This is a genomic window from Mobiluncus porci (genome assembly GCF_009695935.1).
GTDB classification, from domain to species: Bacteria; Actinomycetota; Actinomycetes; order Actinomycetales; family Actinomycetaceae; genus Mobiluncus; species Mobiluncus porci.
Map to the genome: position 1 here is coordinate 1 of NZ_VUMY01000019.1, position 52,495 is coordinate 52,495.

At 56.9% G+C, this 52,495-nt stretch carries 42 protein-coding genes, 1 pseudogene and 1 riboswitch; of the genes and pseudogenes, 36 read left to right on the plus strand and 7 right to left on the minus strand.

The features are described from left to right. Positions 1 to 540: 540 nt before the first annotated feature. Both FYJ63_RS09375 and putP read right to left on the minus strand, forming a co-directional pair. Entirely contained in the window at positions 541 to 4,050 is a 3,510-nt protein-coding gene (locus tag FYJ63_RS09375) for a bifunctional proline dehydrogenase/L-glutamate gamma-semialdehyde dehydrogenase (RefSeq protein WP_154546061.1), read from the minus strand. Positions 4,051 to 4,066: 16 nt separating this feature from the next. Then, positions 4,067 to 5,722, minus strand: coding sequence for a sodium/proline symporter PutP (gene putP, locus FYJ63_RS09380; RefSeq protein ID WP_154546063.1), 1,656 nt, complete (start codon positions 5,720 to 5,722; stop codon positions 4,067 to 4,069). 126 nt (positions 5,723 to 5,848) lie between these two features. On the opposite strand from putP, the gene FYJ63_RS09385 reads away from it, so the two are divergent. Further along, on the plus strand, positions 5,849 to 6,904 hold the full coding sequence (locus FYJ63_RS09385; RefSeq protein ID WP_154546073.1) for a TerC/Alx family metal homeostasis membrane protein: 1,056 nt from the start codon (positions 5,849 to 5,851) through the stop codon (positions 6,902 to 6,904). Between the two features lie 30 nt (positions 6,905 to 6,934). Further along, the gene (locus FYJ63_RS09390) at positions 6,935 to 8,596 is read left to right on the plus strand and encodes a cell wall-binding repeat-containing protein (protein ID WP_338106901.1); all 1,662 of its coding nucleotides are present in this window, start codon (positions 6,935 to 6,937) and stop codon (positions 8,594 to 8,596) included. A 13-nt stretch (positions 8,597 to 8,609) separates the two neighbouring features. On the opposite strand, the gene FYJ63_RS09395 is transcribed toward FYJ63_RS09390, so the two are convergent. Then, positions 8,610 to 9,575 carry a bile acid:sodium symporter family protein gene (locus tag FYJ63_RS09395; RefSeq protein WP_154546075.1) on the minus strand — a complete coding sequence of 322 codons (966 nt, stop codon included), beginning with the start codon at positions 9,573 to 9,575 and terminating at the stop codon, positions 8,610 to 8,612. 118 nt (positions 9,576 to 9,693) lie between these two features. Further along, positions 9,694 to 9,981 carry a YciI family protein gene (locus tag FYJ63_RS09400; protein ID WP_154546077.1) on the minus strand — a complete coding sequence of 96 codons (288 nt, stop codon included), beginning with the start codon at positions 9,979 to 9,981 and terminating at the stop codon, positions 9,694 to 9,696. A 108-nt stretch (positions 9,982 to 10,089) separates the two neighbouring features. On the opposite strand from FYJ63_RS09400, the gene uvrA reads away from it, so the two are divergent. The 11 genes from uvrA (at position 10,090) to FYJ63_RS09455 (ending at position 25,132) form a co-directional block, all read left to right on the plus strand. Continuing rightward, a complete protein-coding gene (gene uvrA / locus FYJ63_RS09405) occupies positions 10,090 to 12,924 on the plus strand; it encodes an excinuclease ABC subunit UvrA (RefSeq protein ID WP_338106902.1) in 2,835 nt (944 codons plus the stop codon). Positions 12,925 to 12,954: 30 nt separating this feature from the next. After that, positions 12,955 to 13,079: riboswitch (FMN riboswitch) on the plus strand. An 83-nt stretch (positions 13,080 to 13,162) separates the two neighbouring features. Then, positions 13,163 to 13,966, plus strand: coding sequence for an ABC transporter permease (locus FYJ63_RS09410; protein ID WP_154546079.1), 804 nt, complete (start codon positions 13,163 to 13,165; stop codon positions 13,964 to 13,966). Positions 13,967 to 13,984: 18 nt separating this feature from the next. After that, complete coding sequence (locus FYJ63_RS09415; RefSeq protein ID WP_154546081.1) at positions 13,985 to 15,073, plus strand: ABC transporter substrate-binding protein; 1,089 nt, start codon at positions 13,985 to 13,987, stop codon at positions 15,071 to 15,073. A 109-nt stretch (positions 15,074 to 15,182) separates the two neighbouring features. Further along, the gene (locus FYJ63_RS09420) at positions 15,183 to 16,478 is read left to right on the plus strand and encodes a methyl-accepting chemotaxis protein (RefSeq protein ID WP_154546083.1); all 1,296 of its coding nucleotides are present in this window, start codon (positions 15,183 to 15,185) and stop codon (positions 16,476 to 16,478) included. Between the two features lie 211 nt (positions 16,479 to 16,689). Then, positions 16,690 to 17,274, plus strand: a complete 585-nt coding sequence (ruvA, locus tag FYJ63_RS09425; protein ID WP_277027968.1) for a Holliday junction branch migration protein RuvA — start codon at positions 16,690 to 16,692, stop codon at positions 17,272 to 17,274. Continuing rightward, on the plus strand, positions 17,274 to 18,320 hold the full coding sequence (gene ruvB, locus FYJ63_RS09430) for a Holliday junction branch migration DNA helicase RuvB (RefSeq protein ID WP_407717231.1): 1,047 nt from the start codon (positions 17,274 to 17,276) through the stop codon (positions 18,318 to 18,320). Before ruvA ends, ruvB begins: the two co-directional genes overlap by 1 nt. Before the next feature lie 65 nt (positions 18,321 to 18,385). Beyond that, positions 18,386 to 18,877 carry a preprotein translocase subunit YajC gene (locus tag FYJ63_RS09435; RefSeq protein ID WP_277027971.1) on the plus strand — a complete coding sequence of 164 codons (492 nt, stop codon included), beginning with the start codon at positions 18,386 to 18,388 and terminating at the stop codon, positions 18,875 to 18,877. Between the two features lie 44 nt (positions 18,878 to 18,921). Next, positions 18,922 to 21,081 (plus strand): protein translocase subunit SecD, encoded by a 2,160-nt coding sequence (gene secD, locus FYJ63_RS09440; RefSeq protein WP_277027973.1) that lies wholly within the window; start codon positions 18,922 to 18,924, stop codon positions 21,079 to 21,081. Beyond that, positions 21,078 to 22,193, plus strand: coding sequence for a protein translocase subunit SecF (gene secF, locus FYJ63_RS09445; RefSeq protein ID WP_154546087.1), 1,116 nt, complete (start codon positions 21,078 to 21,080; stop codon positions 22,191 to 22,193). The genes secD and secF overlap by 4 nt, the downstream gene beginning before the upstream one ends. After that, the gene (locus tag FYJ63_RS09450; RefSeq protein WP_154546089.1) at positions 22,190 to 22,729 is read left to right on the plus strand and encodes an adenine phosphoribosyltransferase; all 540 of its coding nucleotides are present in this window, start codon (positions 22,190 to 22,192) and stop codon (positions 22,727 to 22,729) included. The genes secF and FYJ63_RS09450 overlap by 4 nt, the downstream gene beginning before the upstream one ends. A gap of 99 nt (positions 22,730 to 22,828) precedes the next feature. Next, positions 22,829 to 25,132: a RelA/SpoT family protein gene (locus FYJ63_RS09455; protein WP_154546091.1), complete on the plus strand. Its 2,304-nt coding sequence runs from the start codon at positions 22,829 to 22,831 to the stop codon at positions 25,130 to 25,132. A 75-nt stretch (positions 25,133 to 25,207) separates the two neighbouring features. Here FYJ63_RS09455 and FYJ63_RS09460 read toward each other — a convergent pair whose 3' ends face one another. Continuing rightward, positions 25,208 to 26,782, minus strand: a complete 1,575-nt coding sequence (locus FYJ63_RS09460) for a DUF349 domain-containing protein (protein ID WP_154546093.1) — start codon at positions 26,780 to 26,782, stop codon at positions 25,208 to 25,210. A gap of 166 nt (positions 26,783 to 26,948) precedes the next feature. Here FYJ63_RS09460 and FYJ63_RS09465 point away from each other — a divergent pair, with 166 nt between their 5' ends. From FYJ63_RS09465 to FYJ63_RS09490, 6 genes are all read left to right on the plus strand, one after another. Then, positions 26,949 to 27,683 (plus strand): MBL fold metallo-hydrolase, encoded by a 735-nt coding sequence (locus FYJ63_RS09465; RefSeq protein ID WP_154546095.1) that lies wholly within the window; start codon positions 26,949 to 26,951, stop codon positions 27,681 to 27,683. Positions 27,684 to 27,687: 4 nt separating this feature from the next. Then, positions 27,688 to 29,001, plus strand: a complete 1,314-nt coding sequence (hisS, locus tag FYJ63_RS09470; RefSeq protein ID WP_154546098.1) for a histidine--tRNA ligase — start codon at positions 27,688 to 27,690, stop codon at positions 28,999 to 29,001. Then, on the plus strand, positions 28,994 to 30,625 hold the full coding sequence (locus tag FYJ63_RS09475; protein ID WP_154546100.1) for a dynamin family protein: 1,632 nt from the start codon (positions 28,994 to 28,996) through the stop codon (positions 30,623 to 30,625). The genes hisS and FYJ63_RS09475 overlap by 8 nt, the downstream gene beginning before the upstream one ends. Beyond that, positions 30,613 to 32,193, plus strand: coding sequence for a P-loop NTPase family protein (locus tag FYJ63_RS09480; protein WP_338106903.1), 1,581 nt, complete (start codon positions 30,613 to 30,615; stop codon positions 32,191 to 32,193). Before FYJ63_RS09475 ends, FYJ63_RS09480 begins: the two co-directional genes overlap by 13 nt. Positions 32,194 to 32,278: 85 nt before the next feature. After that, the gene (aspS, locus tag FYJ63_RS09485; RefSeq protein ID WP_154546104.1) at positions 32,279 to 34,066 is read left to right on the plus strand and encodes an aspartate--tRNA ligase; all 1,788 of its coding nucleotides are present in this window, start codon (positions 32,279 to 32,281) and stop codon (positions 34,064 to 34,066) included. A 91-nt stretch (positions 34,067 to 34,157) separates the two neighbouring features. Then, positions 34,158 to 34,781 (plus strand): L-threonylcarbamoyladenylate synthase, encoded by a 624-nt coding sequence (locus tag FYJ63_RS09490; protein WP_154546106.1) that lies wholly within the window; start codon positions 34,158 to 34,160, stop codon positions 34,779 to 34,781. Between the two features lie 3 nt (positions 34,782 to 34,784). Here FYJ63_RS09490 and FYJ63_RS09495 read toward each other — a convergent pair whose 3' ends face one another. Further along, complete coding sequence (locus FYJ63_RS09495; protein WP_229770105.1) at positions 34,785 to 37,007, minus strand: MMPL family transporter; 2,223 nt, start codon at positions 37,005 to 37,007, stop codon at positions 34,785 to 34,787. A 75-nt stretch (positions 37,008 to 37,082) separates the two neighbouring features. Here FYJ63_RS09495 and FYJ63_RS09500 point away from each other — a divergent pair, with 75 nt between their 5' ends. From FYJ63_RS09500 to FYJ63_RS09575, 16 genes are all read left to right on the plus strand, one after another. Beyond that, positions 37,083 to 38,420, plus strand: a complete 1,338-nt coding sequence (locus FYJ63_RS09500) for a replication-associated recombination protein A (RefSeq protein WP_154546108.1) — start codon at positions 37,083 to 37,085, stop codon at positions 38,418 to 38,420. Between the two features lie 161 nt (positions 38,421 to 38,581). After that, a complete protein-coding gene (gene rpsD, locus FYJ63_RS09505; protein ID WP_154546110.1) occupies positions 38,582 to 39,202 on the plus strand; it encodes a 30S ribosomal protein S4 in 621 nt (206 codons plus the stop codon). A gap of 127 nt (positions 39,203 to 39,329) precedes the next feature. Beyond that, on the plus strand, positions 39,330 to 39,686 hold the full coding sequence (locus FYJ63_RS09510) for a DUF948 domain-containing protein (protein ID WP_154546112.1): 357 nt from the start codon (positions 39,330 to 39,332) through the stop codon (positions 39,684 to 39,686). 3 nt (positions 39,687 to 39,689) lie between these two features. Then, positions 39,690 to 39,971: a hypothetical protein gene (locus tag FYJ63_RS09515; RefSeq protein WP_154546114.1), complete on the plus strand. Its 282-nt coding sequence runs from the start codon at positions 39,690 to 39,692 to the stop codon at positions 39,969 to 39,971. A gap of 23 nt (positions 39,972 to 39,994) precedes the next feature. Then, complete coding sequence (alaS, locus tag FYJ63_RS09520; RefSeq protein WP_154546116.1) at positions 39,995 to 42,679, plus strand: alanine--tRNA ligase; 2,685 nt, start codon at positions 39,995 to 39,997, stop codon at positions 42,677 to 42,679. 10 nt (positions 42,680 to 42,689) lie between these two features. After that, positions 42,690 to 43,151 (plus strand): Holliday junction resolvase RuvX, encoded by a 462-nt coding sequence (ruvX, locus tag FYJ63_RS09525; RefSeq protein WP_154546118.1) that lies wholly within the window; start codon positions 42,690 to 42,692, stop codon positions 43,149 to 43,151. A gap of 24 nt (positions 43,152 to 43,175) precedes the next feature. After that, positions 43,176 to 44,555: an endolytic transglycosylase MltG gene (gene mltG, locus FYJ63_RS09530; RefSeq protein WP_229770106.1), complete on the plus strand. Its 1,380-nt coding sequence runs from the start codon at positions 43,176 to 43,178 to the stop codon at positions 44,553 to 44,555. Then, the gene (locus tag FYJ63_RS09535; protein ID WP_154546120.1) at positions 44,539 to 45,474 is read left to right on the plus strand and encodes a shikimate dehydrogenase; all 936 of its coding nucleotides are present in this window, start codon (positions 44,539 to 44,541) and stop codon (positions 45,472 to 45,474) included. Before mltG ends, FYJ63_RS09535 begins: the two co-directional genes overlap by 17 nt. 72 nt (positions 45,475 to 45,546) lie before the next feature. After that, a complete protein-coding gene (locus FYJ63_RS09540) occupies positions 45,547 to 46,224 on the plus strand; it encodes a prepilin peptidase (protein WP_338106904.1) in 678 nt (225 codons plus the stop codon). 94 nt (positions 46,225 to 46,318) lie between these two features. Beyond that, positions 46,319 to 47,596: a chorismate synthase gene (gene aroC / locus FYJ63_RS09545; protein ID WP_154546124.1), complete on the plus strand. Its 1,278-nt coding sequence runs from the start codon at positions 46,319 to 46,321 to the stop codon at positions 47,594 to 47,596. After that, positions 47,593 to 49,203, plus strand: coding sequence for a 3-dehydroquinate synthase (aroB, locus tag FYJ63_RS09550; protein WP_338106905.1), 1,611 nt, complete (start codon positions 47,593 to 47,595; stop codon positions 49,201 to 49,203). The genes aroC and aroB overlap by 4 nt, the downstream gene beginning before the upstream one ends. Further along, a complete protein-coding gene (locus tag FYJ63_RS09555) occupies positions 49,200 to 49,682 on the plus strand; it encodes a nucleoside/nucleotide kinase family protein (RefSeq protein ID WP_154546126.1) in 483 nt (160 codons plus the stop codon). Before aroB ends, FYJ63_RS09555 begins: the two co-directional genes overlap by 4 nt. 47 nt (positions 49,683 to 49,729) lie before the next feature. Beyond that, the gene (gene efp / locus FYJ63_RS09560; RefSeq protein ID WP_277028000.1) at positions 49,730 to 50,293 is read left to right on the plus strand and encodes an elongation factor P; all 564 of its coding nucleotides are present in this window, start codon (positions 49,730 to 49,732) and stop codon (positions 50,291 to 50,293) included. A gap of 61 nt (positions 50,294 to 50,354) precedes the next feature. Then, complete coding sequence (gene nusB, locus FYJ63_RS09565) at positions 50,355 to 50,981, plus strand: transcription antitermination factor NusB (protein ID WP_287847695.1); 627 nt, start codon at positions 50,355 to 50,357, stop codon at positions 50,979 to 50,981. Between the two features lie 115 nt (positions 50,982 to 51,096). After that, positions 51,097 to 51,327, plus strand: a complete 231-nt coding sequence (locus FYJ63_RS09570) for a FitA-like ribbon-helix-helix domain-containing protein (protein WP_154546128.1) — start codon at positions 51,097 to 51,099, stop codon at positions 51,325 to 51,327. Next, positions 51,324 to 51,707 carry a type II toxin-antitoxin system VapC family toxin gene (locus FYJ63_RS09575; RefSeq protein ID WP_154546130.1) on the plus strand — a complete coding sequence of 128 codons (384 nt, stop codon included), beginning with the start codon at positions 51,324 to 51,326 and terminating at the stop codon, positions 51,705 to 51,707. Before FYJ63_RS09570 ends, FYJ63_RS09575 begins: the two co-directional genes overlap by 4 nt. On the opposite strand, the gene FYJ63_RS09580 is transcribed toward FYJ63_RS09575, so the two are convergent. After that, entirely contained in the window at positions 51,704 to 51,907 is a 204-nt protein-coding gene (locus FYJ63_RS09580; protein ID WP_154546132.1) for a hypothetical protein, read from the minus strand. The genes FYJ63_RS09575 and FYJ63_RS09580 overlap by 4 nt on opposite strands. A gap of 365 nt (positions 51,908 to 52,272) precedes the next feature. Here FYJ63_RS09580 and FYJ63_RS09585 point away from each other — a divergent pair. Then, a pseudogene (locus FYJ63_RS09585) lies at positions 52,273 to 52,495 on the plus strand (ornithine carbamoyltransferase); the annotation flags it as partial.

Consider the following 52,495-nt stretch of genomic DNA (forward strand, 5'->3'; position numbering starts at 1 on the left):
TTCGCAGTCCACCCAAGCTCTAACAACTCCAACGCATACTCACGCACAGCCGAACCAGACCACCTACCACCCAAGAGCGCAACTCCCTTCCAAAAAAACGTTGCACTCATCATCTGACACCGCAATAGTGGCAGTGCGGGCGAAATTCTCCTGGGTTTGGACCGGTGAAACGCGAACATGGGAGGGTTATAAAGGGTTGGGATGTTTTTTCCGGCTACGCCTGGGGCAGAAACGGCTTCGTCAGCTGCGTAGACACCGGGTCGGACCTCTCAGCTTGCAACTTTGCTTTGCAAAGTTGCGCGCCGCTTACTTGGCCTCGGCAATGCTCGAGCGACCTCGGCATTGCGCTCGACCTTCGTCGCGGTGGCGTAACGAAGTGTAGTCAGAAGGGTCTGACCCATTGTGGCGGAGTGAAATTGCTTAAAAACAGATTCGCCGGCTGGTCAGACCCTTTGGCTTCGTTCGCGTTGCTCACTTCGCCAAGAGGTCTGACCCGCCGGCTGCACTTGGTCCGACCCGCCGGCTTCGCCAGGCTAGGTATTAGTAGTCGACGACGCGGTCTTCCAAGATGCCTTCGGTGATTGGCGTGGGATCGCCGAAGCGGTGGTTCGTCAAAGCCACGGCCTGCTCGTGGAAGAAGGGAATCATCTCGACGTTGCCGGCATAGGTCACCGGATGATCCCAGATCGCCACGTCCACATTGCCTTCGATGGCCGCCGCTACCTTCTCCTTGGTTTCACCGATGATCCGGATGCGCCCGTCATAGCCGGCTTCTCCCTTGGCCCAGAGTTTCGCCCAATCGAGCCAAGCGGTCTCGTCTTGTTCCATGACGCTAACGCCATGTTTGGCCGCGAAACTCGCCAAGCCCGAGGGCAGAGCCGTCGCGCAAGACAACATGATCTGGGAGCCAACCAGGAGACCGGCGTGAAGCACGCGCGCCACTTCCCAGGGCTGCGCCTCCGGTCCCACGCGCAAGACCACCGGAACGGGGAGGCAGCGGAAGATGTTGCGCTCCACACCAACTTGGGAAGGATCGCGCAGCGTGTTGATCTCGTTGTTGTAAACGAACTCGTCGCTCGCCAAGGACTTGGCCAGCTTCTCATCCGCGCCAAGTTCCTCGCCGAGATCGAGGATTTCGCGAGCCAAAGACCCGCTAGCCGACCCCGAAATCTTTGATAAACCTGCATCGTCGGGCGACCATTCGCCGAGCGCGTAGAGGTAGTTCGGGCCGCCGGCCTTGGAACCGGCCCCAACCACGGAACGCTTCCAGCCGCCGAAAGGTTGACGGCGGACAATCGCGCCGGTGATTCCGCGGTTGATGTAGGCGTTGCCGACTTCAACGTGGTCGAGCCAGTACTGAATCTCACGCGGATTCAAGGAATGGATTCCGCCGGTGAGACCGTATTCCACCTGGTTTTGGATTTCGACGGCTTCCTCCAAAGTGTCACAGCGCATGACTCCCAAAATCGGGCCGAAGTATTCCACCAGGTGGTATTCGCTGCCGGGTTCCACGCCGGCACGCACCCCGGGGCTCCACAACCGCCCGGAATCGTCCAACTTGCGGGGCTTAATCGCCCAGGTCTGATCCGGCTCAAGCTGGGTCAAACCGCGTAGGAGCTTCTCCCCGGGTTGTTCCACCACGGGACCCATCTGGATTCCGAGATCCCAGGGGTAGCCGACGTGGAGAGACTTCACGGCATCAATGAGCTGGTGGTGGAAACGTTTAGACACACCGACAGTCCCGACGAGAATCACCAAAGACGCCGCCGAACACTTCTGGCCGGCATGGCCGAAAGCGGAACTCACCACGTCTTTCACCGCCAAGTCGAGGTCAGCAGAAGGCGTGACAATAATCGCGTTCTTTCCGGAGGTCTCTGCCAAGAGACCGAGGTCGGGACGCCACGAGCGGAACATCTGGGCGGTCTCAATCGAACCGGTCAAAATCACCCGCTCAACTCGCGGATCGGTCATCAAGGTCTTACCCAAATCGTGATTCGCCAAGGTCACGAGCTGTAAAACCTCCCGAGGAACCCCCGCCTCCCAGAGACACTCGGCCAAAAGCGCGCCACAGCGACGCGCCGGCGTTGCCGGCTTCAAGATAACCGGAGACCCCGCCGCCAAACCGGCAATCGTGGAACCTCCGGGAATCGCCACGGGGAAGTTCCACGGGGGAGTGACGACCGTGATCTGGGCGGGAGTGAATTTGGCTCCCGCGACCTTTTCCATGGTTTTCGCGGATTCGGCATAGTAATGCGCGTAATCCACTGCTTCGGAAACTTCGACATCGCCCTGGTCAAGAGCCTTACCAGCCTCGGAGCCCATGACCTCGATGAGATCGGCGCGACGCTGACTCATGATGACGCCGGCGTGGTGCAGAATCTCGCCGCGTTCCGTGGCACCGAGAGCCGCCCACTTCTTGCCACCCTCCTCGGCGCGAGCGAGAACCTCCTGGAGTTCTGCTTCGGAAGACACCTTCGAAGCGTTGACGGTTTCCACCCCGAGCTTCGAGTCTTTCATCTTTGCCGCAATCTCCTCGGCCCACTTCACGTTGGCGGGCAGCGAAGAATCCGAGTCTGGAACGTTCTTGAACTCCCATTCACCAGCAGCGTTCTTCTGCTGTGACTCGATTTCCTCGGCGGTTTCCTGAGCGCGGTCTTGGTGACGCCTCGGGCCAAACTCGATGTCGTTGGCGATATCGATGGCGTCTTGGAAGCGGTTCAACTCCCGATTCAACATCTCCTCGGAAGTCGTCAAATCGAAGGCGGCACTCATGAAGTTTTCGGGAGCCGCAATCTCCTCCAGGCGACGCACCAGGTAGGAGATGGCCACGTCGAATTCCTCGGGGTGAACCACCGGCACGTAGTAAAGTAGCGGACCGGTGTCCTCAGCGACGGCCCGCGCCATCGAGGAGTTCATGCCGGTGAGCATCTCGAACTCGCAGCCTTTCGTCTCGAAGACCCCGCGCTTGTTGGCGAGTTCATAGGCGAAACCGGCGGTAAAGACGTTCATGCCCGCCACGCCGATACGAATATTCTTGGCGTGTTCAGCGGTCAAGGCGTAGTTCAAAATCCGGATATAGTTCGCGTCCGTGTGGGCCTTGTCCGGCTGGGTGGTCATCGGCCAGCCGTGCATCTGGGCATCCACATGCTCCATCGAGAGGTTGGCGCCTTTCACGACACGCACTTTGATGGGCGCCCCACCCTTCTCGACGCGCTTCGCGGCCCACTCTTGGAGGTCAACCATGGCATCCAAAGAATCCGGCAGGTACGCCTGCAACACGATACCGGCTTCTAGCCCCTGCAAATCCTCGTGTTCCAGCAAGCGCTTGAACACGTCGATCGTCATGTGGAGGTCGTGGTATTCCTCCATATCCAAGTTGATGAACTTCTTCGGGGAGAACCGATTTGCTTCGCGGTATAGCGGCAGGAGATTCTCCACCGCCAGTTCCACCATGTTCTTGTAATCCCAGGGAATATGCGGGCCGGTTACGGCCGAGACCTTGATGGACACATAGTCCACGTCATCTCGCTGTAACAGGTCAACCACGTCGTTCAAGCGTCGTTTCGCTTCCTTTTGACCCAAGACGGCCTCACCGAGGAGGTTCATGTTCAACCGAGACCCGTCGGCGCGAAGTTTCCCGATGGCGGTCCCGAGGGACTTATCGGTTACGTCGATAGCGAGGTCACCAACCAGCTCGCGGAAAACCCGACGCGCGGCCGGAACCGCCACCTCCGGAAGTCCGGCCCCCATGGCGCCACCGTAGATGGCGGGGAGTTTCAGGTAGGTGGGGAGGAATTTCGGGGGGATAGATTTCACCAAAGCGGCAAGGTTTTTACCGGCAATCTTCTTGTCTTCCGGACGGACCACCTCGTCAACAAAGGCGACCGTGAAATCCAGGCCCTTCGGATCTTTCAAGGTCTTCGAAAGGAGCTTGGAGGCATAGTCAATCGGGTATTTCTTAGATTCTTCGACCCATTTCTTGGCGCGTTCAATCGCCAATTCTCCAACTTCCCGCAGTTCGGCAAGCTCTTGTTCATTGAGAGTGTTCAACTTTTCTCCTTTAATCCTAGTTGTGATTTTCTTGAGTGAAGGGGACGTATTCCTTGGCCTTCGCCATCTCTATCGCCTTGTCGAATTCGGCGTCGATCTCCGGATTCGGCTGGTAGGTGAGTATCGAAACAACATACGCGACCAGCCAGCAGAGCACAAAGCCCGGGAGGATTTCATAAATCTTGGTGTCAACGATGGTAGAGAACTTCCCATTGTTGAGCAGGTAGTGCCAGAGGACTACCACGACCGCTCCGGTAATCATGCCCCACAGGGCTCCCTGCGCGGTGAGTTTACGCCACCACAGCGACAGGATGATGATCGGACCGAAGGCTGCCCCGAAACCGGCCCAGGCGAAGGACACGATGGCGAGAATCGAGGAAGAAATGAAGCTGGTGGATTCTTTCGCGTTCCAGGCCAAAACCACGGCGATTACGGTAACGATGAGAACCACCACGCGACCCATCGTGACCCCGAGGTTCGATTCGCGAACCGTCTTGTCACCGATGGTGATTCCGAGGTTGACTTCTTTCACGTTGTGCTTGGAGAAGGAGTTGTAGATGTCTTCCACCACGGCCGAAGACGTCACCAAGAGCTGGGAGGAAACCGTGGACATGATGGCGGCGAGGATGGCAGCCAACATGAAGCCGGCAATGAGCGAGGGGAAGAGGGTCTGTCCAGTCACCAAGAAGATGGTCTCATCGTCAGCGCCATCCATATTGATAATGCCTTGAGCGGCCAAAGAGATACCGACCATGGCCGTACCAATCGCCCCAAACAGCGACAGTGCCATCCAGATAGCCCAAATTCGGCGCGCCTGTGTGGTTTGCTGGGGGGTCTTCAAAGCCATGAAGCGGACAATAATGTGGGGCATCCCGAAGTAGCCCAAGCCCCAAGCCAGGCCGGTGATAATGTCGCGCGGGTCAACGTTGAAGACCAGGGAAAGCATTTCCTGGTCGGTGGCCGCTCCCTTGGCGGCAACATCAAGGGCCACTTGTTCAAAGCCGCCGGCCATAATCAGGCCCACAATCGGAACCGTGACCAGGGCGATAACCATCATCAAGCCCTGCACCATGTCGGTCCAGGACACCGCGAGGAACCCGCCGACCAAGGTGTAGAGCACCACGATGGAAGCCACAATAATCATGCCGGTTTCGTAGGGGATTCCGAAAGACGAGTCGAAGAATTTGCCGCCGGAAACCAGGCCAGAGGCCACGTAGAGCGTGAAGAAAATAAAGAAAATGATGCCGGCGGTCACCCGAAGTGCGTTGGATCTGTCGCGCAGACGGTTGGAGAGGAAAGACGGCACGGTAATCGAGTTTTGAGAAACTTCCGTGTAGGTTCTAAGCCGAGGAGCCACAATCCACCAGTTGATGTAGGCCCCCACGGTCAGTCCGATTGCAATCCAGGACTGGACTAGGCCCGCTGCGTAGAGGGCGCCGGGAAGACCCATCAACAGCCATCCCGACATGTCGGCGGCGCCGGCGGAAAGCGCGGCCACCAGAGGATTGAGCTCACGACCCCCGAGCATGTAGTCATCCATGGTGGAGGTGCGGGTGTAAGCCCAAATCCCGATGATGATCATAGCCGTGAAATACACAATCATGGCGATGGCCACACCCTGGGTGCCGCTGAGGACCTCGGCGGTGGTGGGAACAATGGTAAATAGGTTCATATTTTCATACCTTTCTAGAACGGGTCGGGGAAGCGACAGCGCATCCGCGGACGAGTCGTTGCTTTAGTATACCGTGAAGCTTCCATGACGCGAATATTACCCATGATCTGCTAGACTTAAGTCGCTATGCATGTACCATTAATTGCCTGGATTATCCTCACTGTCGTCATTATCGGCATCTTGACTTTTGACTTCTTCGGCCACGTCCGGAAAGACCATTTTCCTTCGATGAAAGAGTCCGCGATTTGGACCTGTATCTATATCGGGATTGCTTTGAGCGCCGGTGTCGTTATTGGGCTGACCCTGGGTTGGGATTTGGGTGCCCAATATTTTGCCGGCTGGGTGACGGAATGGTCGCTGTCTCTCGACAACCTTTTCGTATTCGTTATCATCATCGCCGGTTTCAGCGTACCGCGGGAAATTCAACAAAAGGTCATTGCGGTTGGGATCACTTTGGCCTTGATTTTCCGACTGGTCTTCATTCTCTTGGGCTCGGCGCTAATCGAAAACTTTTCCTGGATTTTCTATATTTTCGGGGCGTTTCTCCTTTTCACCGCCTACAAGCAGGTCCGCGAAGGCGTCGGGGCGGATGAGGACGAGGCCGAGGATTCGGAGGAATACGAGGACAATGGTTTCGTGAAACTCGTGCGCCGGATGCTGCCGGTGACCCCTAATTTTGTGGGCCACAAGTATTTGCATCGCCATGAGGGCAAACTCCACATCACTCCGCTTTTGCTGGTGGTGATTGCGGTGGGTTCCGCAGATGTCATGTTCGCAGTGGATTCCATCCCCGCTATTTTCGGTCTCACCAACGAGGCTTTCATCGTTTTCGCCGCGAACGCTTTCGCACTGATGGGACTGCGTCAGCTCTACTTCCTCATTGAAGGGTTGATGGAGCGTCTGGTGTTCCTCCACTTCGGGCTGGCCGTCATCCTCGGATTTATCGGCGTGAAACTCCTGATTCACGCGCTGGCTACCAATGAACTGTGGTTCATCAACTCCGGTCTTCCTTTCGAGAATCTTCCCGAGCCGACCATCCCGTTCTCCCTCGGTTTCATCGTGGTGACCTTGGCTCTTACCGCGGTAACCTCGCTGATAGCAACGCGTCACAAGGCGAAAAAAGCCCAAAAAGCGCAGCAGGCTGCTGGTGAGACTTCCGAAGTTGAAGCCGCAGAGGCTTAATAGTTCAACGTTTTGGCCGATGGGTGGATAGTGAAGAAACTACTGTTTGCGGTCTTGGCGGGCTTGGGAATACTGTCCCTGGCGGTGCCGGCGGGGGCCGTCACCCCGCCGAACCATCCCGACGGCTCCACCACCCCTTGGGCGGTGCAGCTAGCGATTATGGATACCCAAGACCAAGGCTTTGTCCACTGCAGCGGTTCGATAGTTTCCTCCCTTTGGGTTCTCACCGCGCGCCACTGCGTAGAAAATCCGGTGATGAGCGAGGCCTACGCTGACGTGGGGGCGGGGCCTTCCTATGAATTTCCCTACCGCCTCACCGAAATCGTGAAGCATCCGTCCTACGATGTCGCCTTGGTGAAACTTGACCATTCTCCGCAAAGGCCATCCCTAGCGCTGGTTGACGCTCCAGTTGCCCCCGGAAGTAACGCCACATTCTACGGTTTCGGAGGTTCGGATGTTCTCACGGAAGCCTTGGTACAGGTAGTCGGGACGAGCTGGGACGGTCACCTGTTCGCACGTTCTCCCTCCGGGGTGAAGACCGTCGTCGGGGACTCCGGCGGGCCACTGGTCAGTAATGGCAAGATCGCCGGCGTGCTGTCGGCAGCAGTCACCTACCCCTATGAGTCATTTATTCCCGAAGACTATAAGTTTGTGCCGAGTTCCGTGTTTCGGGATTGGTTTTTACAAACGCTCGGTTTAGCGCCCTCGCCGCAGAATCCGGCTCCTGCGGGACCCGCCAACCCTGCGGCGAACCCGACTTCCGTCCCCGTGCCTACCGTGCCGGTGGCCCCGAACCGTATCGCCGGATCTAACCGTGTCCAGACCTCCCTAGCGGTGTGGCAACAGGGCGGATTTATCAGCAATGCGGTCGTTATCGCTACCGGACGAAACGCTGCTGACGCGCTCGCGGCCGGACCGCTGGCAGCCTCGATGAATGCGCCCCTGCTCCTATCTACCGCCGCGACCATTGAACCCACCACGGTTGCGGAGATTCTGAATCGGGGGATTCGCGAAGTTTATCTTGTGGGGGGTGGATTACAATTCGACCCGAATTCTGTGGCGGCTCTCGGGGGGCGGGGGATACAGGTGCATAGCCTGGCGGGAGCCGACAGGTTCGAGACTGCTGTTTTGGTGGCGCGAACTGCCATTGAGAAGTGGAACCTCCAAGGTCGTCTTATTAACCCGATTTTCTTAGCCGATGGAATCAATTTTCCCGATGCTTTGAGCGCGGGGGCCGCCGGAGCAAACCTTTACGGCGTCGTTTTACTGACCAATAGTCATTCGATGCCTCCAGCGACGGCTGCCTTCCTCGGTTCCCGCGCCGCCAGTTCCCCTAGGCTTTATGCCGTAGGCGGGCCGGCCTACCAGGCCTGGAACTCCAGCCAGCCCGGGGGAATACCGGCGGTGGGACTCGTGGGGGCGAATCGCTACCACACCGCTGCCCTGCTGGCCGCGAATCTCACCCCCTACACTACGAGCGCCCTAGTCGTCTCGGGAGTGAATTTCCCCGATGGCTTGTCAGCAGCGCCTTTGGCGGCGCGCCGAAACGCGAGGCTCTTGTTGACGAGCCCCTCGCAACTCCCGCCCGAATCCGGCACCAGCCTCGCGACCCTCACGCAGCGCCAGTCCTCCCTCGTCGTGGGAGGGGCGGGTGCCGTCTCGGATGCGGTGGCCTGGGCGGTGCTCGGCTAGTAGCTGTGTTCGGCTAGGGGCGGCGCGAAAGTTTGGTGGCGAGAAGCGAACACATCAGTAACTGCAACAAATGCAGGAGCATTATCGGCACCATGATGTGGCCCACCTGGTTGGCGGGAAAAATGATGAGAGCCATCGGGAGACCGGTGGCGAGAGATTTTTTGGAGCCGCACATCAACAGGGCAATCCGATCTGCCCGCGGCATTTTGAAAAGACTGCCGAAAACAAACCAGGTGAAAATGAGCATAATCCCGACGATGACCACGGCATCTAAACCGATGACGAGGAAGTCTCGCGGGGAGACAGTGTCCCACAGACCCTGGAGCTTGGCCGAAGACACTGCGGAGATAACGACCAGGTAAATCGTCCCCTTATCGACGATTTTCGTCACAATCGGGTGGGTGCGCAACCAGCTTCTCGTCCAGCGTCCCGAGAGTTGTCCGAGTACGAAAGGCAGGAGAATCAGCAAGGCGATATCGCGCAAAGTGGTGAGTGAAATCGTGGTGCCCTTTTGGAGAAACAACATCACCAGCAGCGGGGTGAGGAAAGTGCCGAGGAGATTGGAAACCGTTGCGGCGGTGACGGCTCCGGGAACGTTGCCACGGGCAATAGAGGTGAAGCCGATGGAGGACTGGACTGTGGAGGGAAGGAGTGTCGTATAGAACATTCCGAGGGCGAAGCCGGCTCCCAAGAGGCGCCCGATGAGGGCGTGGTTCAACAGCCCTAGGAGCGGATAGATGACAAAGGTGGACAGGAGAATCGCCACCTGGAGACGGAGATTCTTTAGTCCCCCGATGACTTCTTCCGAGTTCAACTTTGCCCCGTAGACAAAGAACAACACCACAATGGCCCAGTGGCTCACTGTGGCGAAAAAATCGACTGCGGGAGAAGGGAGGGGAACGAAAATCCCCAAAATCATAATCGCGAGTAGCGTCAGGACGAACCAGTCGAGACGGTTCAGGGCTGGGAGAAATTTCATATTTGTTTTCAATGGCTAGTTTGGGATGTGGTGAACTCCGCAATCGCGGGGACGGTTCCACTTTGCTTCATTCGCCTTCGCGCATTGCGCAGAGCCGAAACCGTCCCCGATTGCTCCGCTACGCTACTTCCCCGACGGTAGGATTCCATTTGTGGGTCGCGATGTTTTGGACAATACCTGCAAGCTGGTTAGGGTCTTGCTGGAGCCACTCGCGAGCCTCCTCGGGGTTTTCCGTGTTCAGAAGCAGGAGCGCCCCGGGAGTTTCCGGTTCCTCGACCCAGGCGCCGGCAAAAGTCAGCTTGCCTTCGTCCTGGAGTTGGCTCATATAGGCCAAGTGTTTGGGGCGCAACGCGGCGCGGTCAGCTTCGCGGGCGGGATCATAGGTGTAAATCACGACGGTTTTCATGGTTTGATTCTAAACCTCGACGAGGAAGGGTGGGGACACCTGCCATATGACTCACGCGGGGAGAGTCCCCGAATCGCGGGTTTTTCCGCGGTGGCTTAAACTGTACGGGTGAAAGATAAGATTTTGGTTCACGGGGCTCGCGAACATAACTTGAAGAGCGTAGATGTGGAGTTGCCCCGAGATTCGTTGATTGTTTTTACCGGTTTATCGGGTTCGGGCAAATCATCCTTGGCCTTCGACACGATTTTCGCCGAAGGGCAGCGCCGCTACGTGGAGTCGCTGTCTTCCTATGCGCGCCAGTTTTTGGGACGGATGGATAAGCCGGTGGTGGATTTTATTGAGGGGCTGTCTCCGGCGGTTTCTATTGATCAAAAATCCACCTCCCACAATCCGCGTTCCACGGTCGGAACCATTACGGAAATCTATGACTATCTGCGGCTGCTGTTTGCCCGCGCCGGAGTCCAGTACTGTCCCGTTTGTGGAGAAAAAATCCAGGCCCAAACCGCCGAACAAATCACTAACTGGCTGATGGATTTGGAGGAAGGCACCCGCCTCGAGGTGCTGGCTCCGGTGATTCGCGGGAGAAAAGGGGAGTACGCCGAGCTTTTTGCTGACCTCGCCTCTCAAGGTTATTCCCGCATCCGCGTGGACGGGGAAACCCACCGGCTCGAGAACCCGCCGACCTTAGAGAAGCAGCTCAAACACGACATTTCGGTGTCGATTGACCGCGTAGTGATCCGTGACGGATCCCGCTCGCGGGTGGCTGACTCCGTAGAAAACGCCTTGAAACTTGCCGACGGTCTTGTCGTGCTGGATTTTGTGGACCGAGCCGAGGACGACATGGAGCGGACTCGGCGTTTTTCCGAGAAACGGGCGTGCCCGAATAACCACCCGCTCAGTTTGGAAGAAATCGAGCCGCGAACGTTTTCTTTCAATGCGCCTTACGGGGCTTGTCCGGATTGTTCCGGTATTGGCTCTCGTCTCGTGATTGACCCCGAACTGATTGTGCCCGACACGGATTTGACGCTGCGGGAAGGGGCGGTGAGCCCTTGGTCAAAGTCTAAAGACACGATGCAACGCATCTTGAAGGCGCTGGGAGATGAGGAGGGCTTTGACCTCGACACCCCGTGGAAAGACCTTCCACCGGAGGTTCAGGAGCATCTCTTGTGGGGCAAAAACTATCGCATCAAGGTGAAATACCGCAACCGGTGGGGTCGCGAACGCGTGTATGCCACCGGTTTCGAGGGAGCCGCCCAATATATTCAACGCAAATTCGACGAGACCGATTCGGATCTCGCGAAAGCCAAATATGAAGGCTATATGCGCGACGTGCCCTGTCCTACTTGTGAGGGGCGCCGACTAAAGCCAGAAGTGTTGGCGGTGCGAGTCGGGGAGTTGAATATCTCCGAACTGTGTGATTTATCTATCGACCGGGCGCGGCAGTATCTGCTTGACGTGAAACTCGAAGGTATGGTGAAAACCATTGCCGAACCGATTCTCCAAGAGGTAGATGCCCGACTGGCGTTTTTGCTCGATGTGGGTCTGAACTACTTGACGCTCTCGCGCGCCGCAGGGACGCTTTCCGGAGGGGAAGCCCAGCGGATTCGCCTCGCGACCCAGATTGGTTCGGGTCTCGTCGGGGTGCTCTATGTTTTAGATGAGCCGTCAATTGGCTTGCATCAACGCGATAACCAGCGGCTCATCGACACTTTGAAGGGCTTGCGCGATCTCGGCAACACCTTGATTGTGGTGGAACACGATGAGGACACTATCCGCGCGGCAGACTGGATTGTGGATATTGGGCCGGGAGCCGGCGAAGCCGGAGGTCATATTGTCCACTCGGGAACCGTCGGGGAGTTACTAAAATGCAAAGGTTCTATTACCGCGGATTATCTCTCGGGACGCCGCCAAATCGAAACCCCCAAAAAGCGACGCAAACCCGATAAGAAACGTCAACTCACGGTTGTGGGGGCGCGGGAGAACAATCTCCAGGATCTCACGGTTTCCTTCCCGCTCGGCTTGTTGACGGCCGTAACCGGCGTGTCCGGGTCGGGAAAATCTACCCTCGTGAACTCTGTTCTCTACCAGGCACTGGCTCGGGATTTGAATCACGCCCGGACGGTGCCGGGGCGACACAAGCATATTGAGGGGCTTGAACACCTGGACAAGGTGATTCACGTGGATCAATCCCCGATTGGGCGCACTCCGCGCTCCAATCCGGCGACCTATACCGGCGTGTGGGATCAGATTCGTAAGCTCTTTGCCGATACTCCCGAAGCGAAAGTCCGCGGCTACGGTCCGGGACGATTTTCCTTCAATGTCAAGGGAGGGCGCTGTGAATCCTGTCGCGGAGACGGCACCTTGAAGATCGAGATGAACTTCTTGCCCGATGTCTATGTGCCTTGCGAGGTGTGTGGGGGAGCGCGCTACAACCGCGAAACCCTAGAAGTTCACTACAACGGGAAGAATGTGCGTGACGTTCTCGATATGCCTATCAGTGAGGCCGCCGAGTTTTTCTCCGCTTTGCCGGGGGTTTCGCGATATTTGAATACTTTGACTTCGGTCGGCTTGGGGTATGTGAAACTCGGGCAGTCCGCGACGACGCTTTCCGGCGGGGAAGCCCAGCGGGTGAAGCTTGCCTCTGAACTCCATAAACGCACCAACGGGCGGGCGATCTATGTTTTGGATGAGCCCACGACGGGACTTCATCTCGAAGACATCCGAAAACTCATGGCGGTTTTGCAAGGGCTCGTCGAAAAGGGCAACACCGTCATCGTGATTGAGCACAATCTCGATGTCATCAAATGTGCCGACTGGGTGATAGACCTAGGTCCAGAAGGCGGAGCCGGAGGTGGGACGGTTGTGGCGCAAGGAACGCCGGAGGCTGTGGCGAAAGTGAAGGCGTCCTACACCGGGCAATACCTTGCGAAAATCTTGAAGTAAAGTTCGGACTACGTCCCAGGTGTTATACTGATTTTGCTCTGGGGGCTGTGTAAGTCAGCACCGGCGGTAAAGTCCGCGACCTCCCACCAGATGTGGGAGCTGAGCTGGTGAGATTCCAGCACCGACGGTTAAAGTCCGGATGGGAAGAGCCTTTTGACCGCGTCCGCGGAGGATTTCTGCGTGGCGGGTTATCGTTCTTACCCCAGGTAGCCTAGCGGCTGGAGCCGAAAGGGTAAGGATGTCCTTCTCGAGTGCTAATGCGAAGACGGTAGTCTCTCGCCGTGACACGCTCGGGATTTTCGATATCTTCGCCCCCATTGTTTTCGGTCTCGTCCTGCTGGGTGCCTGGATTGCAGTGACCACGCTCGGGAAGATTCCGGCGTTCATTTTGCCAACCCCGCAGGCGGTGGTTCGCGCCGCTATGGAATTGTTCGCGTCTGCCACATTTTGGCCATATCTGGGGAACACGCTGGCAGAAGCGATCGCCGGAACCGTTCTCGGCCTCGTTGTGAGCCTGCCTTTGGCCTTCACGATTCATCACCTCCCCTGGCTCAATGCCGCGGTGCAACCGTTCTTGGGAGCCTCCCAAGCGGTTCCGGCTGTGGCTTTGGCGCCACTGTTGCTGATTTGGCTACCGGCATCTTTCCTTGCGATTGTCGTGCTTTGCGCCATCATGGTGTTCTTCCCGATTCTGGTTTCCACCACGGTCGGGTTGCGTCACCTGGAGGGGCACATCCTCGAAGCCGCGATGCTTGATGGAGCCGACACCTGGCAGTTGTTGAAATACATGGAACTGCCGCTGGTGTTGCCGGGCCTGATGGGTGGAATCCGCAACGGGATTACGCTGTCCATCACCGGTGCGGTGGTCGGGGAAATGGTTATCGGAGGCCACGGCATGGGCACTCTCATCACTTTACAGTCGCACAATGTTGACACGTCGGGCATGTTCGTGAGCCTGTTCACAATCTGCACGCTCGCTGCCGGCATCTATCTTGCGGTCTATCGCCTGGAGCGTCATTCCAAAACCGTGAACGCGGTTTGATAAGTGAGAGGTAAAGATATGTTCAAGAAATTCTCTGGATTGCTGGCAGCTCTGGCAGTGTCTGCTTTAGCCTTGAGCGGTTGCACTAGCGGGGCAAGCCCAACCAACTCTACTGACTCGAGTTCTCCCACCATCACCGGTGGACCTTTAACTCCGGATGTTGCTGTCACTATTGGCCTGACCTATATTCCAAACATTCAGTTCGCGCCGTTCTATGTCGCGAAAGAGAAAAAACTCTTTGATTTGGCTGGATCGAAAGCACCGGTTAACCTGCGCCACCACGGAGCCGACGAGGGACTGTTCAACGCGCTACTAAGCGGGAAAGAAAACTTTGTCGTGGCCTTTGGCGACGAAGCGGTACAAGCGGCTTCGCAAGGCATGGAACTCACCACCGTCGGGATTCTCTATCAACGCTATCCGGTAGTGGTGATAGCCAAAGCAGATTCCGGCATCAAGACGTGGCAGGATTTGAAAGGGAAAACTGTCGGTTTGCCGGGGAGATACGGTTCAAACTGGTTCGGGTTCCAAGCCGGTCTCAATGCCGCGGGGTTGACCCTTGATGACGTGAAAGTTTCCGAAATCGGCTACACCCAACAGACCCAGCTCACCACCGGAAAGGTCGATGCGGTGGTGGGATTTTCCAATAACGATCTCGTGCGTTTCAACTTGGCCGGAGTGAAGGTGACGACCCTGGCGCTTCCCGAAAATACCCCGCTTGTGGGAGCCGCGATTGTTACCACCGAGGATTACGCGAAATCTAATCAGGAGATTTGCCAGGGAGTGGTTGACGGAATGGCTGAGGCAGTCAACCTGATTAATGAAAATCCCGAGTTGGCGCTTACCGAGACGCGAAAATATGACGAGACCTTGACCAACGAGGCTTCACTCGAAGCCGCAAAGCAGGTTCTCGCAGCCACTAATGAGCTCACGAAAATCCCGAACTATGATCCGGAAAACCCCGGCAAGGCATCGCTTCCGAACCCCAAACAGTTCCGGGACATGATTGCGCTACTCGATAAAATCGGCGCCCTGTCAGACCAGGTTGACCTCACGAAACTCGACGATGCGGGTCTGGCCAAAATCGTGTGGAGCGGGTCAAAGCGCTAATTTTTCTAAGCATTTTGGCGAAAACTGCCTTATGTTATAGCGAGAGTTCAATTCGGATACTAAAGTTAACCTAAGTGTTATATCCGAATTGAGTGGAGGGCTGAGGCTGATGAGTGATACCAACACGTCTAAGACGCGGTTGGACAGCGGGGAAAAAGAATTTCGCGCAGGTTGGACGCTGACGAAAAAACTCCTTATGAACGGGGTCATCACGATTTTTTCGGCCTGCATGGTGGCCGGATCCACCACTGTTTTCCTCGTGCTCATCTCCCTGGCCCTCCAAAAAGCTCGCGGGACCGCGAGCGCTAAAGAGACCTTGACGTCCCTTGATGAAGCCCAAAATTTGCTTTCTATGGGAATCATCGTCGTGATTGTGACAGTCATTTTGGCTTGTATTTTCGTTATGGGACCGATTGCCATCGTCATTTTGCAGGTCACTAAACAGATTCGCTCCTTGGACGCCTCGGTCGAGGCCCTCTCGAAAAGCAACTTCACCGTGCTTCCCCAGGTTCTCGGCAAGGACGATTTGGCTGGAATGGCGTGGAAATTGCGTCAAACCATTAGGATTCTCTCCGATACGATGGCGACGGTGCAAAGCGCCGCCGAGCGGGTGGATAGCGCGGCTAGCGAGCTGGGTGCGTCTTCAACCAGCTCCGACAAGGCCGCGCAAGCCACCTCTACTACTCTCGGCAATGCCTTGGAGAAAACCGAGAGAAGCCGCGCGGTCACAAATGACGCGGACGAAGCCCGTACGGAGCTCCAGGAACAGATGGTCGTGATGAGCGGAGCTTCAACTAAAGCGGGGGAGTTATCCGAGCGCGCGGTAGCGGCGGTGCAAACTGCCAGTGACTCGGTGTCGGCTTTAACATCAGCGGCCGACCAGATTTCAACAGTGGTAAATACGATTGCGGATATTGCCGAACAGACCAACCTGTTGGCTCTGAACGCCACCATTGAAGCGGCTCGCGCCGGAGAGGCCGGCAAGGGCTTTGCCGTGGTTGCTGACCAGGTCAAGTCGCTTTCTACCGAAACCGCAGGCGCGACTGCGGATGTCTCCACCAAAGTCCAGTCCATCCAGGACTCCACCGCTTCGGCCGTCGCTGAGATTGAATCCATCTCCCAGGTGGTAGAGGAGATGGCGGCGGTTCAAAATGAGATTGCTAGTGCCCTTATTGCTCAGGATGCTTCTGCAAGGCGCTTGATGGATTCTCTCGGGCAGATGGACACGTGTGTCGGGAACATGACCGGACTCATGAATGAGGCCGTGGAGTTGTCGGGGGAGAACACCAAGGCCGCCAGCGATGTTTCCCAGACGGCGGCTTCCCTCTCGCGGCAAGCCGAGAAACTCCATATCCTCGTCAGCAGGTTCACCTTCGAAGGACACGAAGCCACATTTAAATGCTAAGTTCGGCTACACCGGGGGTCAGACCCTTTGGCTACATTCACTTCGTTCATTACGCCAAGAGGTCTGACCCGGCGGCTTCGCCTCTGCGGGGGAGGTCTGACCCGGCGGCTTCGCCTGACCTGGCGGCTTCGCCTCCGTGTGTCGCTGAGCTTAGCGCCACCCGCCTGCGATAGAGTACATATGTTCGAATTAATTATTGAGGGGTGAAACCGTGATTGCACTGGTGCAAGGTGAGGTCGTGTCCAAGGGGATAGACCGCGCGGTAGTGCTGGCTGGGGGGATTGGCCTGGAGTTTTTTGCGGCTCCCGCGACGCTTGGCAGTTTAGTGGTCGGTCAAACCGCAAGAATCCACACTTATCTCGTGGTGCGCGAAGACGCGCTGACCCTCTACGGGTTTTCTCAAACCCAGGAACGCGAGACCTTTGCCACCTTGATGGGAGTCAAAGGTATCGGCCCTAAACTCGGGCTGGCGACCCTCTCGGTGTTGTCCCCAGCTGAGCTGGCGACAGCCGTGGCGAACCGTGACATTGTTACTCTGCAAAAGATTCCCGGGGTGGGAAAGAAATCCGCCGAGAGAATGGCCATCGAAATCGGTGACAAGCTCGGTATCGTCCCCGCCACCGGCGCGACCGCCGTCAAGGCAACGAGCGGATTTAACGCGGAGACGGTGGTTGAGGCGCTGACGAATCTCGGTTGGAACCAGGCCCAAGCCACCGAGGCTGTGAACTCGATCGAAGCTACGGATGCCGCAAGCGCGTTGCGGGAGGCATTGAAATATTTGGGGAGTAAGAAGTGATTGACGAAGAAGATAACTTTTCTTATGAACAGCGGCTGGTGGACCAGGGGTCAACCGACCAGGAGCGCGCCGCCGAGGCGGCGTTGCGCCCGAAGACCCTCGCGGATTTCATTGGTCAAGACACCGTGAAAACCCAGCTCAAACTGGTTTTGACCGCTGCGAAAGAACGCGGAGACGCCGCCGACCATGTTCTCCTCGCGGGACCTCCCGGCCTCGGGAAAACCACGCTCGCGATGATTATTGCCGGAGAAATGAACACCTCCTTACGGCTCACCTCCGGTCCAGCCATTTCTCATGCGGGAGATTTAGCCGCAATTCTTTCCTCCCTACAGGAAGGTGACGTCCTCTTTATTGACGAGATCCACCGGCTCGCTCGTCCCGCCGAAGAGATGCTTTACCTCGCGATGGAGGATTTTCGCGTGGATGTAGTGGTCGGTAAGGGTCCGGGAGCCACCTCGATTCCCCTGACTCTGCCTCCTTTCACCCTGGTCGGGGCCACAACTCGCGCGGGACTCTTGCCCGCTCCCTTGCGGGACCGCTTCGGTTTTACCGCCCACATGGAGCCCTACCAGCCTGAAGACCTCGCGCTGATTGTGAAACGTTCCGCGACGCTCCTGGGGGCGAAGATCACCGAAGAGGCGGCGGGTGAAATCGCTCGGCGGTCTCGCGGTACTCCTCGCGTTGCCAACCGTCTCCTGCGTCGTGTCATTGATTTCGCCTTGGTCAATGGGCATGACACTTGTGACCTGGAAGCCGCCCAAGCCACTCTGGAACTGTTTGAAGTTGATGAGATGGGATTGGACCGGCTCGACCGCGCCGTTCTCCACGCCATTGTGGAACGATTCCGCGGGGGACCGGTCGGGGCCGGAACCTTGGCGGTTTCGGTGGGTGAAGAACGCGAAACCATTGAAGAAGTCGTAGAACCGTTCTTGGTGAGGGCGGGACTCTTGGCGAGAACCCAGCGGGGACGAGTCATCACTCCGAAAGGATACGACCACTTGGGGCTAGCGGCGCCCCAGGATAATGCCCTTTTTCCCCTGTCTTAGTTTTCGTTTTTCGTCTCTAAGCCTTAGACTTTGTTAGTTGCAATTTTCAAGTGAAAGGTTGATTTGTGCTTCTGACGCTAAACACAGGCACTACCGGACAGAGCCCGATTATGACCTGGGTGGTCATGATTCTCCTCTTCCTGGGCATGATTATCGTGATGCGACGTTTCGGCAATAAGCGGGTCGCTCAGATGGAAGAGCAACGCGAACAAATGAAATCCGAGATGGTACCCGGAACCTGGGTTCGCACTACCTCCGGCTTTTTCGGAAAGATTGTCGAAATCTCGGGCGAAGTTGTGACGCTAGAGAACATTACCGGAGATGAAACCCTGTGGGATGTGCGGGCCATTGCTGAAGTCAAGGAACCGAATTTTGGTAACGCTTTTGAAACTTCCTCCGAAGAAACCCAGTCCTCCCCAGAGAAAACGGGTCAGACCTTCAGTGAAAACGCGGTAGCGAGCGATGAGACTTCCATAAACGGCAAAGTTTCGGAAGAAACCTACGGCTCTAATCTCGATGAACCGGAAGACAAAAATCCCGAGGAAACTAAGCTCTAAATCAGGCTTTTATCATACGCAAACACGAAAGTAAGGATCAGTAAGTGGCTGGGACAAAACCGAAGAACAAGGCCTTGCGCACGTTAATATTATTCATCGTTATCCTGTTGGGTTTGGGGGGAACGTTCGTTGGGTCGAATTTTTTTTCCGACGCGACGTGGACGCCTAAGTTGGCTATCGACTTGGAGGGCGGCACCCAGCTCATCTTGACCCCGAAGAAAACGGAAGACAAGGGCGGAGCGATTTCGGCTGAGGACATCAACCAGGCTATCGAGGTTATTCGTCAGCGCGTGGACGCCTCCGGTGTGGCCGAGGCAGAAATCGTCCGTAACGGTAACGAAAATATTGCGGTAGGTCTTCCCGGCACTCCTTCGGAAGAAACCTTGAACTTGGTGCGTTCCTCGGCAGTGATGCGTTTTAGGACGGTGCTGTTGTCAACCGTGGGCAACATGACCATCAACGATGACCCCGCGGCCACTTTGGCGCAAGTCACCGGCTCCGCTGCTCCGGCTGGCGCTCCGGCAGCGCCGCAACAGGTTCAGGTGGGTGAAGGCAACAATACCGTGACCGTCTCACCGACGCCGGTTCCCTCTGAAACTGGCACCACCCAGGCGCTACAGACCCAGACCGATCCGAATGCTACTCCGGCTCCCGTGACTCCCGAGGTGACACCCCAGCCGGCCGTGACGCCGACCGGTTCCGCGACTCCGGATTTGGCACCGGCTCCGACCGCTCCGGCTGCCCAGCCATCAGCCGCCATCCCCTTTGATGAACTCATGAAAGAGGCCGAAAAGTATCCCGATACTCCGGCGGGAGCCTCTACGGTTGTCAACGACCCGAAACAGATTACCGTTCGAGATATGTTCATTTTCAACCACCTCGACTGCACCGACCCGGCTTCACTAAAGGGCGGCTCTAATGATGACCCGAAGAAGAATCTCGTCACCTGCGATAAGAATGGTCAAGAGAAATATATTCTCGGCCCCGAGGTCTTGTCCGGAACGAATGTGACCTCCGCGTCTTCCGCAATGGGGCGTAACCAGCAGGGTAACGCCACCGGTCAGTGGGAAGTTGATTTGAAGCTTGATTCTGAGGGTGCCAAGAAGTTCGACGAGGTAGCTAAGGTTCTCCACCAGTCAAAGAGCGCTTCGCCAACCGGCGGGAATCCTGACAGTAACCGATTCGCGATTGTCCTCGATACTTTGGTTGTAAGTGCCCCCGGTGTAAACGAGCCCGTTTTCAACGGTTCGGCTTCGATTTCAGGTTCCCTCACGCGGGAAACCGCCGCGACCCTCGCCAACCAACTTCAGTTCGGCTCGCTGCCTCTGAACTTTGAAGTCCAGTCCGAGCAGCGCATTTCCGCTACCCTCGGCGGGGAACACTTGAAGGTCGGTTTCTACGCCGCCATCATCGGTTTGCTTCTCGTCTGCCTGTACCTGTTGTGGCAGTACCATGCCCTAGCCGGTCTCGCTACCGCCTCCTTGATTCTGGCCGGTGTCATCACCTACCTCGTGGTGTCGATTCTGTCCTGGGCCATGGGCTACCGCCTCTCCTTGGCCGGCGTGGTCGGTTTGATTGTGGCGGTCGGTGTCACCATGGACTCCTTCATTATCTACTTCGAACGTATCCGTGACGAGGTTCGTGACGGCAAACCGCTCGCCATCGCGGTGGAAACCGGCTGGAAGCGCGCCAAGCGCACCATCGTGGTTTCCGATATTGTGAACTTGGTTGCTGCAATCGTGCTCTATGTTTTGGCCGTGGGTGGGGTGCAGGGCTTCGCCTTCACTTTGGGTCTAACCACCATGGTTGACCTCGGCATTATCTTCCTGTTTACCCACCCGATGATGAGCCTCTTGGTGAAGACCCGCTACTTCGGGGAGGGCCGGAAGTTCTCCGGTCTTGACCCCGTCCACTTGGGTGCCTCCAGTAACCGTATCTACCTGCGTTCTTCTGGAACTACAGTCAACTCCAAAGCCAAGAAGAAGGTGGTCGCCTCCGTCGCGGCTCCGACCGTGTCCCTGGCTCGCCAAAAGGCAGGTCTTCCCCAGGAAGATGAAGAGGTTGCGACTGAGGAAAAAGAGGAGACAGTTTCGGAAGAGACCGTGGAAGAGACCCCAACAGAAGTCACCGCTTCGGAGACTGTGGAACCGGAGGACACGACCGAAAAAGCAGCATCCCCCGCGGGAGAGGAGGCCACCAAATGATGAGCTACGCCCAATGGGGTAACGCCCTCTATTCCGGCAAGAAGTCTTACCAGATCATCAAGAATCGCCGGATTTTCATCGGAATCGGGTTGACGTTTATCGCCATCTCCCTGATTGGTTTGGCCATTTTTGGAATCAACCCGTCTATTGACTTCAAAGGCGGCACCGACTTCACGGTGACAAACACGGCCACCAACCCGCCCCAGCAGCCCGCCTACGATGCCTTGAAAGCCGCGGGAGTGACGGAAAACCCGAAGGTGTTCCAGATGGGCACCAACGGTTTGCGGGTGCAGACCAGCCAGCTCCCGATTGAAACGGAAACGATAATCCAAGGCGAACTGGCTAAAGCCTATAAGGTCGATGTCAAAAACGTTTCTAAGGGCTCTATCGGGCCGTCCTGGGGCGCTTCCGTGTCCCGTCAGGCCGCGATTGGTCTCGCCGTCTTTATGGGGCTGATTGCGCTCTTGTTGATGTCCTATTTCCGGACCTGGACGATGGCCGCCGCCGCCCTGATCGCTTTGATGCACGACTTGCTCATTACTGTCGGGGTGTTTGCTTTCACCCAGGTGGAAGTGACACCGGCTACGATTATCGGCTTGTTGACCATCTTGGGTTATTCGCTCTACGACACGGTGGTCGTGTTCGACAAGATTCGTGAAAACACGAAGGACATGTTGAACCAGTCGCGGTCGAAATATGATGAACTCGCGAACCTTTCGATCAACCAGACGATGGTGCGTTCCATCAACACCTCCATTACCGCGATTTTGCCGGTGAGCGCGATTCTGTTCCTCGGTTCGCTTCTCTTGGGCGCTTCGACTTTGCGCGATATTTCCATGCCGTTGTTTATCGGCATGATTGTCGGGACGTTCTCCTCGATCTTCATCGCCACCCCCTTGCTGACCATTATTCGCGACCACTCGAAGGTCATTCAAGACCACAACAAGAAGGTAGACACGGCTCGCGCCAAGGCACTGGAGGACGGCACAGCGAAACTCAACGAAGACGGAACCGTGGCACTCCCGACCGCGGCCAGCGTGGCGGCGCCCATCGTTCCGGGACACCACCTGGGGCAAACGGCGCAGCCGAAACGAAAGAAGAACAAGAAATGACCCCTGAATTGAATCCCGAACTGGGCGACATCATCAAGTCGCATCTGAAGTCCTACGCGGATTTCCCGCATTCGGGGATTCTGTTTCGGGATTTTTCGCCCTTGCTGGCTTCCGGGGAGCCTTTTGCGAAACTCATCGCGGGACTCGCCGACCACTATCGGGGCGAGATTAATGCGGTTGCCGGACTGGAATCGCGCGGGTTTATTCTCTCGGCCCCCCTCGCGGTGGCTCTCGAAATTCCGATGATTATGGTTCGGAAAGCCGGCAAACTTCCCGGAGACATCCTTCGCGAATCCTACGATTTGGAATACGGCAGCGCCTCCATCGAAGTCCAACCCGACACGGTGGCCGGTCTGGACAAAATCCTGGTGATTGATGACCTGTTGGCTACCGGTGGCACCGCGGAAGCTTCCGTGAAACTGCTTGAAAAAGCCGGCGGGAAAGTGGTGGAGATTCTGGTTTTGATGGAACTTCAGGCGCTGCACGGCAAGGATGTTTTGGGAGATATTCCCTACCACGCTTTGCTGGAGCTGTAGGGTCAGCAAAGAGAACAGCCTCCCCTGACGGTTTCTCAAGCTGGCTACTTGCACGGTCAAGGATACCCGTTTGACCTCGAAAACTATTAGAATCAGTCTATGACTGACCAAGCCGTGCCTGAGGTTGACCGCGGGGCAGCGATTGCTATTTCCCCGCTGGCCTGGCTGACGCGCGGTCCCAAGAGCGTCCACCGCGAACTCGAGCCGGTGATTCGCGCCGTGAAAGAGGCTCATCCCAAGGCCAATTTTGCGCTGATTGAACGCGCCTATGCCACGGCCGAACACTACCATCGCGGCCAGTTCCGGAAATCCGGCGAGCCCTATATCACCCATCCGGTTGCAGTGGCGACGATTCTTGCTGAACTGGGGTTGAGCGAAACCACGGTAGCGGCCGGACTGCTACACGACACGGTGGAGGACACGGATTATTCTCTCGACGAATGTCGCAAGGACTTCGGGGAGGACATCGCGAATCTCGTTGACGGGGTCACCAAACTCGACAAGGTGAAATACGGAGATTCGGCGCCTGCGGAAACCATTAGGAAAATGATTGTGGCCATGGCGAAAGATATTCGCGTGCTGCTCATCAAACTCTCCGACCGCCTCCATAATGCCCGTACTTGGCGGTATGTCTCTAAAGAGAGCGCGGCGAGAAAAGCCAAAGAGACCCTGGAGATTTATGCGCCTCTGGCTCATCGGATGGGTCTGAATGCGATTAAATGGGAGCTGGAAGACTTGTCTTTCAAGACGCTCTACCCCCAGATTTATGACGAAATCGACCGGCTGATTGCTGAAACTGCCCCGAGCCGTGACGAACAGTTGCAGGAAATTATTTCCACTATTGAAAAAGATCTTCGCGACGCGCGCATCAAGGGAGTTGTGACGGGGCGGCCGAAACACAACTATTCGATTTATCAAAAGATGATTGTGCGTGGGCGAGATTTCAACGATATCTATGACCTCGTCGCGGTGCGTGTTTTGGTGGACACGGTGCGGGACTGCTATGCCGTTTTGGGGCTGATGCACTCTAGGTGGTCTCCGATGCTCGGGCGGTTTAAAGACTATATTGCGATGCCGAAATATAATCTCTACCAGTCGCTACACACGACCGTTATCGGCCCGAAGGGTAAACCGGTAGAGATTCAGATTCGGACCTATGAGATGCACCGGCGTGCCGAGTTTGGGATTGCGGCCCACTGGAAATATAAGGAGAATCCCAACGCGAAATCCCTCAAGAAGAACGCGGGTTCCAATGTTCTCGATTTGGAAAACGAGATGGGGTGGCTGCGTCAGTTGGTGGATTGGCAAAAGGAGACCCAAGACCCCGGGGAATTCCTGGATTCCTTGCGCTATGAAATCAACTCCGCCCAAGTTTATGTTTTCACCCCGAAAGGCCAGGTACAGGTGTTGGCGGCGGGAGCCACTCCGGTAGATTTTGCCTATTCCGTCCACACCGAAATCGGGGACCACACGGTGGGAGCGAAAGTCAATGGGCGGCTGGTGCCCCTCGATTCGAAACTCGAAAACGGGGATACGGTCGAAATCTTTACGTCGAAGTCTCCCGAGTCAGGGCCGAGCCGCGACTGGTTGTCTTTCGTAGTCACCCCGCGAGCGAAGTCGAAGATCAAGGCGTGGTTCTCTAAAGAGCGTCGTGAAGAATCCATTGAGAAAGGCCGTGACGCGATTGCCCGCCAGCTTCGCAAACAGAGCCTCCCGATTCATAAACTTGCCACTCACGACTCGCTAGACCTTCTCGCCAAGGATCAGGGCTTACAGAATGTTGATGGGCTCTATGCGATGGTGGGAGATGGGCATATCAGTCCCCAAAGTGTTGTGGAACACTTGGTGAGCTTCGCCGGGGGAGTGGAGCCGGAGGACAATGAGCTAGAGGAAGTCACCCAGGAAGCCACCACACACCGACGCAAGAGTGGCTCGTCATCGTCCGGAATCCTGGTAGATGGGTCTGATGCAGATGATATGTGGGTGAAACTCGCCAAGTGCTGCACTCCTGTTCCCGGGGATGACATCATGGGGTTCGTCACCCGCGGACACGGGGTTTCGGTTCACCGGGTGGACTGCACGAACGCTAAGCGGCTGTCGAAGGATCATCAAGAGCGAATTGTGAAGGTTGAGTGGGCTGAACACCCCAAGAATGCCTTTATGGTGCAAGTCCAGATTGAGGCGCTAGACCGTGAGGGGCTGTTATCCGATGTGACGCGGGTATTGTCGGAAAACCACGTCAGTATTATTTCCGGCAATATTTCCACCACCCACGACCGCGTGGCTTATTCGCGGTGGACTTTCGAGTTGGCTGAGCCCAGCCATCTCCAGCATATCCTCAATGATCTCACCGACATTTCCGGCGTTTACTCCGCCCAGCGCGTCACCCCCGGAACAAAGTGACAAGGGGACAGTTTCACCTCAAGTAGAATCGTCCCTGTTGGCTTCGGCGCGTCACCACGTCCCCATCGGGTGTCGTTATTCCGCGGCGGTTTTGCGAGCCTGATCGAGCCAGGACTTGCGGGCGGCGAGATCCTCTTCGAGGTTCTTGGTGTCCTGCTTGGCCGCCTTGGCTTCAGAAATTTCCTTCTCGATTTCGGCAATCTTTTCTTCCAACTGACCCACGAGTCCCTCGGCCCGCGCCTTGGTCTCCGGATTGGTCTTATTCCACAAGTCCTTTTCGGCCTTAGAAATGGCTTCTTCCACGGAACGCAACCCGTTCTCCAGGCGCTGCATATCTCCGCGGGGAACCCGACCGGCCTCATCCCACTTGTCGAGGAGATTCCTAAATGCCGCTTTGGCGGAATCCAAATCCTTGATTGGCAACAAAGCCTTCGCTTGTTCAAGCAGCTTTTCTTTCACCGCCAGGTTTTCGTGTTCCTCGGAGTCGGTCTTGGCGTTAGCCTCGCCGCGGGCATCGAAGAACCCCTGCTGGGCGGCACGGAAACGCTCCCACAAGGCGTCGTCTTCCTTTCGAGACGCGCGACCCGCAGCCTTCCATTCACTCATCAAATCGCGGTAGGCCTGGGAAGTCTTGGACCAATCGGTCGAACCGGAAAGCTCTTCGGCGCGCTTAATCAAAGCCTCTTTCTTCGTCTTCACTTCGGCGCGCTTGGCGTCGAGCTGGGAGAAGAAAGCCTTGCGGTGGCGGTCGAAGGAGGTCCTGGCTGCCGAGAAACGCTTCCACAAAGCGTCTTCGGTGGCGCGATCCAAATGCGGGCCCTTCCGCTGCGCCTCTTTCCAGGAATCCAACAAGCCACGCAGACGCTCCCCGGACTGTTTCCACTGGGTGCGAGCCGGATCCTGAGCCGCGATTTTCTCGGCAGTCTCCACAATCTTTGTGCGAGCCTCCAGAGCCTTAGCTTTCGCAACTTCCCGCTCTTTCGCGAGAGCCTCCTTGCGAGCCTTGCCCTGTTCATGCAGCTTGGCGACCCGAGAGCGCAAACCGGCCAAATCACCAACGGCCATGGGGGACTCCAGAGCCGTATCCAAAGACTTCAAGGTGGCGTCAATATCGCCGGCCTTCAGAGAAGGCATCCGCGCTCCGGCCAAATCTACCTGTGCTTGGAGATCGAGGAACCGGCGCACATAGAGGGCGAAAGGATTCTCCGGCACACCTTCCGGATATTGACCGACTTCCCGTTCTTCCTCCCCGTCCTTCACGAAAACTCGTCCCTCTTCGTCAATCCGCCCGAACTTGGAAGCTTCTTCCATGGCGAGCTTCTCGGTGGGAGCAATAGGGGCTTGGGCGGCTTGGGCGTCTTCCAGATTCACGGGACTGAACCGTGCGGAGGGCTCGGTTTCCTTAGCAGCTTCTTGGGTGGCGGCTTCGGTTTCGCGCTGTGGCGTCTCTTGGACCGGTTCTTCAGGTTTCTCTTCCGGCTTTTCTAGAGGCTTGTCCTCCGCAGAGGCCTTCTCTGTCCCCGGTGCTTCGCCACTTACTGCGGGGGCCACCTCAAAACTGGCAGCTTCGACAGGTTCTGGAGCGGTGCTGGTAGCGGGTTTTTCAACCTCAGATGTAGCAGCTTTGGTTTCCTCTTCCGCAGTGGTCATGTAGTTATATCCTCCTGTGACGGGGTAAGCGATTGGCGTTTCCGTTCTCATTGGCGTTTATCTGATTGAAATTTACCAGATACTGCTAACTTTACTGGAATTTGAGGGTTTAAGAAAAAATCCCCGACTTTGCTAAATACGGTCGAAAATCCGTTAACCTTGAGTTATGGATTTTTTGCGGATTGTTTCCCCCATATATGGGGAGAACTGTTACGTCTTGGTGACGGCTTCGAAAGCGGCTCTGGTGGTGGATCCCGGAGCAAAAACCGCCTCGCGAGTCAGCCAAGTGCTCAGTGAACTTGGAGCGAAACTTGAAGCGATTGTCTTGACTCACGGCCATGCTGACCACTTGTGGAACACGGCCAAAGTCGCCGCCTTAAATCCGCAGGCTCCCATTTACCTGGCGACCCCCGACCACTTCTGGGTCGAGGCACCCGGACCTGCCACCCAGCTCGGGGTGAATAGCGACTTCGAATCCGTGGATGGCGTTTGGGAACCCATCAAAGTGGTAGCTCCTCGTGCGGAACTGTTTGGTGAAGGCGGGGCGGAAATCATCAAGGGTCTCACCTTGCGGGCGCTGCCAGCCCCCGGTCATTCCCCTGGTTGTACCATGTTTTTCGGGCTGGCGAATCAGCCCGATGACCACGGCCAAGGGCTGGGATTCGACGGGAGAGAAAACCAGGCTTTTTGTTTTTCCGGAGACGTGATTTTTCAAGGCTCCATTGGGCGCACGGATCTTCCACATTCGGATCCGGAAGTTATGCAAGAAACCTTGCGTACTTTGCGTTTGAGTGTCAATCCCGACACTTTGCTGCTTACCGGACACGGCCCTTCGACCACTTGGAAACATGAACTGGAAACGAATCCGTTTCTTCCCCGAACCCGGAAAGTGACAGAATAACATTATGATGACTTCGTTATCGGGCTTTCCAGAATATACTCCCGAGGAAAAAATTTTAGAAGACGCGCTTCTCGAAAAACTCACGCGGGTTTTTGAATTGCACGGCTTTTCGCACTTGGAAACTCGGGCCGTGGAGCCACTTTCTGTTTTGGAGAAAAAAGGCGAGACCTCCAAAGAGGTTTACACCTTGACGCGCTTGCAGGATAAAGATTCCGGCTCTAAAGCGAAAAACGGGCTGCACTTTGATTTGACGGTTCCGCTGGCTCGCTATGTTCTCGAAAATGCCCACCTGTTGCATTTCCCGTTTTTGCGTTACCAGATTCAAAAAGTTTGGCGGGGGGAGCGTCCCCAGGAAGGCCGGTTTCGCGAATTTGTGCAAGCCGACATCGACATGATTGGCCAAGACACTTTGCCCGACCACTTCGAGATTGAGGCTCCGCTCATCATGGCCGAGGCCTTGGAGACGCTACCGATTCCCCGTCCGGTGGTTCACGTGAATTCGCGCAAGGTTCTGGAAGGGGCCTGCACCGCCTTGGGGATTACGGAAGTGGATGCCGTGCTCCAGGTGATTGATAAACACGACAAGGTCACTCCGGAGGTTTTCTCCGAGATGCTCTCCGAGTTGGGGCTGAGCGCCGAACAGGTCGGCAAGATTTGGGATCTGTCGGGGATTTCGGGGACAGACCCGTCGGTGGTTGATGAAGTTCGCGCTTTACAACTCGACAATCCCTTGCTGGAGGAAGGGCTCGAAGATGTGGCCCGGATGCTGCGCGCTGCCGCCTTGCGGGGCAGAGACAATGTGATGGCTGATTTCAAGATTGCCCGCGGGCTCGACTACTACACCGGCATGGTTTACGAGACTTTCATCACTGGCGCGGAATCATATGGTTCGATTTGTTCCGGAGGACGCTACGACAACCTGGTGTCCCAAGGCAAGCGAACTTTCCCTGGAGTGGGCATGTCGATTGGGCTGACCCGCCTGATTTCTATAATTCTTGCGAATAACTGGGCCACAGCTTCTCGCAGTGTTCCCACGACCGTTTTGGTTCTAGTGGATTCCGAAGAGACCAGGCCCGCAGCCGATGCGGTGGCACAAACCTTGCGAGCTCGCGGGATTAACACCGAAGTCAGTCCCACTGCCTCCAAATATGGCAAGCAGATCAAATACGCCTCCACCCGCGGGATTCCCTATGTGTGGTTCGTGGAACAGGGGGAAGTGAAAAATCTCCTCACCGGTGACCAGGTTCCCGCCGATCCCGCCGTTTTCGAATTTGCTCCGGAGCTACTGAAACCACAGGTGGAATCCCAAGATGGCTAAGTCCTTGCACGAGTCCTTGCGGGAGCTGGCCCGCCTGTTGGGGGAGCTGAATTTTCAGTTTCCTCGCGAAGGCGTTGCGGCTGGCACTTTGCGAGATCGTACCGTCCGCCGGTTGACCGACCACCTGGCGGCACGCGGGCGTGACCTCGATGCCCCCTTGGTGGCCGTGTTGGTGGGTTCCACCGGTGTGGGGAAAACCACCATCTTGAATTCTCTGGTGGGTGAGATAGGCCCCACCTCAGTCCAGCGCCCCACCACCCTTACTCCGGTTTTGGTGCATCATCCGGATGATGAACTGTGGCTGGCCGCGGATCGAATCTTGGGAGGGTTCGACAAAATTCGTTTGGATGCCGATGAGGCGTCCGCGGAGGGAAGCCACTCGGAGAGGCCAGTCTTGCAGGTAAAAACTTCCGAAAAGCTCCGGCCCGGCATTTTCCTGATTGATACTCCCGATGTGGATTCCTATGTGGAGACAAATCGTCACCTGGCCCTGCAGCTACTGGATGCGGCGGATCTATGGATTTTCGTCACCACCGCCCAGCGATACGCCGAACCTCAGGGGATCGACTTGCTCAAGGCTGCCGCGAGAAGAAAAGTTGCGGTCGGGGTGGTCTTGAATCGGGTTGGTCACGGGAGTCTATTGGATTCCAAGACGGGTTTTTCTGAAAAAATTCAACAAGCGGGATTGGGCGACACCCCGATTTTTGCTATCACCGAAGGCCAGCTTCAAGGCGGGATGCTTCCCGATGCCGATGTGGAGACGCTGAAAAAATGGTTGGACGGCCTTGCTGGGGATGCCCTGTTGCGGACCGCCACCGCTCGACAGGCCCTTTTCGGGTCACTGGCGGAAGTGCTGGAAACCTCACGGAAACTGGCCTCGATTTTTGCGGCGGAAGAAGAACAATCCCAGCGGGCCCAAACAGCGTTAGCGGAGCTGGCTGCGTCCCAAAAATCGGCGGGAGAACATTGTTGGCTCGAGACCCCGATTCTGGAAGGCGAACCGGTCTCTCGGTTCAACCACTATGCCCAAGCGATCTTTGAAGAAGATTCCGCCGAGGATTCGTGGATCCGGAAACGCTTGAACTGGCGGCGGAGCCTGTATGGAGAAAAACTTAGTTTGCGGCCCGGTGTGGAGGCTGCCAAGCGCGCCTTGGACGCGGCCCAAGAGAGCTTCATGGCGTCGATTCCTCGCACGATTCACCCACGTTTGGAGGACCTCGACCTTGAGCCGAGCCAGGGGGAAGGCCTAGGTGAGGATTGGAAAACCGTGTCGCTTTACAGTCAATGGCACCGCGCGCTTTCCGGCGCTATTAGCGCTAAACAAACCGCGGACCGCCCTTGGAGAGAGGAAACCCCGGAGGCTATTTTCTTGGCTCTACTGATGGAACTCTATGTGGCGGAAGAACAAACTCCCGTCACTTTCCTAGAGCATTATCTAACTTCTGCTGACCACGAGGAACTCAAGACGAAGCTTCGGGAAACCGTGGCTGGGAGCGTGGAGACGTGGGCAGAGGAGGTTCACGAGGCCATGGAAAAACTCGTACCCGCAACCGAAGACAATCCGGCACAGGCCAAGGAAATCTTGAAACTCATCACCGAATTGCAGGAGCAGTGGTCACAGTGAGAAACACCCCGGAAACGCGTTTTGCGCGGGTCAACCAAGCAGGCGAAGACCTCCAGGCGCTGCTGGCCCCACCCGAGTTGGGCGAGAGTTTCCCCGACTTGGCTCGCTGGCACGAAGAGCTAGCGGCCCTGCAAAAAAGTCTTTCTACTCAGCAGTCTCATTCGGATTTTGCCCTGGTGGTTTTCGCCGGCTCCAGTGGCGGAGGGAAATCCACCCTGTTGAATGCGCTTGCGCGGTCGAACCTCGTGGAGACGGGAACTGCCCGCCCCACAACGAAAGAGATTCGAGCCTTCACTCACCCCGAAGCCGATATTTCAACCAGGCGCGAATACACGGGGCTCGCGGATTTACGCGCGGTAGATAGCGAAGATGCCGGGGCCTTTCCCGAGTGGCTGGTGGCGGTAGAGGTTCCGGATCGGAGACTTTTCCAAGAGGAAAACCCGAGGTTCGCAGCAAAAATCGAGGAGATTCTCGACCTCGCCGACGTAACCGTGTGGGTGACCGACCCCCAAAAATATGCCGATGCCGATTTCTTGGCGGATCTTCGCCGGTGGGGCAATCCCCAAGGCTCAGTGGTGGTCTTGACCCACACCGAGGCATTGGCCGCTGATTCTCTCGACGCGGTGATGAAAGATTTACAAACTGCTCTCGAAAAATCGGGGATTGGGCTTCCGGTTATGAACGCCACCGTTTTTGACGAATCCACTGTGGCGGCGTTTCGGGAGAAAATTCTCGAGATGGCTACGTTGCCCGAGTCTCGTTTCCGCGCCATGAATTTCCGTCTCCAAAAAGTGGCCCAAACCATTGCCCGCGAAGCCGCAGTGAGTCCGGAGGTCGAGGTCGAAACTCAGGGCGCCGAAGAGAAGTTCTGTGGGCAAGTGGCTCAGGCTTGCGCCGTGGAAGAAACCGAGGAACAGCTACAGAAATCCTATTTGCGAGCCTCAAGGCCCTTCATGATGCCCCCGCCCCTGACCTGGCTGGCAGGAGCCCAGCCCCTGACCGAATCTCCCCAGTTCCTCCCTCCGAAGACGAACACCGCGGAAGTGAACCTCGCGGCGAGACACTTCGTAGATGCAGTAGGGGAGAAATACCCCCAAAACTGGAACAGTTTTTTCCACCGTCGGGCCGCTCACCACGCAGCGTCACTCATCTCTGCGCTGGACTTGGCGATGGCCTCCTGGGAGGGACCGCGTTTGGAAAACAAATTGTGGTGGCGATTGTGGCGAGCCTGGCAGTGGATCATCCTGTTTGCCCTGGTAGCGACCTCGATCTGGGCTTTGATTTGGTTGGTTAGCTTCCTGGGAGGTGCCCCGATTCCAGGGTTGCTCGGGCCAGTTCCGCTCCCGCCGCTGAGCTTCGGGTTGGCTCTCGTAGTGGTCGTGGTCTCGATGCTTCTCGGGCTTAAAATCTCCGGTTCTAGAGCCAAGAAATTTGGTGAAACCGGAGCCCAAAAATTCCGCCAGCTCCTTGATGAAGTCTCCCGTAAGGCTTTCCTTGCCCCACTCCATCAAGAGATGACCCTCTACCCGCAGGTCTCAGAGCTGACGGCGCAAATGGGTGGGATATAATCTTTTACCTGGAACTGAAAAGGACCTCGGTAGAACCTCCGAAACGTAATAATCGCATCAAATGGCACTTGAAAGAAGGAACACGATGCTTCGAACACACAAATGTGGAGAGTTAACTCTCCAAAACGACCAGGAGACAGTCACCCTGACTGGCTGGGTAGATCGCCGCCGCGACCACGGCGGGGTAGCCTTCATGGATTTGCGTGATGCTTCAGGCATTGTGCAACTCGTGGTCGGGGAAGAAGTCGTTCACGAAGTTCGCAACGAGTATGTCCTCAAAGTGACCGGTAAGGTGCGTAAACGCCCCGATGGGAATGACAATCCGGACATTCCCACCGGCGAAATCGAAGTCGTCGCGGAAGACGTCGAGATTCTGAACACCTGCGCGACCCTGCCGTTCCAGGTCTCTGAACATGCCGAAGAATCCGGCAACGTGGGCGAGGACGTGCGTTTGCGTTACCGTTTCGTGGATTTGCGTCGCCGCCAGTTGCACGACAACTTGGTTTTGCGCGCGAAGATTTCTTCTATTGCGCGCCGCGTCATGGAAAAACATGAGTTCCTGGAGATTGAAACCCCGACCTTGACCCGTTCGACCCCGGAGGGCGCGCGCGACTTTGTGGTTCCCGCCCGCATTAAGCCCGGGTCTTGGTATGCGCTGCCACAATCGCCCCAATTGTTCAAACAGCTTTTGATGGTCGGCGGGATGGAGCGCTATTACCAACTCGCGCGCTGCTACCGCGACGAAGACTCCCGTGCGGACCGTCAACCGGAGTTCACCCAGCTCGACCTCGAGATGAGCTTCGTGGATCAGGATGATGTGATTGCCGTCACTGAGGACTTGTTGAAAGAAGTTTGGTCGGTCATTGGCTACGACTTGAAGACTCCGATTCGGCGGATGCCTTTCCAGGAAGCCATGGATAAATACGGCTCCGATAAACCCGATCTCCGTTTCGGCTATGAGCTCGTGGATTTGACGGAATATTTCGCCGACACGCCCTTCAAGATTTTCCAAGCCCCCTATGTGGGTGCGGTTGTCATGCCCGGTGGTGGCTCGCAACCGCGGCGCACTTTCGACAAGTGGCAAGAATGGGCTAAGGCTCGTGGAGCCAAAGGCTTGGCCTACGTGACTATTGACGAAAACGGTGAAACCGGAGGGCCGGTCGCGAAAAATATTTCCGACACGGAGCGAGACGGCCTAGCCAAAGCCACTGGCGCGAAACCAGGGGACTGCATCTTCTTTGCCGCGGGGGAGAAAACCGCCTCCCAAGAACTTTTGGGTGCGGCTCGTCTCGAGATTGGCAAGCGCTGTAACTTGATTGACCCGAAAGCGTGGGAGTTCACCTGGGTAGTGGACGCGCCCTTGTTCAAGCCCTCCGGTCAGGCCGTGGCGGAAGGCGACGTGGCTCTCGGTCACTCGGCTTGGACCGCGGTTCACCACGCTTTCACTTCCCCGAAACCCGAATGCATGGATACTTTCGACACCGATCCGGGCTCGGCCTTGGCGTATGCCTACGACATTGTCTGTAACGGCGTCGAGCTCGGCGGCGGTTCCATCCGTGTGCATCGCCGCGATGTGCAAGAGCGCATCTTCAAGGTGATGGGGTTCTCGGAAGAAGAAGCTCAGGCTCGGTTCGGGTTCCTCCTGGATGCCTTCAAGTACGGCGCCCCGCCGCACGGTGGTTTGGCTCTGGGATGGGATCGTATCGCCGGCATGTTGACGGCTTCGCCCTCGATTCGCGACGTGATTGCCTTCCCGAAGGCTGGCGACGGTTTTGACCCGATGACTGGTGCTCCCGCTCCGATTACGGACGAGCAGCGCAAGGAGACCGGTGTCGACTGGAAACCGGCTGACGACGTCGACGAAGGCGAGTGAGTCGTCAGTCAAACGGTGTTTGCGATTAAGCGAAGGCAAAGATTTGCCTTCGCCGCAAACACTCCTTTAGAACGATTAAGTACGAGGAATAATGAACGCGAAGGTTTTTGAACTGCATCCGGAAAATCCCCAGGCTCGCGCCTTGAACCAAATCAAGGAGATTATCGACGGGGGAGGGATTATGGCCTACCCCACAGATTCCGGCTATGCGCTCGGTTGTGCCTTGGCTAATGGGGAGGGGCTGGAGCGGATTCGGAAAATCCGCCAACTAGATGAGAAACACCATTTCACGCTGGTGTGTCACGATTTTTCCCAACTCGGGCAACTGGTTTTAGTTTCCAATTCTCAGTATCGGCTCATTAAATCTCTTACTCCGGGTCCCTACACGTTCATTTTGAAAGGTACCAAGGAAGTCCCGCGCGCGACGCTCAACAAGAAGAAGCACTCGGTGGGGGTGCGGATTCCCGACCACAAGGTGGCGCTTTCGCTCGTGGAGGCGCTAGGCGAGGCGATTTTGTCTTGCACACTGATCCTTCCGGGAGAAGACGAACCGTTGAGCGATCCGGTGGATGTGATTGCGAAACTCGGCCATCTTCTCGATGTGATTGTGGACGCTCCGATTGGAAACCCACAAGCCACCACGGTTATCAACATGGAAGATAATGAACCTGTCGTGACCCGCCACGGCGCCGGTCCTGTTGATTTCCTCGAGTGAAAATCACTCTTTCCAGATGAGGCCGGGGTCGTCGGGGAGCTGGTCGGGGTAGGGCTCCAGGAAGGGTGCGAGGAGGAATTTGCTCACCACCGAGTTCAACAGCACAGCGACGGCGAGCGCGAAAGCCGGTTGCTTCACTGCCTGGGCAGTCACCGGTAAGAAAGCCAAGAAAATCGCGAGGTTTGCCAAGGATTTGGTCCACAAGGCTCCGCGGGTTTGGGTCAGTTCTTTCAACAAATTGTTGGCTTCCAGATTCTCGAGCCCAGGAACCTGGCGGGATTTACTCACCGCATAGAGCTGGTAGTCCAGGGCGAGAGCGAAACCGAAACCAGCCAACAAGACCGCCACGCTCGGTTCAATCCCGCCAGACTTGGAGAGGAACGGGAGGAAAGCCCCCCAACCGTCTTGGAAAATTACCGCCGTCACCCCCAGCGAGGCCAGTAAAACCACGAGGTTCAACAAAGTCGCCCAGAAAGCCACCTGGGGTCGGCGGGTCGCGCGAGCCAGAACCAGGAAAGTCGCGAACATCATCACTGCTCCCAAGGGAGGCACAAACCGCAGCAGTTGGTCGGAAAAATCAATCTCGTTGGCGGTTTGTCCCGTCACCAACTTGGTGAAATCTGAGTCCAGGGAGCGGATTTTCTTCACCGCCGTTCCCGCTTCACGCGTGGAGAGGTTGTCCTTGAAGGTCACATTCAAAACCGCGTAGTCTCCAGAGTTTTCCGGATTCACAATTGCATGGGAAATCCCGGGGATTTTGGTGACTTGACCGGCCCAGGTGGCGAGATTCGCGGAAGTAGTTTTCCCGAGAACCTGGACGTCGGGATTCGCTCCGGTCACTCCATATTGTGCCTGCCGCAGGTGTTGGAAAGCTCCCGTGGCGGAAGTCGCAGGAAGCGCGTCTTCACCCGCAGTTTTCCAGGTCACGCCGAAAGCGGGAAGAGCCAAGACCAGCAGCACCACCAGGCCAACGCCCACCCCAATCAGGCGCGAAGAAAGTAACTTGGCGGGAAGCAGGTCTCTAACTCGCCCTCCCACTGCGCCAAAGAATCCGGAGACGGCGTGGAAGAAGTTTTCATGCCAACGCGGGCGGGGGAGTTCGAGCCAAGACTGAGCCAGATAGAGCATAGCGGGAACGAGCGAGAACCCGATAGCGAAACAGCCCCAGATGCTCAAGATAGAAACCACCGCTACCCAGCGAAGATTCGTGGCGGGGAACACCGCTACCGCGAGTAGCCCCAAGGTCATTAATCCGGTAGAAATCAGCAAGAGGCGCACCGAATGACTAAACACCTCATCCAGAGGCGAGCCCGTCGAGGCACGTCTGCTGCGGCGCTTTTGGACTCGAGAGGCGCTGACTTGCGGCAGTTCCGCGGTATATTTCACGACCGCGAGATGGGAACGGGCTCGACTCAACAAGACCAAAGCGAAACCGGTGACAACCCCAAGAGAAAAAAGCATCACCAAGGCGGGGTCTTCGGGACTGGGCGCCACGAAAAGGGAAGCCAGATTGGTGAAGGCTTGAGACAGCGCCCACCCGCTGAAGCTAGACAGAATCACCAATAACGTCAAACGCAGGGAACCCACCGCGATAAACAGCACCAGGGCCAAAAGTCCGAAGGCAATCAGTGTGGCAAGATGAGTGTCGGTCTTCGCGGTGGCACCAACAGCAGCATTGTTGAGATCTTGGTCACTAACGAGCCCGCGGGCTTTCGGAGCAAATGACCGCATATCCTTGGCTACCTGCATCATTTCGGTTTCCGTCATCTGTCGAATCTCATCTGCTTTTTCAGGAAATTGCGTCAGATCCAGCAAGGTCACCATGAGAAAACCCTGCTGGTTCTTGGCGGTGAACTGCTTCATGAGTTCCGCGGCTTGGGGGTTTGAGGCTTGGTCTCCGGCCGCGAAAGGATGGACGACACCGGCGGGAAGCACCCCGGGAATCTCTTGGAGATTCTTGGTGGCGGAGTTCAAAACATTCAACACTTCACTGTGCTGTTTTTGCATATCTACGCCGTCAACCAGGAGATAGACCTGGTAGCTTGCGGACTCGTTGGCCGTAAGAATCTCGGCGGCGCGATATGACTCCGTGTGGGGAATCGAAACCAGCCGATTTTCGGTACGATTCCAGACACTGCCGAGCCCGAAACCGGTCAGGGCGAAAGTCGTAAACACCACAATCAGCAGCGTCCACGCCAGCACTATCGGCAGGGGGCTGCGGCTCAAACTACGGTAAAGTTTTAAGAACACGTTTAGCATTGTCTCATAACCTGATTGCTGCTTTTCCACTAGGGTGGGTTTATGGACTTATTCGATTCTCTCAATTCGGGGGTTGGCGGAATCCCTGAGTTTCGTTCCTCGGCGCCACTGGCAGTGCGGATGCGCCCCACCAGCGTGGAGGAACTGGTCGGACAAGAACACTTACTGGCACCCAATGCGCCGCTGACTCGCCTGTTGCGTGGGGAGACGGAAATGGCTTCTTCGGTAATCCTCTACGGTCCGCCCGGAACCGGAAAAACCACCCTTGCCTTTCTCGTGGCGCAAGCGGGGGGGCGTGAATATGTGCAACTGTCCGCGATTAGCGCGGGAGTGAAAGAGGTGCGGGAAGTCATTGAATCCGCTAAACGTCGTCTGTCTTTACAGGGTCAGGAAACGATTCTGTTTCTCGACGAGGTGCATCGTTTCTCTAAATCCCAGCAGGATTCGTTGCTTCCGGCAGTGGAGAATCGGTGGATTATTCTGATTGCCGCCACGACGGAGAACCCCGCGTTTTCGGTGATTTCGCCCCTGCTGTCCCGCTCGCTCTTGTTGACTTTGCAACCCCTGGAAGACTCGGCGATAGAGACCATTCTTGGCCGTGCCTTGGAAGATGAACGCGGCTTTGGGGGCAAATTTACGTTGCGCGACACTGCTCGAGACACGATTGTGCGACTCGCCGCCAGCGATGGGCGCAAGGCGCTCACGTTGTTGGAGGCGGCTGCCGGCAGCGCCGAGGCTCGTCAACAAAAGGAGATTACGGAAGAAGATGTTGCCGCGGCGGCCGATACCGCCATTGTGCGATACAGCATCGACGAACACTATGACGTGGCCTCGGCGTTTATTAAATCCATGCGGGGTAGTGACCCCGACGCGGCCCTGCACTACCTCGCGCGGATGATTCGCGGGGGAGAGGACCCGCGTTTTATCGCGCGCCGCGTGGTGATTGCGGCGGCGGAGGACGTGGGTTTAGCCGACCCGAGTGTCCTTCCCCTTGCGGTGGCAGCCGCCCAAGCCGTGCAACTTTTGGGAATGCCCGAGGGGCGGATTCCGCTGGCGGAAGCGGTTCTCGCCGTCGCAACCGCCCCGAAGTCGAATCGGGCCTATTTGGGGATCAATGCGGCCCTCTCCGACGTCGACAAGGGCGATATCGGGACGGTACCCACGCCGCTTCGAGACCAACACTATCCGGGTTCGAAACAGGACCGAAAAACTTTGGGAGCCTACAAATACCCTCACGATGATCCCCGCGGAGTTTTAGCCCAACAGTATCTGCCGGACCCCTTGAAAGACCGAATCTACTACGAGCCGTCCTCCCACGGTCGTGAAGCCGCCATCGGCGAGCAACTCCAGAAGTTACGCCAAATCCAGAAAATGGGGTAAACTAGGCGGGTTGCCTGAAAACGGCCTCTTGCGAATCTCAAGAAAACCGCGGCAACAAGCCGAGAGATAGTCTCGGCTCCTGGGGTCTTAGCCCGCGTGGTTGACCCCGCCGTTTCGGGAAGGTCCCGAGGCGGTGACTTTTGAAACAAGTGAGGATATAAATGGCTAATCGTTCACGTAAAATGGTGCGTCTTTCCCGCGCTTTGGGAATGCCGCTCACCCCGAAGGCCAAGCGCTACTTTGAGCGTCGCCCCTACGGTCCGGGCGAGCACGGTCGGGCGCGTCGTCGTTCCGAATCCGACTACGCCGTGCGTTTGAAGGAAAAGCAGCGTTTGCGCGCCCAGTATGCGATTCGCGAGGCGCAGTTGGTGAAGTCCTTCCAGGAAGCCCTGCGGATGGAAGGCCGTACCGGTGACAACCTCGTGGCTTTGCTTGAGGTTCGCTTGGATGCGCTCGTGCTTCGCGCCGGTTTTGGTCGCACCATGTTCCAGGCTCGCCAGATTGTGACCCACCGTCACATCCTGGTTGACGGCAAGATTGTAGACCGCCCCTCTTACCGCGTGCGTCCCGGCCAGACCGTCCAGGTGAAGCCAACCTCTCAGGTGAAGGATCCCTTCGTGGTGGCGGCTCGCGGCTCGCACCGCGATGTGCTCCCGCAGGTGCCGGACTACTTGACGGTGGATCTCGAGAAGCTCCGTTTCACTTTGGACCGCGAGCCCAAGCGCGACGAGGTTCCGATTCAATGTGACGTCCAGCTCGTCGTTGAGTACTACTCTCGCTAAATCTTGACTCTCAGGTGCCCCAGGAATGTTTCATTATTCCTGGGGCACCTGTGTAGATAGAATAAGTAGGTAAACATCGTTTTCGGACAACTGGTGAGCCAGTCGCCGAGCCAAGTGAGGAGTTTTGATGATAGGAGACATCGCAGCCATTATTGCCGCCGTCGCTTTTGCCGTATTGGTGCTGTTTTTAGCGGTGCCGCTGTGGAAACTGGGGGCCGTGTTTGGCCAGTTGGAAAAATCCATTAAGGAAGTGTCCGACGAAGCCATCGTGACCGTAAAACAGGGTCAAGATTCCCTCGACCAGGTCAACAACCAGCTCGTGCGGGTGGACGCCATGACTTCCGCGGCGGGACGTTCCGTGGAAGATGTCTCCGCGCTCACCACCCTGGTGACGGCCACGCTCGGCAAGCCTCTTATCAAGGTGGCAGCCTTCAGCTATGCCGTTCGCAAAGCCATGGGCCTCAACAAAGGAAAGCAGGACTGAAAAATGCATCAAAGTGTGAAAGCCGCTACCGCCACCCTGTTGATTAGCGCCGGCGTGGCCGCGTTTTCCTACCTGGCGATTCCTCCGTTTAAGGAATCCGTTGACGAATTCATCAAAAAGTTCCGCGCCGATATGGGCGAGCGTGAAGACGAACTCATCGAGGCTCTGAGCTCCACCGAGGAGGAAGTCCAAGCCGCCCGCGAAACCTGGGATGGACGAAAATCCTACAAAGGGCGCCATTTGGACGACAGCTCCCTTGATGACGATGATTTAATGTTTGAATAATTATAGAGAAAGATACTTTGACTATGCGCACTGCTGAAGTCCGTCAGCGTTGGCTCGATTTTTTCGCCAAGAATGACCACGAGGTTCGCCCCTCGGTTCCGCTGATTTCCCCCGACCCGTCAATCCTGTTCACGATCGCGGGAATGGTGCCGTTTATTCCCTATATTGTGGGAACCGAACCGGCGCCCTGGCCGCGAGCGACCTCGGTCCAGAAGTGTATCCGCACCAATGACATTGATGAAGTCGGGAAAACCACCCGCCACGGCACCTTCTTTCAGATGTGCGGTAACTTTTCTTTCGGCGACTATTTCAAAGAGGGAGCCTCCCACTACGCCTGGGACTTGCTGACCGGTTCACTCAACGACGGCGGTTACGGGCTCGACGGCGATAAACTCTGGGTCACCATTTGGGAACAGGACGATGAAGCGCTAGAGATTTGGACCAAACAGATTGGCCTGGATCCCACCCATGTCCAGCGTCTACCTCGCGAACAGATTTTCTGGGACACCGGCCAGCCCGGACCTGCCGGCCCCTGCGCCGAAATCCACTATGACCGCGGGCCGGCTTACGGACCCGAGGGCGGGCCGGAAGCCGACACCAAAGGCGACCGCTACCTGGAACTGTGGAACCTGGTTTTTGACGAGTTTTTGCGCGGGGAAGGGAAAGGCAAAGATTACCCCCTGCTCGGAAAACTCGACCAAACCGCGATCGACACGGGTCTCGGCTTGGAGCGCTTGGCGTTTTTACTGCAGGGTAAAGACAATATGTATGAGATTGATGAGGTCTTCCCCGTCATCGAGGTCGCCCAGAAACTCTCGGGACGCAAATACACCTCTTCTCCCGACCCGATGGATGTGCATTTCCGCGTCGTCGCTGACCACGTGCGCTCTTCCCTGATGTTGATTGGTGACGGGGTGCGGCCGAGCAATGAAGGTCGCGGGTATGTGTTGCGCCGACTCATGCGCCGCGCGGTGCGTTCCATGCGACTCCTCGGGGTACAAGATGCCGTGATGCCCCAGCTCTTGCCGGCTTCTATGGATGTGATGAAGGATTCTTACCCCGAGCTAAAAGACAACTGGGAGACGATTGCTGACGTGGCCTACGCCGAAGAAGACGCCTTCCGTCGCACCCTAGATTCCGGCACGGTCATTCTCGACACAGCGGTAGCCAAGGCGAAACAGGCCGGCAAGGATCTTTCCGGCGAGGATGCCTTCCAACTTCACGACACCTACGGTTTCCCCTTGTCCCTCACTTTGGAGATGGCGGCAGAAGCCGGAGTCAAGGTGGATGAGAAACGTTTCACCGAGCTCATGAACGAACAAAAGCAGCGGGCCCGAGCCGATGCGGTCGCGAAGAAAACCGGCCACGTGGACGTCCATGTTTACCACGATCTCGCCGAGAAACTCGGAAAAGCGAAGACCGTGGACTTCCTGGGCTACACCGAGACCTCAGCCCCCGCTAAGGTGGTCGGAATTTTACAAGATGGCCAGCCGGTTCCGGTGGCTACCGCTCCCGCGACGATTGAGGTGTTGCTCGACCGCACTCCTTTCTATGCCGAGGCTGGCGGCCAGCTCGCCGACCAAGGTACGGTGACTTTCGCCGGTGGCGGCGTCTTGGATGTGGCCGATGTACAAGCTCCCGTCAAAGGCCTCCCGATGCACCGCGGCACCTTGACCGAGGGATCGGTAGCGGTGGGAGAAGATGCCCAAGCCACTATCGACGTGGAGCGCCGCGGGGCGATTGCCAGGGCCCACACCTCGACCCACGTCATTCACCAGCTCTTGATGGATCGCCTCGGGGAAGGCGCCACCCAAGCCGGCTCGGAGAACGCGCCGTGGCACGTGCGTTTCGATTTCCGCAACGCGAAAGCCCTGCCCACCTCCATGTTGGAAGATGTGGAGGCGGAAGCCAACGAGCGGCTCCAGGCCAACTTGACGGTGACCGATTATGAAATGCCGATTGAAGAAGCTCGCAAGACCGGCGCCCAAGCCATTTTCGGCGAGAAATACGGCAAGATTGTTCGCATTGTCGATATCGGCGACGGCTGGTCTCGAGAGTTTTGCGGCGGAACCCACGTCCCGCTCACGGGGGCGATTGGTTCGCTCGTGGTTATGGGCGAAGGCTCGGTTGGTTCCGGAGTTCGCCGCATCGAGGCTCTTGTCGGAAACGGCGCGTCCGGCCTGCAAGCTAAAGAACACGCCCTCGTTTCCCAGGTCACGCAACTCGTCGGGGCGAAACCGGAAACCCTGGTGGAGCGGATTTCTTCAATAATGGAGAGGCTCAAGACCGCGGAAAAAGAACTCGAAAAGTCGAGGCTCCAGGCTTTGCTGTCGAATCTTGACGCTTATGTGAAAGCGGCGAAAGACGAGCGCGGCGTGAAGCTCATCGTAGAGTCGGTTCCGGCCGGTTCGGTTGATGACCTGCGGCAAGCTGCCACCGAGTTACGGGGACGCTTCTCGAAGGCGGAGCCTGCCGTGGTGGCGCTAGGTGCCGAGATTGGCGAGAAACCGATGCTGGTGGTGGCTCTAAACGATGCTGCGCGGGAGAAAGGCGTAAAAGCCGGAGCCCTGGTCAAGGCCGGAGCCGGTGCCATGGGCGGCGGCGGTGGCGGCAAGGATGACCTCGCTCAAGGTGGTGGCGCGGCCGGCGGCTCACTCGAAGCCGGATTGGAAGCCGTTTCGAAGACACTGACCCAGACGCTGTCATAGGGATAGGCAGTTGCAAAACGGAAGATTCGTCGGAGTCGATGTGGGCGAGGCTCGCATCGGCGTGGCGCAGGTGTTTGCGGGAATGACTATGGCGGTGCCGGTAACAACCCTGCAGGTCTCGCCTGACGGCTCCGAACTTGAAGAACTCGTAGAGATTATCGAGGCGGAGACTACTGCTGCCGTCTTTGTGGGTTTGCCCTTGTTGATGAGCGGGAAAGAAGGCGCCGCCGCGCGAATGAGTCGGTCCTATGCGCGCCGGCTAGCGCGGCGAATCGTCCCGATCCCTGTCCACCTCATTGATGAACGTCTCACTTCCGCCTCGGCACACGGAAAACTCCGCGAGGCGGGGGTTAAAACGCGGGACCATAAACAGATGGTTGACCAGGTAGCGGCGCAGTTTATTTTGCAACAAGCTCTGGATTTGTCCGCTGGTAACGCTCAATTTGCCGGAGAGTTAGTTATCATAGACTAGATATCTCAACTGTGGAGAGGACTTATGACCAACGAGGCAGCAGGCGAATCTAACCTGCCACAACCGGAGACCCCGCCTAGACCCCGCATGACGCGACGCGAGGCGCGCGCGCTGGCGGAAGCACGCGCGAGAGAGGAAGCCGCCAACCCGCAGACGGCCACTTCCGAGACCGGAACTGACCCTATCTTTCCACCTGTAACTCCGGAACCTGTCGAGACATCCACTCCGGAGGAGCCGCAGAGCCCCGTGGCTCCCGCTCCCCTCCAGCGTCCCGAAGTGGCTCCCATCAACCATCGCCGCTCTGCGCAACGTTCCCGAGTCCGCCGCAAAAAGACTCAGCGTCGCCGCGGGGTGATTATCATAACCATCGTTTTGATTGTGATTCTGGTGGGAGCGGTGTTTGCGGGGCTGCTCATCAAACGTAGTCTTGACGCTAAAGGCCGGGACTACGAGGGACAGGGCACCGGTAAAATCGAGGTGACGGTTCCCGAGGGAGCCACCGGTTCCGATATTTCCCAAATCTTGGCTAAAGCCGACGTGGTGGCCTCTTCCCAAGCTTTCTTCAATGCCTGCCTCGACCAGGAGGCGGCCTGCCGTAATATCCAACCCGGAACCTACACGTTGGCGAAACGCATGTCTGCCGCTAGCGCCTTGGCGCTGTTGGTGGATGAGGCGAACCGGATTGATTCCCAAATCACTCTCGGCCCGGGTCTCACCAAGTGGCAGGTCAAAGACCAGCTCGTTGCTAAAGGTGGGTTCACTCCCGAAGAGGTTGATGCCGCTTTCGCTGCCGCCCCGGGACTTCCGGCAGTGGCCGGCGGCAATGTTGAGGGTTGGCTCGCTCCCGGGTCCTATCTTGTGATGCCGGGGCAAACTGCCTCCGAGGTCGTCGGCAAGATGGTGGCGAACAATGTGGCGCGACTCAAAGAGTCCGGCCTTCCGGAATCTGAGTGGCAAAACTTCCTCATCAAGGCCTCTATTGTCCAGCGGGAAGGCTCTGACCTCCAAAAACAGGACTATGCGAAGATTGCCCGCGTGGTGGAAAATCGTCTGGATACCACGAAGGAAACCGTCGGTTACATGAATATGGACTCCACGGTGCTCTACGGGCTGGGTGAGTCCTCGAAAGACCGCAAGTTGCCGACGAGTGCCGAGGTGGCAGACGCGAACAACCCTTACAACACCTACAAGCACAAGGGCCTTCCCCCGAGCCCCATCGGCGTGGTCGGAGCGGATGCTTTCAAGGGAACGCTGAAGCCCGCGGCGGGAGACTGGCTCTATTTCACGACCGTGGACTTGAACACCGGCGAAACCCGTTTTTCTGCCACGATGGCCGAGCAGCAGGCGAATGTCGAGCTCTTGAAAAAGTTCTGCGAAAACAATCCCGATGTCTGCACCGGTTGATTCCAAGAATCGGACGGGAGATACGCCAATGTCTCTGCCCTACGGTCTCGTGGTGGGAGACCCCATCGCGCATTCCCTGTCTCCGGTCATTCATCTTGCGGCCTATCGGGAACTCGGTCTGGACTGGGATTTTTCTCGCCGCCAGGTTCCAGCCGGAGGCTTAGCGAAACTACTTCAGAAGCTCGAGGGGGAGGCGGGTTTTGCCCGCGGGGAGGCCTGTCGTGGCCTGTCGGTGACGATGCCTTTAAAGCCCGAGGCGCTACGCTTAGCCGCATATGTGGATGGGCTCGCCAAAGCCACCGGCGCCGTCAACACCCTGGTCCCGAGTTCCGGGGCATGGACCGGATTCAACACGGACGTCGCGGGAATCGTGGAGGCGTTTCGAGGCGGAGGCGCCCGTTCTTCGACAGCGGCGTCTTTTGAAGCAGTTATCTTCGGTTCGGGAGCCACCGCGGGTTCCGCGATCGCCGCCTTGCGGGAGCTGGGAGCCGAAACCATCACCGTGGTGAGTCGCTCCCTTGACCGTTCGGGCCCAGCTTTTGTGGCAGCGGAGCGAATGTTTGTGGAGGTAAACCACCTAAGCTGGGGTGACGAAGCCGAGCTTGCAAAGGTTTTGGGGCGAGCCAATCTGGTGTTTTGCACGGTTCCCGGACCGAATCAAAAGACCTTGCCCCTGCCGGACTTGAACCCGCAGGCTTTCGTTTTGGACGCGGTCTATGACCCGTGGCCCACCCCGATAGCGTCTTGGGCTGAGGGCTACGGCGCGAAAGTGATTCCCGGTTGGGAAATGCTGGCCTACCAGGGAATAGCCCAGGTTAAGCTGTTCACCGGTCGCGAAATTGGGTCTGCTGTGGTGATTGGGGCGTTAGAAAACGCTATTCGTGACCGCCGGGGTCAAGAAACAAGATATAGTAATTAATGATTGCTCTGCACGAATCGAAGCAGCGTCGCTTCGAAAGATGCATCTGGTAAGAATCGAGGTAACACCCGAGTGCTAACCCTTGTCATTATCTGGATTGTCTGCGCCGTGGCGGGCTATTGGAGCGGGAGTCTGTTGTTGCAATCTGCGGCGCAGAGGCATCTCGATTTCACCGATCGCTGTCTTATGCGTTTTCCTCTCCGCAGCGCGCTCTACAGTGTTTTGTTTGCGATTGGCCAGTGGCTGATTGTGATGTATTTGACCAAAGGGACTGAACCGCCGATTATCTGGTCTGTGCTACTACCAGCCTATTTACTTACTCCGGTGACCTTGGTTTTGATGGCTTCAGATGCTAGGTGGCATCTCCTCCCGAACCGGATTCTCTATCCCACTGCGGCGCTGATTTTCCCGCTCGTGTCGGTGCTAGCGATTCACGACTCCAACTGGGCGGCGCTGCTGCGGGTGTGGGTGCTCGGGCTCGGGGTGGGAATCTTGCTCCTGATAGCGTCGTTTTTCGGGCTCGGAATGGGAGACGTCAAACTCGGCGCCATCTTGGCGGCGTGGCTCGGGCTCTACGGCTGGTTTGCGCCGTTCATCATGCTGTTTTTAGCCAGTGTCTTGGCGGGAGTGTATGCGCTAGTGGCGATTGCAAGTCGGAAAGCGAATCTGCGTTCGCATCTGGCTTTCGGCCCGTGGCTGATTTGCGCGGCGTATCTGACTTGGATTGCCTACCTGCCGGCGTTGCTCTGAATCAAGGCGAACGCCTGGGCTTGATTGCGCTGGGGGCAAGTCCAACGATTCGCATGATTGTCGGTTAATCCGTGAAATATGAAAAGATGCTCCTATGTTGCAATGCGTTACTGCCGGAGAATCCCACGGACAAGCCCTCGTTGCGCTTATGAGCGGTTTACCTGCCGGTTTGAAGTTTACTACCGCCGAGGTCAGTGCCGCTTTGGCGGAACGCCGCCTCGGCTATGGACGAGGCTCTCGCCAGAAATTTGAACAAGACGAGGTGACGATTCTCTCGGGACTGCGTCACGGGGTCACTTTGGGTTCACCAATAGCCATCGAAATCAAAAACACCGAATGGCCCAAGTGGACGGCAGTGATGAGTCCCGACCCGGTTCCTCGCGAGGCTTTGCTCGTCGATGCCGGTCAGGGCGATGAACGCGAGGTGGCGCGGAATCTTCCTTTGACCAAGCCGCGTCCCGGCCACGCCGATTTCGCCGGCATGATGAAGTATGGATTCACCGACGCCCGCAACGTACTGGAACGGTCTTCCGCTCGGGAGACGGCGGCGCGAGTCGCCTTGGGGGCTCTCGCCAAGGCGCTACTGTCCCAGGTGGCGGACATTCACCTGGTGTCCCACGTGGTGGCCTTGGGTGGGGTGGAGGTTCCGCCGGAATCGGCGGCGCCAACCTTTGGTGACGTGGAGAATCTACGGGACAATCCGGTGCGGTGCTTCGACATAGAGACTTCGGAAAAGATGGTGGCTCGAGTCGAAGCGGCTAAGAAATCCGGGGACACCTTGGGAGGAATCGTGGAGGTGATCGCCTACGGGGTCCCAATTGGGCTCGGCTCCTACGTCGACCACTCAAGGCGTTTGGATTCGCGCCTCGCCGCGGCTCTTATCTCCATCCAGGCTTTCAAAGGTATGGAAATCGGTCGTGCCTTTTTGCAAGCTTCCCTCCCCGGCAGTGAAGCCCACGACCCTATGTATCTCCAGAATGTCGGGCAATCCCTTGCTGAATCCACTTCCGCAACCGGCACCCCCCAAACCGGACTCGGCAGCATCTCCCGCCCCACCAATCTCGCGGGAGGAATCGAAGGGGGCATGTCCAACGGCAACCCCATTGTGGTTCGCGCGGCGGTGAAACCGATTTCGACCGTCCCGCATTCCCTCCCAACCATCGATCTTTCCACCGGCGAGGTCGCCACGGGACTCCATCAACGCTCCGACACGACGGCGGTGGTTCCCGCCGCGGTCATCGCGGAAGCGGAGGTAGCGCTGGTGTTGGCTGATGCCCTCTTGGAGAAAACTGGGGGAGACTCCGTGGCGGAGGCGCGGCGAAACCTGAGAGCCTACCTAGCTAGCGTGGAAGAAAGGACCAACTTCTCGTGACCCGTAAAATCGTGCTCATCGGCCTTCCCACCTCCGGAAAATCGAAAACCGCCGGACTTCTCGCCCAGGCGCTACACGCCGACTGGGTTGACACCGATCTCGTCATCGAACAGCGTTTCGGCAAGAAGATTCCCTGGATTTTTCGCGAAATCGGGGAGGACGGCTTTCGCTGTTTGGAGTACCAAGTCGTGAAAGACGCGCTCAGTGGTCCCGCGCGCATCGTTTCCCTCGGTGGGGGCGCCCCGACTTTCCCCGCGACGCGCAATCTCCTCGCCGGTCACACGGTTTACTACCTGAAAGCGAGTCCGGATTTTCTCTCTGACCGCCAAGAACAACGTTCCCAGAAATCCGCTAAGAAAAAAACCGCTCAGGTGAGGCCTCTGTTGGCCGGAGATGCTCGCCAGCGAATGCGGGAACTCTATGACGGGCGAAAAGACATCTACGAAAAGATTGCCAGTGTGGTGATCGATGCGGAGAAGAAACGCCAGGAGATGGCCGCGGATATTATTGCGGCGGAATCCTCGGCGGGAGACACAGTCTGGGTTCAGGGGGCGAAACCGTATCGGGTGGTTTTCGGCGAGGATTTAGCCGGGGAAGTCGCTGATTTGGTTCCCGCTCGGGCTCGAAAAATCCTGATTCTCGCAGCTCCTCCGGTTGTGTCCCTCGCCGAGGAACTAGCCCAAAATCTCACTTCGGTCGAGGGTCGTGAGGTCAAGGTGATGGTTTTGCCTGACGGTGAGGCGGCCAAGCAGCTTCCGGTTTTGAGCTCCGTGTGGGACGCGGCGGCTGCCTTCGAGATGGAACGCGGCGACCTCATCATCCCGCTTGGGGGAGGAGCCACCACCGACCTCGGCGGTTTCGCGGCAGCGACTTGGCTGCGCGGCATGGACGTTCTGCAAGTGCCCACGACCCTGTTGGCGATGGTTGATGCCGCGATCGGAGGGAAAACCGGCATCGACTGGACCACGGGGAAAAACCTCGTGGGGGCGTTCCACCCTCCGGTAGGGGTGGCGGTGGATTTCACGACCCTCCAAACCCTACCGCGCGAGAACGTAATCGAAGGACTCGCGGAGGCTTTGAAGTGCGGTTTCATTCGCGATCCGGAGATTTTGGAGATTGCCCGCGAGGCGGGTTCGGATTTAACCGCGGTGGATAGTCCGCGACTTCGGGAAGTGATTTTCCGCGCGGTACAGGTGAAGGCCGCGGTGGTTTCAGAAGATTTGTATGAGTCAGGCCTGCGGGAATATCTGAACTACGGTCACACCTTGGCTCACGCCATTGAAAAAGCCGAGGACTTCCGGTTCCCCCACGGTCTCGCAGTCGCCATCGGGATTGTGTTTGCGGCTCACCTCGGGGCGTTACTGGGGATTGGCCCCCGCGATTTGCCGCGTACCGTGGTGGAGAGACTGGAGGCTGTTGGCCTGCCGACGACCTATAGCGGGAAGACATTTACAGAGTTGAAACCGCTAATGTACGCGGACAAAAAAGTACGCGGCGGGGAACTGCGGTTCGTGTTACTGGAAGAAATCGGGAGGCCGACCGTGGTTCCGGTGTCTGCGACAGACGCGCTCCAGGAAGCGGCGAGACTGACGGGGATCGAGCCATGAAGGCTGTCATGAAATCCGTGGCGTTGATTTCCCTTCCCGGGGCGCGTCTTGAACAACTCGCCAGGCGGGTTGCCCCAGATTTGCAGTTGACCCCCGTCGCGGCAGAGGCGCTTCTGGGAGGGGAAGCACTTGCTGACATGGAATCCCTTGTTGAAACCGACAATAACCTCATCGTTTTGCCCTCCGATTTCTTGGAAAAAGGCGGAGCGGACGCGATTCGTTCTTTTCGGGAACGCGGCGGCTTAGTGGTTTTCGTCGACTTGTCATGGGAGGAATCCTGGAAAGCGGTGGCCAATGACGGGGCGCCGAACGCGGAAGGCTTACCCTGGAGAACGGTTTACCGGAAAATGGCTCGTCAACGCGCCGCGGGCATCCGCGAGACGGCAGACCTGGAGGTTTCCGGGTCAGGTTCTTTGGAAGACATTGCGGCTCGTTTGGTGCAAGCTATTTTCGATTTCGGGACAGACCAGGATTTTTAGTAAGATGGATAAGCTCTACGACAAGTTATCTGAAGAAGGAATGAATAGTGGCAACGACGAATGATCTCAAAAACGGCCTGGTAATGAAGATTGATAACCAGTTGTGGCAGGTTATCGAGTTCCAACACGTCAAACCCGGCAAGGGGCCGGCATTCGTTCGGACGAAGATTAAGAATGTTCTTTCCGGCAAGATTGTGGATCGGACTTTCAACGCTGGCCTCAAGATCGAGACTGCCACTGTGGATCGCCGCGATATGACCTACTCCTACAATGACGGCACAGACTATGTGTTTATGGATGACAAGACTTTCGAGATGACTCCGGTTTCTCCTGAAATCGTGGGGGACGCGGCTCACTTCATGTTGGAAAACCAGAAGGTCATCCTGGCATTCTACGAAGACAAGGTGCTGTTCGTGGAGCTCCCGGCCTCGGTTGTGTTGGAGATTTCCCATACCGAGCCCGGCCTGCAAGGCGACCGCTCGAACGCGGGCACCAAACCGGCAACTTTGGAAACTGGCTACGACATTCAGGTTCCGCTGTTCTTGAACACCGGCGACAAGGTCAAGGTCGATACCCGCTCTGGCGATTACATTTCGCGCGTGACCGACTAGGACTTTTGCGGGTTGGGGTATCCCAACCCGCACTGGCTTTTAATGACAGATTCGAGGGATAGTGGGACACAAACTTCCAGCACGCACTAGGGCACGTTCGCGGGCAGCCGATGTGCTCTATGAGGCGCATCTTAAAGGTCTCGATGATCCGGCAGGGATTTATTCTTTAGCGAAGTTGCGGGAAACCGAGACTACCGCACAGTCACCCTTGCCCGCATACTCACGGGAGATTTTGGAAGGTGTAGCGGATCATCTGGAGCGGATCGATGCCGCCTTGGCGACTTATTCGCGGGCCTGGGCGCTGCACCGGATGCCGGAGGTGGACCTCGCGATTATGCGGGTCGCGGTGTGGGAGATTCTGTTCAACGCGGACGTGGACGGGCCTACCGCCATTACCGCGGCACTGCAGATTGCCGAGGAGCGTTCGACAGATGAGTCCCCGAAGTTCATTAATGGTCTTCTCGGAACGATAAACGATATGCGCGAGGCACTGGTGGCGGGGAAGAAACCGGAGGATTCAGGAGAGTCCTCAACCTCGGAAGACAAGACTGCTGGACCAGAAGAGAATACGATTTTAGAGCCCTCGGAAGAATCCCCAACTGAGCCGGAGATTATCTTCGACGCTGCGGCCAAAGCGGCAGCCCAAGGCGGCATTCTCGAACAAATCGACCTCGACACCCTGGAATAGTTTCAAAAAATTCGATTTCGCTGGGAGCGAAAACCCAACGGCGCAGGGACTGGTAGCTATGTGAAGCAACTCGGCGGCACGTCCGTGTTTGGAGTTGGGGGGCAAGATTTGTGGCATGGGTCATACATTATATGTGCGAGATATTCCCGATAAGCTCCACGATTTCCTCAAAGAAAAGGCTAAGTCGGAGGGGAAATCTGTGTCTACATTTGTGAGGGATGAGCTTGAAAAGCGTCGAAAAATCCAGACCCGTGAGGTTTTTTTGATGAGCTTGAAGCTAGGGGGGGCAATCAGTGGCACCTTAGATACCGTTGCTCTAATCCGTGAAAATCGTGAGGGACGATGACCCTCGTAGTTGACGCCTCAGTTATTGCTGAAGTTGTAATGGGCACCGATAAGGGGATTCTCTTTGCTAGGGATTTACGCCACGACCGCTTGGCGGCGCCAAATATCATTGTGGCTGAAGTAACCCAGGTAGTTAGAAAAAATACTCTGCGCGGTACTATCCCCGATGAAAGAGCCAGATTCGGCTTGGAGAATTTCGCTGCTCTCAATATTTTCCTGTTTGACATGGAAGATTTCATGGTCGAGGCCTGGGAGCTGCGCCACCACGTGACTGCCTATGATGCCATATATGTCGTGTTGGCCAGGCAGTTGAAGTCGCGATTGCTGACGATGGATCAGCGCTTGGTGGAAGCCGCGCCGGATTGTGCGTTTTTGCCCTAATTGTCGCGCATCATTTCGCGCAGGATATCCGCGGAACGCTCAGAATTGTCGAGAGTTTGATTAATCTTTTGGGCCTTTTCCTGCGCCTTCGCCCAGCGTTGCATCCGCGCCGGATCCACTGCCGGAGTGGTGCCGTTCGCTTGGTCTTCGTCGTCGTTTCCGAAAAGAAGTTTCATCAAAAGCTCGCGTTTTTCATCCATAGCCTCATTATCTATCTTTCAAACCTTCCTCGGACCGAGTTAGATTTTGGAAACCTAGATTTAGCGACAGTCCCCTCCCGCATTCAAATGCACCTTTCAAGAGGGGTTTATCCGCGGATGAGCCTCGAGATAAATCCCTTATATCCCCCAAAGTGGGCGGGTATAGAGGAGTTTATTTATATTTATTTGGCTTAAACCGCGTTAATCCGCGGTTCAGCCTCCAAATTTGGGAGGTAGCATCATGCATGTTTGTTGGAACCCGCCACGAAAAACGCAACGTTGCGTCGCTTGCTGTCCCTGACAACGGAACATTTAGGCGGATTTCTGGCAAACGAGTAAACTCAACAACTTTGGAAGGAATAATCATGACTGATTTTCATGGACGTCACTTTTTGAAGGAACTGGACTTTACTCCTGGCGAGTGGGTTGAGCTCCTGGAGTTGGCTGCTCAGTTGAAGGCCGCGAAGAAGGAAGGTCGCGAGGTTCAGTACCTTAAGGGTAAGAATATTGCGTTGATTTTTGAGAAGACTTCGACGCGTACTCGTTGTTCTTTTGAGGTGGCTGCTTACGATCAGGGTGCGCATGTGA

What these genes read in the sequence shown, in the direction of transcription:
- mltG (WP_229770106.1), top strand. Translation starts at nt 43,176, where the DNA reads ATGACCAACGAGGCAGCAGGCGAATCTAACCTGCCACAACCGGAGACC.
- FYJ63_RS09400 (WP_154546077.1), bottom strand. Translation starts at nt 9,981, where the DNA reads ATGAAAACCGTCGTGATTTACACCTATGATCCCGCCCGCGAAGCTGAC.
- hisS (WP_154546098.1), top strand. Translation starts at nt 27,688, where the DNA reads ATGATGACTTCGTTATCGGGCTTTCCAGAATATACTCCCGAGGAAAAA.
- FYJ63_RS09500 (WP_154546108.1), top strand. Translation starts at nt 37,083, where the DNA reads ATGGACTTATTCGATTCTCTCAATTCGGGGGTTGGCGGAATCCCTGAG.
- alaS (WP_154546116.1), top strand. Translation starts at nt 39,995, where the DNA reads ATGCGCACTGCTGAAGTCCGTCAGCGTTGGCTCGATTTTTTCGCCAAG.
- FYJ63_RS09465 (WP_154546095.1), top strand. Translation starts at nt 26,949, where the DNA reads ATGGATTTTTTGCGGATTGTTTCCCCCATATATGGGGAGAACTGTTAC.
- FYJ63_RS09515 (WP_154546114.1), top strand. Translation starts at nt 39,690, where the DNA reads ATGCATCAAAGTGTGAAAGCCGCTACCGCCACCCTGTTGATTAGCGCC.
- FYJ63_RS09570 (WP_154546128.1), top strand. Translation starts at nt 51,097, where the DNA reads ATGGGTCATACATTATATGTGCGAGATATTCCCGATAAGCTCCACGAT.
- FYJ63_RS09410 (WP_154546079.1), top strand. Translation starts at nt 13,163, where the DNA reads ATGTCCTTCTCGAGTGCTAATGCGAAGACGGTAGTCTCTCGCCGTGAC.
- aroC (WP_154546124.1), top strand. Translation starts at nt 46,319, where the DNA reads ATGTTGCAATGCGTTACTGCCGGAGAATCCCACGGACAAGCCCTCGTT.
- secF (WP_154546087.1), top strand. Translation starts at nt 21,078, where the DNA reads ATGATGAGCTACGCCCAATGGGGTAACGCCCTCTATTCCGGCAAGAAG.
- FYJ63_RS09575 (WP_154546130.1), top strand. Translation starts at nt 51,324, where the DNA reads ATGACCCTCGTAGTTGACGCCTCAGTTATTGCTGAAGTTGTAATGGGC.
- FYJ63_RS09460 (WP_154546093.1), bottom strand. Translation starts at nt 26,782, where the DNA reads ATGACCACTGCGGAAGAGGAAACCAAAGCTGCTACATCTGAGGTTGAA.
- FYJ63_RS09395 (WP_154546075.1), bottom strand. Translation starts at nt 9,575, where the DNA reads ATGAAATTTCTCCCAGCCCTGAACCGTCTCGACTGGTTCGTCCTGACG.
- FYJ63_RS09510 (WP_154546112.1), top strand. Translation starts at nt 39,330, where the DNA reads ATGATAGGAGACATCGCAGCCATTATTGCCGCCGTCGCTTTTGCCGTA.
- FYJ63_RS09580 (WP_154546132.1), bottom strand. Translation starts at nt 51,907, where the DNA reads ATGGATGAAAAACGCGAGCTTTTGATGAAACTTCTTTTCGGAAACGAC.
- FYJ63_RS09555 (WP_154546126.1), top strand. Translation starts at nt 49,200, where the DNA reads ATGAAGGCTGTCATGAAATCCGTGGCGTTGATTTCCCTTCCCGGGGCG.
- aspS (WP_154546104.1), top strand. Translation starts at nt 32,279, where the DNA reads ATGCTTCGAACACACAAATGTGGAGAGTTAACTCTCCAAAACGACCAG.
- FYJ63_RS09455 (WP_154546091.1), top strand. Translation starts at nt 22,829, where the DNA reads ATGACTGACCAAGCCGTGCCTGAGGTTGACCGCGGGGCAGCGATTGCT.
- rpsD (WP_154546110.1), top strand. Translation starts at nt 38,582, where the DNA reads ATGGCTAATCGTTCACGTAAAATGGTGCGTCTTTCCCGCGCTTTGGGA.
- FYJ63_RS09535 (WP_154546120.1), top strand. Translation starts at nt 44,539, where the DNA reads ATGTCTGCACCGGTTGATTCCAAGAATCGGACGGGAGATACGCCAATG.
- FYJ63_RS09490 (WP_154546106.1), top strand. Translation starts at nt 34,158, where the DNA reads ATGAACGCGAAGGTTTTTGAACTGCATCCGGAAAATCCCCAGGCTCGC.
- FYJ63_RS09450 (WP_154546089.1), top strand. Translation starts at nt 22,190, where the DNA reads ATGACCCCTGAATTGAATCCCGAACTGGGCGACATCATCAAGTCGCAT.
- FYJ63_RS09475 (WP_154546100.1), top strand. Translation starts at nt 28,994, where the DNA reads ATGGCTAAGTCCTTGCACGAGTCCTTGCGGGAGCTGGCCCGCCTGTTG.
- FYJ63_RS09415 (WP_154546081.1), top strand. Translation starts at nt 13,985, where the DNA reads ATGTTCAAGAAATTCTCTGGATTGCTGGCAGCTCTGGCAGTGTCTGCT.
- putP (WP_154546063.1), bottom strand. Translation starts at nt 5,722, where the DNA reads ATGAACCTATTTACCATTGTTCCCACCACCGCCGAGGTCCTCAGCGGC.
- FYJ63_RS09385 (WP_154546073.1), top strand. Translation starts at nt 5,849, where the DNA reads ATGCATGTACCATTAATTGCCTGGATTATCCTCACTGTCGTCATTATC.
- FYJ63_RS09420 (WP_154546083.1), top strand. Translation starts at nt 15,183, where the DNA reads ATGAGTGATACCAACACGTCTAAGACGCGGTTGGACAGCGGGGAAAAA.